Genomic DNA, 57671 nt, shown 5'->3' with positions numbered 1-57671 from the left:
CGTTGGGATGCCAGCCAGATGTTACTGGCAAAATACATTCGTCAAAATGTTGAGCGAGTTCAGGCGGGTGAAGAAGTAGAACTGCCTGAGGCGGTTGTTGATGCCTTCCGTGGTGTGCTTCTTAATGCAGAATTAGATTCTGCGTTCATTGCTGAAGTCATGTCATTGCCAAACCACAATGAAGTGTCTGGTTGGTATAAGCAAGTCGACGTTGATGCGATCGCTCAGGTTCTTAAACAGTTGAAAATCATTCTTGCAACGCAGCTAAGTGATGAGTTGAGCGCACTTTATCATAGCCTCAAGCAAGCTGAGTATACGATTGATCACGCAGCGATTGGTCAGCGTGCGTTACGCAATATCTGTCTAGCGTATCTGGCATATACTCAAGAGGGTAATGATTTGGTATTGAAGCAATACCAAGAGTCGAACAACATGACCGATACAGTTGCAGCGATGGCATCCGCCAACCAAGCGCAATTGCCTTGCCGTGAAGCACTGATGCAAGATTACAGTGATAAGTGGAAGCATGATGGTCTCGTTATGGATAAGTGGTTTATCCTACAAGGCAGCAACCCTGCTGCCAATGCACTAGACGTTGTTAAAGAGACGATGAAGCATGAAGCATTTAGTCTTAAAAACCCCAATCGTACACGTAGCTTGATTGGTTCTTTCCTTGGTATGAACCCAGTGAACTTCCATGATAAATCTGGCGCGGGTTATCGTTTTGCTGGCGAAATCCTACGTGAGTTGAACAGTACCAATCCTCAAGTGGCATCGCGCTTAGTGGATCCTTTACTCAAGTTAGGTAAGTACGATAGTGATCGTCAGGCGTTAATTCGCCAAGAGCTCAAAGCCCTTCAAGGTTTAGAGGATTTGGCAAAAGATCTATTTGAAAAAGTGTCAAAAGCACTAGAAAACGAATAACAGTGATCGTGAGATAGCTGGCACAATGCCAGCTATCTTGTTCAAACTATGAATTACTATTACTTCACACTCAATATTAGCTATCAGGCATTTTTAGCTCACTATTCTGGTGCGGCGAGTGCTGTTCAAGTGGTGACAGAGCAAGGACTGAGGATTCAATTACCAGCGGTTAAATTTCGGCCGTTTCTCAGCCAGTTAGGCTTAAAAGGGCGCTTTAGACTAACAACTGACCAGAATCATCGATTTATTAAGTTAGAATCACTATAAGAACCTAGTTTAACAGTGAGTTAAACACGAATCTTAATCACATTATCAAACATTTCACCTCTATTCTTCGTTAATTTTATTAACTAAATTTCAATATTGCTTTTACAATAAGCGCATGCATTACCTATGCTTAGTTATTGAGTCTCCTAGCTAGATTTATTGCTAAGTGTCCCCTACAAAAAAACTATTCTAATGTGGAGTGTGAATATGACCGCGCGTGAAAATGTAGTGCCGGTTCTGCTTGAAAAAGTTTACCAACTGATTCAGGAAAAACTCGAGCTATCCCACCAGCCTTTCGTTACTAAATTAGCTCAACACCTGTTTAGTAACATGTCTATGGACGACCTAATCCAACGTAACGAGTCTGACCTTTACGGTGCGATTATTAGTCTTTGGCATCATATTCAAGAGAAGAAACCAGACGACGTCTCGGTTCGAGTATTTAACCCGACAGTCAGCCGCCACGGTTGGCAATCAACCCATACCATCGTAGAAGTGGTGGTACCTGATAGCCCGTTCTTGGTTGATTCCATCAAAATGGCGTTAAGCCGACTGGAGCTTAACTGTCACCTAATGCTCAACAACCCGACACAAATCACTCGCAATGAAAAAGGTGAAGTGATTGATGTCAATGGACAGGGTGGGATCTTACAGTCATTGTTCCACATCGAAGTTGACCGACTAAGCAAAAAGGATGAAATGCACAAGTTGAAGCAAGAGCTGCTTGATGTGCTCAACGATACTCGCTTGGTGGTGAACGATTGGTTGCTCATGGTAGAGCGACTAGAGCAAGTGACAGCACAACTGGAAGCGCAAAAATCAGCGGTTTCCATGGATGGTGAACGTTTCGATGAAAGCATTGCATTTCTACGTTGGTTAGGGGACCACAACTTTACGTTCATGGGATACAAAGAGTACGACTTGGTGAGTGTGGATGGCGAAACTGAGCTCGTACCAACAAAAGAAAAAGGCTTGGGTCTTTTTTCGGAACAATCTCGTGTTCGCAGTGTGAAGTTATCACAACTTTCAGACTCAGCTCGCCTCGAAGCGAAAAAGCCAAGTGCTTTGATCATTACTAAAGGTAATAAAGCGTCTCGTATTCATCGTCCTGCTTACAACGACTACGTTGGCATTAAGAAGTTTGACGCGAAAGGAAAAGTGGTTGGTGAGCATCGTTTCACGGGCCTGTATACCTCGTCGGTGTATAACCAAACCGTTTCTTCCATTCCACTTATCCGCGAAAAAGTGGATCGTATTCTCGATGCCAGCGGATACCGTGATGGCTCATATGCTTTTAAAGCGCTACACAATATCCTTGAAAATTACCCACGCGATGAACTGATTCAAGCAAAAGAAGAAGAGTTACTCGAAGTCGGCATGGGCGTAGTGCAAATGCATGATCGCGATCTACTGCGTCTGTTTGTTCGCAAAGACCCGTTTGGCCGATTCTTTAGTGCGATGGTGTATGTGACAAGAGATCGTTACAACACAGAATTGCGTCGCCAAACTCAACGCATTTTGAAACAGTACTTTGGTAGTGAGCAAGAAGTTGAGTTTACAACGTACTTCTCCGAAGGGCCGTTAGCACGTACCCATTATATTGTGCGTGTAGACAACAATAACATCGACGTAGACGTGAAAAACATCGAGCAAAATCTAATGGAAGTCTCTTCAACTTGGGATGATCGCCTTAAAGATTCTATCATTGCCAACTTTGGTGAAAGTAAAGGATTGCCACTTTCAAAAGAATACATGAAGGCATTTCCACGTTCTTACAAAGAAGCAATGATGCCGGGCAGTGCGGTTGATGATATTGATCGTTTGGAGGCACTTAGTGATGACAACAAACTGGGTATGCTTTTTTATCGCCCTCAAGAGTTGTCCGCAGACTCTAAAGCCGTACGCTTGAAACTGTTCCATCGTGACGAACCCATTCACCTTTCTGACGTCATGCCGATGCTCGAAAACTTGGGCCTGCGCGTGATTGGGGAGTCGCCATACGAGATCCACAAGACCAATGGTCAAACATTCTGGATCCTCGATTTCTCGATGTTGCACAAGAGCGACAAAGTAGTGGACTTAAGTGAAGCGAGAGATCGTTTCCAACAAGCGTTTGCTGCGATTTGGGAAGGGGAACTAGAAAGTGACGGTTTCAACCGTCTGCTATTGGGTGCTTCGCTGACTGGCCGAGAAATTTCAATTTTACGTGCCTATGCTCGTTATATGCGCCAAGTGGGTTTCCCATTCAGTCAACAATACATCGAAGACACCCTGAGTCACTATCCAGAGCTAGCCAAAGGGTTGGTTGATCTCTTTATCAAACGTTTTGATCCTAAACATAAAGGAAGCGAAAAAGGTCAACATGAGCTGATCAACAAGATCACCGAACAGCTAGAGTCGGTGGATAGCTTGGATGACGATCGTATTATTCGTCGTTACATGGAAATGATCATGGCGACGCTACGCACCAACTATTTCCAACTTGATGATCAAAAACAACCTAAGCCTTGGTTGTCATTAAAGCTAAAACCGCGGGAAATCCCTGAAATTCCACAGCCTGTACCAGCCTTTGAGATCTTCGTCTATGCCCCTGACATTGAAGGCGTTCACTTGCGTGGCGGAAAAGTGGCTCGTGGTGGTTTACGTTGGTCAGATCGCCAAGAAGACTTCCGTACAGAAGTGCTTGGGTTGGTGAAAGCGCAACAGGTTAAAAATACCGTTATCGTGCCTGTTGGAGCAAAAGGTGGTTTTGTTTGTAAACGTCAACATACCTTGACCAACCGTGATGAGATTTTTGCGGAAGGCCAGCGTTGTTACAAACGTTTCATTCGTGCGCTATTAGATGTCTCTGACAACATCATTGAAGGGGAAGTGATTCCACCGAAGAGCGTTGTAAGACATGATGAGGATGATCCTTATTTGGTCGTTGCAGCGGATAAAGGCACCGCAACTTTCTCCGATTTAGCGAACTCTGTGTCTGCTGAATATAACTTTTGGTTAGGTGATGCATTTGCGTCTGGTGGCTCTAACGGCTATGACCACAAAGCAATGGGTATCACTGCAAAAGGTGGTTGGGAGTCTGTGAAGCGTCATTTCCGTGAAATGGGTATTGACTGTCAAACAACAGACTTCACGGCGATTGGTGTTGGTGATATGGCGGGTGACGTATTTGGTAACGGTATGCTGCTGTCAAAGCACATTCGTCTACAAGCGGCATTTAACCATCTTCATATCTTTATCGATCCAAACCCGGATTCGGCTTCTAGTTGGGAAGAGCGTGATCGTTTGTTCCAACTCCCTCGCTCGAGTTGGGAAGATTATAATCCTAAGCTGATTTCAAAAGGCGGTGGTGTTTTCTCACGTAAGGCGAAGTCGATTACCTTGACACCAGAGATCCAAAAAATGTTGGGTACCAAGAAAACCTCTTTGGCGCCAAATGAATTGATCAAAATGATCCTGAAAATGGACGTGGATCTGCTTTGGAATGGTGGCATCGGCACGTATGTGAAAGCCTCGAGTGAAACACATACCGATGTGGGTGATCGTGCGAACGATGTGTTACGTATCGACGGCCGTGATCTCAATGCCAAAGTGGTTGGTGAGGGCGGTAACTTAGGTATGACGCAAAAAGGTCGTATCGAGTACGCTCTGAAAGGCGGACGTGTTAATACCGACTTTGTTGATAACGTGGGCGGTGTGGATTGCTCAGATAACGAAGTCAACATTAAGATCTTCTTGAATGGTTTGGTCTCCAATGGCGACATGACCGTGAAACAGCGCAATAAGATCTTGGAATCGATGCAAGATGAAGTCGGAGATATCGTTTTAGATGATGCTTACCGCCAATCTGAGTCCATCTCTGTGACCGAACAGCAAGGTGTTAGCGTTGTTAAAGAGCAAATTCGCTTTATTCACACTATGGAAAAAGCAGGCTATCTGGATCGCGTTCTAGAAAACATCCCTGATGATGAAACGTTACTAGAGCGTGAGAAGCTGGGCCAAGGCCTAACTCGTCCTGAACTGGCAGTATTGGTGGCTTATGGCAAGATGGTACTGAAAGAGCAACTCGCCAATGACGAGATTGCCAATGATGAGTTCCATGGGCAGCAATTGATCCAATACTTCCCAAGTGAATTGAGAAACAAATTCGCGAATCAGATGTCTTCACATCCACTGCGTGCGGAGATCATTGCTACATCACTTGCAAACCAAATGGTTAATGAGATGGGATGTAACTTCGTCACTCGTCTCCAAGAAGAGACTGGCGCATCGGTTGTGGATATCGCCAATGCGTACAGTGCTTCACGCGAGATTTACGGCTTGGGTGAAATTTTGGCTCAAACACGTGAGCTGGACAATGTCGCGAGCGCAGATGCTCAATACGAAATCATGTTCCACGTGCGTCGAATGCTTCGTCGTGTTGCACGCTGGCTACTGCGAAATCGCAGTGGTAAGAATACGGTGAGTGAGCTGATTGCTAAGTACCAAGCTGACGTTGATGTGATCACGCATTCTCTTGACAACATGCTGGTTGTCTCTGAAGTGGAAGAGCATGATGAGCTGGCAGAAAGTTGGATCTGTCGTGGGGTAGAAGCGAAGCTAGCTAGCCGCGTTTCTCGTCTAACCAGTCTCCAATCAGCGTTAGACATTTCTTCGGTTGCTCGTGAAACCAATAAAACGGTTGAGGAAGCAGCGAAGTTGTACTTCAACTTAGGCGATCGTTTATCACTACATTGGTTCTTGAAGCAAATTAATGGTCAGGCAGTCGATAACAACTGGCAAGCCTTGGCTCGTGCTGCTTTCCGCGAAGATCTCGATTGGCAACAACGTTTGCTGACTGCTCAAGTGCTCAACTGCATGCAGTCAGAGAACAAGGGAGATGTCATGGAAGCGCTGGAAACGTGGATGGAGCGCAATGAAACCTCACTACATCGTTGGGAAAGCATTCTCAACGAGTTCAAAGTGGGTAGTGTGCATGAGTTTGCCAAGTTCTCGGTCGCATTGAGAGAACTGGTTCTTCTCAACTTAAATTGCAGCTCAAATAGTTAATGTTTTGAGTCTCTGATATGAAAAAGCCCCTTAGATGGGGCTTTTTTTATATTGAAGAGTAAAAAACGACCAATAATAAGTTGCGTTGTCACTTTTTGATGCTTAGCAATCGTTACCATTCCTCATGCCTTTCACTAACTTTCAATAAATAAAAACATTAACCATCTGTTTTAAATCAATTTAATTCGAATAATGCATTTGGAATACAATATCTTTGACGTTTTTGTTTGAAATGTTGTTCTTTTAAGTAAATAATACCAACCCGTTTACACGGGGCTTTTTTCTTTCGGAGGCACAATGCTTTACCGTCTTGCCAGAGCTGGCTTTTTTCAATTGGATGCAGAAAAGGCACACGATCTCGCTATCCAAAACTTCAAACGCTTTACCGGCACACCAATTGATCTTTTCTATCGTCAACAACTCCCAAATCGACCAGTAGAATGCATGGGACTCACTTTCCGAAACCCAGTTGGCCTTGCGGCTGGTCTGGATAAAAATGGTGAGTGTATCGAAGCATTTGACGCAATGGGATTCGGCTTTGTTGAAGTTGGTACCGTTACACCTAGAGCACAATCAGGAAATGATAAACCACGTTTGTTCCGCTTAGTAGGTGCGGAAGGAATCATTAACCGTATGGGTTTCAATAACCTAGGTGTTGATAATCTCATTGAAAACGTCAAGAAGGCCAAATACAGCTGTGTATTAGGCATCAACATTGGTAAAAATAAAGACACACCAATCGAGAAGGGCGCGGAAGATTATCTCATCTGTATGGAAAAGGTATATGAGTACGCGGGTTATATTGCCGTGAATATTTCTTCTCCAAACACGCCTGGGCTAAGAACACTTCAATATGGTGAAGCGCTCGATGAGCTACTGGTTGAGTTAAAACGTAAGCAAGCCGAGCTTGAAGAGAAGCATGGAAAATATGTACCTCTGGCATTAAAGATCGCACCGGATCTTACCGACGATGAAATTAGCCAGATTTGCCAATCATTGATCAACAACAAGATCGATGGTGTGATCGCAACCAATACCACACTTGATCGCACGATGGTTGAAGGCATGAAACATGCACAAGAGGCTGGGGGCCTTAGTGGTCGCCCACTTCAGTCCCGTTCTACTGAGGTTGTGCGATTACTTCGCAAGGAGTTACAAGGTAACATCCCAATTATTGGCGTTGGTGGTGTTGATTCTTATGTTGCTGCAAAAGAAAAAATGTTGGCAGGGGCGGATCTTGTACAAGTTTACTCTGGCTTCATCTATCACGGGCCAGGCTTAGTACGCGATATTGTTAAAAATCTATAGAATGATTCGCTAACATACTGACATAACAGCTTTTCTAACAGAAAAAAGAGGACTTGGTTTCCTCTTTTTTTTTATTCATTCGTTTGTAGAATCAAAGCAGTTGGAGGGTAATTAAGCGTTTACCTCTGTGAATCAGTCAGTGTGAGAATAGAACGATGCTTAAACCAAGTGATAAATGGAGCTGGTATTTTGATAAGCCGTCAGGCCGTCTAATGCTTGACTTAGGCGATAGATATCTATTTCAAACCAATCTCAGTGATAAATTGCTGGTGGACTGCGCTTTCTCCTACAACGACTTCACAGTTGATGACGCAAGTGCCTTTCAAACTTTTAAAGAATGCCTGTCATCGCTTGATTTGAGTGAATATCGCAGAGATGAGCTAACGCTCTACTGCGTTGCTGCTAAGCGCTTTCATAAGCCAGTCCAACCCAAGAGTTGGTTTTTCCATTCTACAGGTTCGGATTACCAACCCAGTGAAGGTGAGCTTGTACAGCTGCAAAATGGCTTGAATCAAGGGTTGTTTATTGTTTTGGAAGCAGGGGACAATGCAAGCTTAGTCAGCTGTGTAGAGCTTGAAGGCTTTATGCTAAGCAGCTCAAAGAGCTTAAGTTATGGTGAAGCCATCAAAGTTATGCACGATCGCATGTCTACTGCTGCAAGAATGAATACGCTAATGCCTATGGCATTAGTCGGATAACCTTTCCTAATTTTCGTTCCTATACATTTTTCATCGGCCTTCTGGCCGATTTTTTTTGCCTTCTCCTACCTCTGTTCATTGTGTTCGTTCGTCTAAATATTGCGACTATGAGAGCTTGTGGTGCAATCGGGTAGACATTTTTTACACATTTTTAGAACGTAAAATGTCCACTTTTGCCGGCAATATATCATCGATAGAGTAAAAAATTCCCTCTTTTAAGTGATTTTGTAATTAAATTACCAACATAAATTTAGTCTGGTATAGTCCAATTTTTATGTGAATAAGCATTCACTATCGTAATTTGAACCGAATTTTCGTTTAGGATTGCATACGTTTCGTTCATCACTTCTGAATTGGTGTTATTAATTCACGACGATAAAACGACCAGTTGATACGCTGGCTTATAAGGAGATGAGAAAAGTCCTTGAAATGCGAGGCATGGAGTGGATTTGTCAGGTATAATCAACGCCATTTTTAATAGCTAAAGAACACTATGAACCAATATCTTGCGGTTACCTCAAATGGTCTTGAGAACCTTCTTGCTGAAGAACTAACAAAACTTGGAATTGCAGACGCTAAGCCAGTACAGGCTGGGGTAAGATTTAAAGCCTCTAATGAACAGGTTTATCGCTGCTGTCTATGGAGTAGATTGGCATCGCGTTTTGTTCGCGTGTTGTCCGAGTTTACCTGTCAAAGTGATATGGACTTGTATTTAGCAACGTCCTCTATCAATTGGGTAAATCAATTCCACAGCACTAAGAAGTTTGTGGTTGATTTCAACGGCACGAACCGTGAGATTCGTAACAGCCAGTACGGTGCGATGAAAGTGAAAGATGGCATCGTAGATTGTTTCGAAAAGAAAAACCTACCACGCCCAAATATCAGCAAAGAGCGTCCGGATGTACGTATCCATGTTCGTCTCCACAAAGATAAAGCGATTCTTGGTGTTGATATGGTCGGGAATGGCTTGCACCAACGTGGCTATCGTCCTGCATCTGGCAAAGCGCCACTCCGTGAAACCTTGGCTGCTGCTATCATCCTTCGATCAGGCTGGACAGAGGAACAACCGCTTTTGGATCCAATGTGTGGTTCAGGTACTTTGTTGATAGAGGCGGCCATGATGGCAGCAAACATGGCGCCTGGAGTAAAACGCGAAAAGTGGGTCTTTGAATCACTTGAAGATTTCGAGCCAGAAGTGTGGGCAGAAATAAAATCAGAAGCAAATGTCATTGCTCGAAGAGGTGTCAAAAAAGTTGGCGCAAGATTCTATGGCTTTGATAATGATGAAAAAGTGCTGAAAATTGCCCAAGATAACGCGCGCAGAGCAGGGGTTGCTGATCTTATCGAATTTAAGTTGGGTGACGCCGCTACAGTGTCACGTCCTCAAGAGTTTGAGAATGGTGTGATTGTTTGTAACCCGCCTTATGGTGAACGACTTGGTACAGAACCAGGATTGATTGCACTATACACAGCATTTGGTGGTCAGTTAAAAGCGCAGTTTGGTGGTTGTACGGCATCTATTTTTTCGAGTTCTGATGAGCTGCTGAGCTGTCTTCGCATGCGTGCAGAAAAACAGTTTAAACTGAATAACGGTGCGTTACATTGTCACCAAAAGAATTACACGATCGCTCAGAGAAGTGCAGAGCAGATTGAAGGTGCGGATGGCCCGCTTTCTATCGCACCAGACTTTGCTAACCGCCTAAAGAAAAACATCGGTAAGATTGGCAAGTGGGCTCAAAGAGAACAGCTCGATTGTTACCGCATCTATGATGCCGACCTACCAGAATACAACGTGGCGATAGACGTCTATCAAGATCACTTGGTGATTCAAGAATACGCCGCACCAAAAGATATTCCGGAAGAGAAGGCAAAGCGTCGTCTGACGGACATCATTCGTGCTTCGATTCAGGTAACTGGCGTAGAAGCCAACAAAGTTGTGCTGAAGGTTCGCGAGAAACAAAAAGGCCGTAACCAATATCAAAAATTAGGTCAAGTTTCTGAGCGAATGGAAGTTAACGAGTATGGTGCAAAGCTGATCGTCAATTTGTACGATTATCTGGATACGGGGTTGTTCCTAGATCATAAGATCACGCGCCATCGTTTGGGTGAAATGGCAAAAGGAGCCGATTTCCTTAACCTGTTTGCTTATACAGGGAGTGCCACGGTACACGCCGCTCTTGGCGGTGCCAGCTCGACAACAACGGTCGACATGTCGAACACCTACCTTGAGTGGGCAAAAGACAACATGTCTGCAAATGGTTGTGTCGGACGTCAACATAAGTTTGAGCAGGCAGATTGTTTACAGTGGTTAGAGAAAGCGCAGGGGCAGTACGATTTAATCTTTATCGATCCGCCTACGTTTTCAAACTCAAAGCGCATGGAAGACTCGTTTGACGTTCAGCGCGACCATATCAAACTGATGAAAAACTTAAAACGTTTGCTAAGAGAAAACGGCACGATTGTTTTCTCTAATAACAAGCGTCATTTCAAAATGGATATCGAAGCGATGGAAGAGTTGGGTTTAGACGCGAAGAACATTTCTTCTCAGACGCTGCCACTCGATTTCTCAAGAAACAAACATATTCATAACTGTTGGGTCGTCACCCACAAAAAATAGGAACAAGGAACGTGATCACCCTATACAGTACCGAAGGATGCCATCTGTGTGAGATGGCCTACGAGTTGGTGGAACAAGCAGGCATTGCTGAACAAGTTCAAGTGATTGATATCGCGTTTGATGATGCGCTATTTTCTCGTTACGGGGTCACGATTCCTGTCTTAAATTCTCAAGGGTCAGAGCTTGGCTGGCCCTTTGATCTAGAAAAATTAAAACAATGGTTGGACGATAATGGCATTACTTACCATTCATAATGGTCAACTCGCCTTTGGCGATAATCCTCTACTTGATAAAGCTGATTTTGTACTTCAAGAGCATGAGCGAGTTTGTTTGGTAGGACGCAATGGGGCGGGTAAATCGACCTTAATGAAAGTTCTAGCGGGCGAGGTGATTCTTGATGATGGTAAGCTACAGATCACTCAAGATGTCGTTGTATCACGCTTAGAACAAGACCCCCCACGAAACGAACCAGGAACGGTTTACGATTATGTGGCAAGTGGGCTAGCTGAAATTGGCGAACAATTAAAGATCTATCATGATCTTCTCGATCTTGTCGCTCAAGAGCCAACGGAAAAGAACATTAACCGCTTAGCGAGAGTGCAAGAACAGCTTGATCACGCCAACGCGTGGCGATTTGAAGACCGAGTTAAGCATGTGTTGGCGGCATTAAAGCTGGATGCTGAAACGAAGCTCACCGATCTGTCGGGCGGTTGGCAACGCAAAGCTGCGCTGGCGAAAGCGCTAGTATGTGATCCAGACGTTTTGCTACTAGATGAGCCAACTAACCACCTCGATGTTACGACCATTGAATGGCTAGAAACGTTCCTCAAAGATTTCCGTGGCTCCATCATTTTTATTTCCCACGACCGAGCCTTCATCAAAACAATGGCAACGCGTATCGTTGACCTTGACCGTGGTAAACTTGCCTCTTTTCCTGGCGATTACGACAACTACCTTATTGAAAAAGAAGAAATGCTTCGTGTTGAGGAGATGCAAAACGCAGAGTTTGATAAGAAGCTCGCTCAGGAAGAAGTGTGGATTCGTCAAGGCATCAAAGCACGCCGCACACGTAATGAAGGTCGTGTTCGGGCACTTAAAAAGCTGCGAGAGGAACGCCAGAGTCGAGTTGACGTACAAGGTAAAGCCAAAATCCAAATTGATGACGCCGCACGCTCTGGCAAGATCGTCTTCGAAGCAGAAAAACTGCAGTTTTCATTCGATGGAAAGAAAATTGTTGATGATTTCAGTTTTAATATCATGCGTGGTGATCGAATTGCGCTTATTGGCCCTAATGGCTGTGGCAAGAGCACGGTCCTTAAGTTACTGCTGGATCAGCTAAAACCGGAATCTGGCCGTTTACATTGTGGTACTAAGCTGGAAGTCGCGTATTTTGACCAATATCGAGAGATTTTGGATCCTGAAAAGACGGTCATTGATAACCTAGCGGATGGTAAACAAGAAGTCACCGTGGGTGGGCGAGAACGCCATGCTTTGAGCTATCTTCAGGATTTCCTGTTCTCACCGAAGCGTGCTCGTACACCTGTCAAAGCACTTTCAGGTGGTGAAAAAAACCGTCTGCTTCTTGCTCGTATCTTCCTAAAACCGAACAATTTATTGATTCTCGACGAACCAACTAACGATTTAGATATCGAAACATTGGAACTTTTAGAAGAATTGCTTGCCAATTATCAAGGTACTCTACTGCTGGTTAGCCACGACCGACAGTTTGTGGATAATACCGTCATGACAAGCTGGATCTTTGAAGGTGAAGGAAAAATCGAAGAGTTTGTCGGTGGTTATCATGATGCTCAACAGCAGCGCAAACAAGCGATCGAAGCACGTGAAGTGATGGAAAAATCAGCGCCTAAAGCAAAAGTCGTTGAGGAAACTCCCAAAACTGCGCCAGCTAAGAATACCTCTAAGAAGTTATCATATAAGCTCCAACGAGAACTTGAAGCACTACCTGCCAAGTTAGAACAGTTGGAAGCGGATATTGAAGCGCTTCAAGAGCAAGTAAACTCCGCAGAGTTTTTTGCTCAACCCGTAGAGACAACGCAACCAGTGCTAGAGCAACTTGCCGCACTGGAGCAGGAATTAGAAATTGCTTTCGAGAGATGGGAAGAGCTCGAAGCTATGCAACAGGACAGTTAATAAATAGATGAATTGCAGTACTAGATTCAAATTAACCACAGTCGCGCTACTCGTTGGTAGCGCAATGAATGCCAACGCCGCTTTGTATAAGGTCGTTGAAGTTGATCCTGCACTCAATGGAAGTTCATCAACCTATAACGATGCTTATGGTGTTGCAATTCAACAAGGTGATGTCGCTTTCGAAACCGGTTGTTTCGCTAATGGTGCTAATTGTACAGATGATCAGTTCAAACTCGCGCTTGAGACTCGTGTCAGTGTCGATGGTGTGAGCTATCGAGAAGAGCTTCCGTTTGCGATGGATGCGACATTTGGGTATATCCAAGAGTTTGATGACTTTGAGCGTTATTGCTACAACGAGCTGCGTTATTCGACGTGTGAAACGTGGGCATCGATTCACTGGGCTCCTTGGTATAAAGAGCTAAGCAAAGACTATACTTCAAACGCACTGGCTTTTGTGGAAGGTAATCAAAGCGCTTACACCAATAAATTCAACAATGTCATTAACAGTTTAACGGAAAGCGGTTCACCCGTTGGAAATCAAAGCATTGTCAATGATGATGGGACGTTACAGACCCGCAATAAAGTCGTGGCGCCAGTGATGCCTGTGTATGAAAAGGTCAGCGACACAGACACGGAAACTGATTTCTATCAATCACGAGCTTGGAAAACCGATGGTACTTACACTGTAGGCAGCGTTTCCTCTAAAACCGGTAATGAAAACGGCACACACTATACGAGCAAAGCGGCCATTTGGGACGCTGCTGGCGTAGTGAAACAGTTGGATTGGCCCCAAGTCGCAGATAGAGATGGTGAACGTTTAGCGCAGGGAAGTATGCGTGATGTGGTTGTCGATTCGACAAATAACAAAGTCTACGGTGTTGGTTACAACACTTACGCAGATGACAACTATATTAATGCCAGCGTGTTTGTTGGTACGTTTGACGCTAGCGGTACATTTGAAAATTCAAGTTGGGATACAAAGCAAGTTAGTGGCGCGCAGATGAAGATTAGTGGCGACATTATCCATAGCAATTCTGTTGTTACTAACGTAAACAGTAATTTTATTGCCATCGGCGAAGCAAAGCGCGCTGGCGGTAAACCTTCCGAAGGTTCAGCAGCCAATCGACTATTCTTGGTCAAAGATGTTAGAGCCGAAAGTGTTTCGGCGACATTTCTACCTGAGTTAGGGGGGATCTTCTTCTCTGGTGCAGGCGGTAAAATGGGTGGCATCAACAAATACAATGAAATTGTCGGTCAGTTGGACGCTGAAGATACTCGTGAGATCGACGGCAAGCCGCGTCGTAAACGTGCATTTATTCTGCCTTATGAGGCAAATGGTTCTGTTGAAAGTAGAATATCGATATTCGATAACAAAGCGTGGTATTTGGATGACCTTACCAATGGTTCTAACGCGCCTGTTGAAAACAACCAATATCGTATTATCGACGCAACGGATATCAATGATGCTGGTGTGATTTCCGCGACAGCAATCAAATGTGAAGGTGGCTACGATACAATCGCACACAACTCATATTGTGGTGAAGGTTCCAAAGAGGAAACAGTGGTTGCTGTTAAGCTAATTCCTATCGCAGATGCGGATGCAAGTAACATTAATACGCGTCCAGTTGAAAAAGCCGCAGCAGAGCGTAGCGGAGCAGGAGTTGGTTGGTTGTCTTTGACATTACTGGTTTTATTTGGTTTCCGCAGAAAATAGGCTATTTTTTAAACTAGGCACAGCTTCACAATTTTGAAGTTGTGCCTTTTTTATCGCTTGAGAAATCCCTTCATTTGATCGATTCTTAATTGTGGAGTCACAAAAGCTCCATCAAAGTTTCACAGTAGTACGTTAGTTCTAATGGACCTGTATGAGGTAGAAATTATGAAGAGACAAAAGCGTGATCGCCTAGAACGAGCACAATCCCAAGGCTACAAGGCAGGCTTAAACGGTAGATCTCAGGAAGAATGTCCTTATCAACAGATGGACGCTCGTTCGTATTGGTTAGGTGGTTGGCGTGATGCCAGAAGTGACAAACTCTCTGGTCTCTATAAATGATGTCCACATACAACACAGAAGGATTTTAAAGAAGGGCCCACGATGTGGGTCTTTTCTATTACTGGGCGGAATAAAAAATGAAAGACGCAAGAAAAAACGGCCCAAAGAGCCGTTTCATCAAAATAACTGGAAAGCGGTGTTGTTTAGAATGCAGAGGTATCTTGGAAAAGACCCACTTTTAGATCCTTAGCGACGTAAATCTCTTTACCATCGACAAGAACTCGGCCATCCGCTAGACCCATAACAAGCTTACGATTGACAACTCGTTTCATGTGGATCTCGTAGGTCACCTTTTTCGCTGTAGGGAGGATTTGACCAGTAAATTTAACCTCACCAACACCCAAAGCGCGGCCTTTGCCCTTGCCGCCAACCCAACCAAGGAAGAAACCAACTAACTGCCACATCGCATCCAAGCCAAGACAACCAGGCATCACTGGGTCGCCAGGGAAATGGCAGTCAAAGAACCATAGATCCGGTTTGATATCTAGCTCTGCCAAGATGAGGCCTTTACCAAAGTCGCCTTCAGTTTCTGACATTTTGGTTACTCGGTCCATCATCAACATGTTTGGTGCTGGTAACTGAGGGTAACCAGGGCCAAACAGTTCACCTTGACTAGAGGCTAAAAGATCTTCGCGGGTATATGATTCACGTTTATTCTGCATTGTTTGTAAACTCCAATTTTAGACACAGGCATGTTAGTGAACAGGTGTACGCTAAACAACTCCGATCAGTACTAGACAAACCAGTTTTTAATCCATTGAACAAAGCCTTGTGGATGATCATGCTTCGTAAAGTTATCGATTCTTTCAGCAATTTTGTTGAGCACGCTATCTTCGTCTTCACCACAAAATGGCTTATTCATAATGATTGGGATCACATCTTCAACATCGGATACCGCCCAAATATGAAACTCACCGAGTTTAATGCTTTCGACCACTTCTTTATGAAGTGCCAGATGTTTTAAGTTCGTTTCCGGTAGAATAACCCCTTGCTCGCCGGTGAAGCCTTGGTGTTTACAAACCTGATAGAAGCCTTCAATTTTTTCATTTAGGCCTCCTACAGCCTGTACACGGCCAAATTGGTCCACTGCACCCGTCACCGCGATTTGCTGATTGATGGGGTACTCAGATAGGGCGCTGACAAGGCAGCAAAATTCAGCAAGTGACGCACTATCTCCATCGACTTCACTGTAAGATTGCTCGAATACAATAGAAGCAGAGTAAGGCAGTGGTGCATCGAGTTGCAGCGCACTGCTGACAAGTGCTTGCATGATCATCATACCCTTGGCGTGAAGATTTCCACCGAGCTCGGCTTTACGTTCAACGTCAGAAATATCACCATCACCAAAATGGATAACACAAGAAATTCGAGCTGGCTCACCATAAGAAACTGGGTGACCTGCAACATCAATAACGGTGAGGCCGTTAATCTGGCCGATTTGCTCGCCCGTTGTTTCAATGATCACTTGGCCATCAAGGATATCGTCGATAGCGCGCTGGGGGAGATAAGACTCACGGAAATATTTTTCCTCAATGGCTGTATTCATGTGCTCACCGTTGATCTGGTAGCCTTGCGATTCAATAGCTGCCAGAGAGAGCCATTGGTGAAGCCAAATTGGGGAGAGGGGCAGATAATGTTGGTCTTCTGTTTCACGAACGCCGGCAATCAACAAACGGTGTAGTGCATCTTTATCAAAACTGGGTAGATGGTAGCGGTCACATATCCATTTAATGTAGCCGACATAGGCATCCAGATTCTCTTCACCTAGGTGAAAATCTTCTTCGAGTTCGCTGAACAAAGTCATTGGTGAGAAGAGATCAGGATCAAGATACTCAAGATCCGCCAACTGCCCACGATCACCAGTAATAACCAATTTTATGTCGTAGCAAGTCGGTTCCAGGTGTGACGATTGCCACTCGGGTTTTAATGGAGAAATGGGTAGGGATTCGCCAAGTACTGCCGCCTTAATCGCTGGCCAAGAGCCTGGATTTGCAAGCAGCAAATTCGCAGAGACAGTGACAATGCCACCACGAGCTTTAGAGAACAACCCTGTAATGATTTCGACGTCACCATTAGCATTAAGCTTATAGCAGTCAAAGAGATGAGAAGGAGAGAGCGTCTCTGTTTTTAGTACCACTAGTTCAGGATCAATAGAGTTCAATCCTTCTTCAACCAAACCACGATAGATAGGGTTATCACAACAATTAATCACCAAGAAACGAGCCATTCCAGAAAGAAGGGTAAAGTGGCGGAATGTTGCTAATGCACGCTCTTGTAGCTCAAAATAATGGGTTAACTCAATAGAGTGAAGATTAGCAAAAGACGATTCAAATTGATCGAATTGTGGCGTAACGGCTTGCCAGTTAATTTGGTTCATTGACTTTCTTCATAAACTTTAATTGCAGCGGAGTATATCAGAACCAACAAAATCTGCAGTTAAATCCGGCTAAATAGATGGTGAGGGAGGAAAAAGTTGATCTCTCTCTATCCTTCGACCACGTTTTGTTGAGAATTAAACCCACATGGGTTACGCTGTCACCCTAAGTAGCGCTAGGACATGGAAAAATGAAATATCAACAACTCGAAAACTTGGAATGTGGGTGGAAATGGCAGTATTTGATCAATAAGTGGAAAGATGGAGAAACCATCACTAAATATATTGATTCGAGTGAAGCTGACCATGCAGTTTCTGAACTAAGAAAGTTAGAACATGAACCGACCAAAGTCCTCGAGTGGATTGATTTGCACATGGCGGACGAGCTTGACAAGAAACTCAAACAAGCCATTCGTGCCAAACGCAAGCGCCATTTCAACGCTGAGCAGATCCATACAAAGAAAAAATCCATCGATTTAGATTATCGTGTATGGGAAAAGCTATCGACACGTGCGAATGAGCTGGGTTGTACATTGTCCGACGCCATTGAATATTTACTGAGTGAAGCTTCTCGTAGCGAAAAGGCGAGTGCAGCCGTATCCACTCTGAAAGAAGACTTAAGCAAGTTATTATCCGATTAGTGCAGGAGAACACACATGTTGTATGTCATTATTGTGGCCGCAATCGTTATCTTTTGGCTAGTGGCCATTGATCGCCCCGTATTGAAAGTTTCCTTTAAAGAAGGGCATATTCATTCAGTCAAAGGGAACTTGCCACCATCTTTTCGCCATAATTTAGTGGAGATTGGCGAGAAGACGCCTTTTGATGGTGAAATGAAAGTTTACAGCTTACGTACTGGTGCAAAGTTGGTGTTCAATAAACAAGTGCCAAAGAAAGTCCAACAAAGAATTCGTAACGTATTTCCACATCAAGGATTTAAGTCTAGCAAAGGTAAGAAACACGCCTAATAAACATATCAATTGCAACAATCACTAATCCACCACGCAATTGAATAGAATCGACGTATATCATCCAGTCTGCGCACTGTATTGTATTTTCATTTGGAAAAATTATGCGATACAGTGTCACCTTTCTTCTTTCATCTCTTTTACTCTTCTATCCAAGTGCGATTCATGCCGATGATTCCACTCGTAACCCAATAGCATTAAAGCTAAAAAAGTCAGTTCAAAAGAAGATCGACAAAGAGTTTGTCCACTATTCGGGCTATTGCGACGTTGTCGTCTATTTTAATCACACGGATAAGCATGCGGTGGTTGAGAAGGTCAATGGGACGGGTGATGCCAAAATATGTCGCTTTGCGAAGCAAACAATCAAAGTCGGCAGTAAATTTCGCTATAAGGTGCCGGAACGTATGATCTTCATTCACATCTCGAGCTAATCAATAGTTGATAGAAAGAACGATGTGTTGTGTACGTTTACTACTCAAGAATTAATGTTGTCAGTGACTTATAGTGACAAAGTAGGCAATTTCAAGATTAAATAATGGAAGCGATGTCACTTTGATTTCTCATTTTTGTTCTCTATGGAATAAACTAAAACTAGTGATAAATCTTTAAAGGGATACAGATTTGCTACTCGCCAACAGACGGTATACACAAGAAGCGATTGAAACAGCGGAACAAGTGGCAAATGAGGTTAATGTTAGACATGCCAAGTGGTTAGTGAGTATGAAATACATTCTCGATCAGTCTAACGTTGATAACCTACTTAGTTTACAAGGTCGCTATTGCGAAGACGTTATTTTCTCAGAAGATGAGCGCATTACTCGCAATCAACGCATTTTATTAGAGTGTGAGCAGGCTAAAGTGGTTGAGCGGCGTGAACAGGTAAAAGCAAGACAAAACACCCATAAACGTGTTGTTGTGGATGTTACACGCCATGCTGAGCACATGATGATTGAGAAACTACTCAATACGCCCATCGACAAATTGTTTAATGGCGTACCTAACTTTGATCATCTTGCTTCGTTCGCGTACTCACCGTCCTTGAGTTTCTCCAAGTTGAGTACCTTGACAACCCTGAGTCATCAACTTAGTTCAAGTATTTTAGATCTCGTTACAAACCCTAAATTCTGCGAACGTATAGGGAAATCATCGAAAAGTGTGACCGATGCAAAGATAGCAATAGGGCAGATAGGCATAGAAAATTGCCGTTTACTTTTCCCTGTTCTGATGGCTAGACCGATGCTCAAATGGTCCGATGCGAATACCAAGTTGATTGCCCCTAAAATGTGGCAACATATGATAGTCACGGCGAATGTCACTAGAATGCGCTTACAAGATGCAAATTTCAAAGAGCCCGATGCAGGCATCTTGATTGGTGTGTTGAGAACAGTTGGCCAGTTTCTCGCATCAAACCATTTTACGCATACATTTGAAGACGCTTTAGTTGAGATGATGCTCAAATACCGAGAGCAAGATATGCGTGAAGAATATTACGCTTGTGCTGAGGTCGTCGCCAATATGTCTTTTTTGCCCAAAATCATTTTCGAACTTGAGGGACAACTTGCTAAACGAGTTTTGGAGTCCATGGATTGGCCAGCAAATGCAATGTTTATCAAAAATGCCGTGATTGAGGATATAGACAATGTGCCTGTTGAAGAAAGAAGTATTGCAGGAGCTGCATTAGCACAAGGTCGGGCATTCTCAATCTACGATGGATTACAGCATAGCAATGCATTCGTAGAAAAACACAAACCGTATTGGTTTGCTCAAGTACAAATGCCAGGAGCATCGCTCAAAGATATTCAAGCGAGAATGCCAGGACGCTTAACACTGTCGATGTGATTTGTATTTAATTTCAATAATTTGCGACTGCTTGGCTATGTGGATTGGCAGCCCTACGGAATCGTTAGCTAAGTACGCATTATGTATATTATGTTAAATCACATGTAGCGCTACGTGAAATGTTTCTGTCTCGGCTCCCCTTTACTGGTATTAATGCTCTGATTCATGATTAAACATAATTTTTATTTACCATAAAATACCTAATATAGAACCTTATTAATCAAAGATTTAAGGTTCTATATTGGTTATACGATTAAGGCTTCAATCGCGTTGGCGAGTTCTTGTTTTCGTACGGGCTTAGCAACAAAGCTGTCCATACCAACGTCTAAGCAATTTTGTTTATCGCTGGCTAATGCATGGGCTGTTAAAGCGATAATTGGCACTTCAAATCCCTTTGCTCGTAGAATTTTTGTTGCTGTGAGTCCATCCATGACTGGCATTGACACATCCATAAACACCACATCCAGAGACTCCGTGTTGGACTCGATGAACTCAATCGCTTCACTTCCGTTATTGGCAATAAATACGTTGTGGCCAAGTTTGTTTAAAAGCAGTTGGATAACCATTTGATTGGAATGTGTATCTTCTACGACTAACACATTCAATGCTCTGTCGCGTTTGCTAGTCGTGCCATCTTGGCTCAAACGAATTAGCTTGCGACTTTTAACTGGAATTTGCACAACAAATGTCGAGCCCTTACCAAACTGGCTAGAAACACGAACTGTTCCTGACATGAGCTCAACCAAGTGTTTTGTAATGGCAAGCCCTAGGCCCGTGCCTCCAAATTTTCTGGTAATTGAGCTATCTGCTTGCTTAAACGCGGTGAACAAAGAGCTAATTTTGTCTCTCTCAATGCCAATCCCTGTGTCTATGACAGAGATGGATAACTCATCATTTTCTAGGCTCACACGAATATCAATCTGACCTTGCTGAGTGAACTTCACCGCGTTACCAATGAGATTAAACAACACTTGAGATAATCGGCTGGGATCAAGCCAATAGTGACGCTTGTCGTCAAGTTCGATGCTGAGCTCAATATTGAGCCCTTTTGACGCAGCAACTAATTGCTGCTGTGACACTACAAAAGTGACAGTGTCATTTATATTAATCCATTGAGGTGAAAGGGAAAATTCGCCAGATTCAATTTTGGATAGATCAAGTATGTCGCTGATGATTGCCAGCAACAGCCCTGCTGAACTTTCCATATGGGAGAGCAAGTTGATGTGACCTGCTGACATGTCGGACTGTTTGAGAACATCCAACATGCCCAAAACGGAGTTTAATGGTGTTCTTAACTCATGACTCATCATGGCTAGAAACTCAGATTTTGCTCGGTTGGCACGCTCAGACTCTTCTCTGGCCAATGCCAATTCTCGAGTCCTTAGCTCGACGATACGTTGTAACTTCTCTTTGTTTTCGATATCAATAACAGCTCGTTCTATCAAAGGCAAAAAGCGCTTGAGAGTTTCTTTTGCTTCAATACTGAACTGCCCTTTTGTATTACCGATCAGGAGAATAACGGATTGAGTTACCTGAGCATCAATGCCCGTTAATAATACAGAGTTAATGTGGCTTTTGATAAAGCTGTTGAGCTCTTTAAACTCTGACAATTCGGTGGGTTCGAATAGAATGATGCATTCGCCATTGATCACTCGGCTAAATTTTTTTCCATCACACCAAGTTGTATTATTGAACACTTGGTTTGTTGTGAGCAACGTCGCGAAATTCTCTTTATCACAATGCCGAGTAAGGACCACAAAATCATCAAAGTTGATGTATTTCTTCAATACGTTATTGAGGCCTAAGAAGATTTCGTGACGATTTTTTGCTTCACTCATCGCAGAGATTGCGCTGAGGATGGCCTTATTTTCTTCAGCTAGTCGCTTTTCGAGTTCCCTACTCTTTTTAAGCTCAACTAATGCGTCGTGAAGGGCTTCTTTTTCAAACGTTGTCATGTTATTTACTTTCATCCGGTGAATGGAAAATAGCTGAAGAAATCATTAAGTTACCATGCCCATTTTCACCGCCAACAAAGCGCCCCTGTTCGCCGAAAGTAAACGGACAAATAAAAGGTTTATCATCTAATTCATCTAGAAGTTGTTTCAAAACACTGTCGATATCGTGTTTTAAGTGAATCATAGGGCCTGCACAAAAAATGTTAATAACACCTATTTTTCGAGAGTCTTCTAGTTTTTGCCAAAATGCCGCATTGATAACTCGTGCTGCTCGGCTGATAAGCTGATCTTTACATCCCTGCATGAGGTAGATGCGCTCTCCCAGATCGACGGTAGAAAAGAGTTCAATACCATTTTCAGTCGTTTCTCTGACTGGGTGTGACAGCTTAAAGTAAGGATAATCATAGAGCTGCCCTGCAACTCGCCCTAACGGATAAGCCGTCGCAATATCAAAGATCAATTGCTCTTGGTTGTACTCATCAAGATGAATTTTGGTCCAATCTTTGTACACGGAACTTGCGGGTTTACCATCAATTTCCAGTAGTACTCTATCGCTGACTTTCGTAACGAGCCCCGATAATTCTGTTGGCGTGTGGCCTGCACTAAACGCAGTGAAGATAGATTGTGAAGAGAAAAATACCGTGAGGCTAATGCCTTTTATGCTTGTTCCCTGCGTTGTGAAAATAGACCAGTTTCCTTTGACTTGATTGTCAGCTGCGCTTCCGCCGATAATAGGTACTAAAGTGCCAAACTTTTGGTCAATAGCTTCGATGATTGACTCCTCATTCCCTGGAGTCGCATGAAGTAAGATCAGACTGGGTACTTCCCCTGCTCGGTCTGCATTGTGAAGTGCCATATCCAACGTTCTAAATACAATTTCTGTGACACTGTCACTGGTTTCGTTGAGGTCTGATATTCCAGTGCCATAAGCGTTGCTACCACTGTCATAGATAGCAAAAACACCAACGACAGGCCCTTGGTGAAATCCCTTATCGGTCATGATCGCACGACATGAACTTGCGCCATGTACAGGAATCGATGGAAAATGTTGTCGGAAAGAATGTTGAAGTTTCTGGCTAGAATACTCTTCGGTATAGTAGCAAATGAGCATCGCTAAATGATCATGAGCGATCTGCTCTTTGATTGCAGCGACAGCGTGTTCTTCGTTGGTCAAATGACTAATAACAGATTGGCAAAGCATCACGTAGTAACGATTTCTAAAACTCCCCTTACTTTATACCAATCTAGTACTCCACTTCTATTAATTTGCATGAGAAGTACGGAACCTGTCTATAACAACGCGTGCCAAGTCTGATTTATAGAACAATAACCGCAATGGTCGTATTGTCTTTATTACGTATTTTTATTGATGTAGCAGTGCTTGCATCTAATAAAATGATATTATCGCTGAACGGTATATTTGATGTTTTATTTTGATCTAAATCAATTTTTAAATTGTCGTTTTTATCTGTTTGGATCTTAATTTGCTGGCTAGCGCGATAAATAATCATTTTACTGTTATCAAGTGTTAACTCACATCGTTCTTTTTGTGAACAATCAATCTCTTCCAGCGGTTGATAACTCAACGACCTCCATATAAACGCCACCACTAATATCGTGAGCATGATTAATATTTGTGCAAGCCTTGCCTTTGTTAACTTTTGTGCCGGCATTTTTTCAGTTTTCCTTGTTACAAACTTCAAAGTTTTTAAATAAAAGATGATTTCCAGAGCGTCAGTAAGGTTACTACTCTGTCATTGAATTGTTAATTCAAGTATAGTGTGCCACTGAAAATGCCACTTTTTCTTAAAGTCGGCAAGAGGAATAAAGTGATGATAACGCAGTATTTCTTGAGTTGATTTGGGTGGTGTTACGACGCAAGTCGTGTTGGAAGTAAAGTGTAGTTAATTAGAAATTGGAAGCATGCAAATGAGCCAAGAAAAGCAGCTTGAACAAAACTACAACTATACAGTCGTTCGTCAATTTACCCTTGTGACCATTTTATGGGGTATTGTTGGCATGGCTGTTGGTGTTTTGATTGCCGCTCAATTAGTATGGCCACAGCTCAACTTTGATACGCCGTGGTTGACGTACAGTCGTTTACGTCCCCTGCATACTAACGCGGTCATTTTCGCGTTTGGTACAAGTGCCTTGTTCGCAACGTCATACTATGTTGTACAGCGCACCTGTCAAACTCGTCTATTTGGTGGTCCTCTCGTCGCCTTCACCTTCTGGGGTTGGCAGGCTATTATTCTTGCCGCTGCAATCACTTTGCCACTGGGTTTAACCTCAGGCAAAGAATATGCAGAACTCGAATGGCCAATTGATATTGCAATCGCGATCGTATGGGTTTCATACGCGGTTGTTTTCTTTGGAACCTTAGTGAAACGTAATACTTCTCACATTTACGTAGCGAACTGGTTCTTTGGCGCTTTTATCATTACTGTAGCAGTGCTTCACATTGTGAACAGCATGGCAATCCCTGTTTCACTTGGTAAATCTTACTCGATTTACTCAGGTGCAGTAGATGCGATGGTTCAGTGGTGGTACGGTCACAATGCGGTAGGTTTCCTTCTTACAGCGGGTTTTCTTGGTATGATGTACTACTTTGTACCAAAGCAAGCTGAACGTCCTGTTTACTCATACCGTCTGTCAATTGTCCACTTCTGGGCTCTTGTTTCTTTGTATATCTGGGCAGGTCCTCACCACTTACATTACACAGCACTACCTGACTGGACTCAGTCTCTAGGTATGGTTATGTCTTTGGTTCTATTCGCTCCATCTTGGGGTGGTATGATCAACGGTATTATGACCCTGTCTGGTGCGTGGCATAAGCTACGTTACGACCCTATTTTGCGTTTCTTGATCGTTTCACTTTCTTTCTATGGCATGTCGACTTTCGAAGGTCCTATGATGTCAATTAAGACAGTGAACGCATTGTCACACTACACCGACTGGACGGTTGGTCACGTTCACTCTGGTGCGTTAGGTTGGGTCGCGATGGTGTCAATCGGTTCGGTTTACCACTTGATCCCTCGCCTATTTAACCAAGAGCGCATGTACTCAGTAAGCCTAATCAACGTTCACTTCTGGTTGGCGACTATCGGTACAGTACTGTACATCGTTGCAATGTGGATCTCTGGTGTTATGCAGGGTCTGATGTGGCGTGCAGTCAACTCTGACGGTACGTTGACTTACAGCTTCGTGGAATCTGTTGAGGCTTCTTACCCATTCTACTTCGTACGTTTCTTAGGTGGTTTTATCTTCCTATCGGGTATGTTCCTAATGGCATACAACACGTACAAAACAGTGACTGCACCTAAGCAAAGCTTAAAAGCAGTTGCACAGCCGGCATAAGGAGATTGAAGAATGAGTTCTAATTCTAATAATCGCCACGAGATCATTGAACGTAATGTCGGTTTGTTGGCTATCTTTATCGTTTTTGCAATCAGTTGGGGTGCTCTTGTTGAGATCACACCATTGATTTTCCAGAAACAAACAACTGAGCCGGTAGAAAATCTACGTGCTTATTCTGCTCTAGAGATGGAAGGTCGCGATATTTACATCCGTGAAGGTTGTAACGTTTGTCATAGTCAAATGATTCGTCCTTTCCGTTCAGAAACAGAACGATACGGTCATTACTCAGTCGCTGGTGAAAGCGTTTGGGAACACCCTTTCCTTTGGGGTTCTAAGCGTACTGGTCCTGATTTGGCACGTGTTGGTGGTCGTTACTCAGATGAGTGGCATCGTGTTCACTTGTTAGACCCTCGTGAGCTAGTACCTGAATCAAACATGCCTGGTTTCCCATGGCTAGCTGAGAACGTACTAGATGGCAAATTGACCCAGAAGAAATTGGAAGTGTTCCGTAATCAGTTTGGTGTTCCATACACTGATGAGCAGATTGCAAACGCATCCAAAGATGTTGAAGGAAAAACGGAGATGGATGCCATCATCGCTTACCTTCAGTCTCTTGGTCATGCAATGAAATAAGGGGGCATATTATGGATTTCGGTACAATTCACAGTATTTATACCGTTGTACTTTTCGTTAGTTTTATTGGCATTGTTGCTTGGGCATACAGCAAAAAGCGTAAAGCGAGTTTTGATGAGGCCGCCAACCTTGTTTTTGCTGATGAAGAGAAATCTAGCCCAACTAAACAAGGAGTGACGAAGTAATGACTACATTCTGGAGTCTCTGGATTATCGTGATTACTGTCGGTACGCTTGTTGGCTGTGCTGTACTTCTTTACTGGTGCGCTAAAGATAAAATGGGCGTAGAAGAAGGTGCAGATATGGGCCACGAGTACGACGGTATTCGCGAGCTAAATAACCCACTGCCAAAATGGTGGACTTACTTGTTCGTAGGTACATTTATTTTTGCAGCGGTTTACCTAACCCTGTTCCCAGGTTTGGGTAACTTTAAAGGTGTTTTGGGTTGGCAAAGTTCTGCTCAGACAGTTCGAACGGTTGAAGAGTCTAAGCAAGCCATCGCCAACGCTCAATCAAATAAACAACTGAACCAATACGCAAAAGAGTTGGATGATGCTGATGCATACTTTGGTGAAGCATTCCGTCGCTTAGCGTTTGATGACAACGGCTTACGCCCTATTCCGGCTATTGCAGGTGATGATGAGGCGTTAAAGGTAGGTCAACGCCTATTCTTACAAAACTGTTCTCAGTGTCATGGTTCCGATGCACGCGGTCAGAAAGGTTTTCCTAACCTTACAGACACTGCTTGGTTGTACGGTGGTGAACCTCAAGCTATCGTAACGACAATCATGCATGGTCGTATTGGCCAAATGCCAGCATGGAAAGATGCACTTGGTGAGCAAGGCGTAGAAGAAGTTGTGAGCTACGTTTTGAGTTTGTCTGGTCGTAAAGTGAATGCACGAGAAGCCGAAGCGGGTAAAGCTCGTTTCGTCGTCTGTGCAGCGTGTCATGGTACTGATGGTAAAGGTAACCCAGCAGTGGGTGCTCCTGATCTAACAGACAAAGATTGGTTGTTTGGTGATTCTCGTGCAGACATTACTGAAACCGTTATGAACGGACGTTCTGGTGTCATGCCAGCCTGGAAAGACATTCTAGGCGAGGACAAAGTTCAGCTTGTTTCAGCTTATGTTTGGAGCCTAAGCAACGGCGAAAATAATAAGTAACATTTCAATAACAGCCCCTTTTTAAGGGGCTGTCTTTCCTTTAAATTAAAGCCCTTATCTTTCATTTAGTTGTTGAGAACTTTTTTATGGTAAAGCCTTGGTATAAACAGTTTTGGCCGTGGTTTCTGATCATTTTGCCACTGACAGTGGTAGTGTGGACGATCGTGACAGTGGTGATTTTTTCACAAAACTCAGTCTCTCTTGTCGCTGAGGATTACTATAAAAAAGGTAAAGGGATCAATATCGACATTAGTAAACTGAATATCGCGAAAGAACTGGGTTTGAATGCCACCGTTTCTTCAGATGACAATGTCATTATTATCGAGTTCAGCAAAGGTGATCTTCCTCATTTTCCTGCGTTAACCGCGACATTTACACATCGCACTCTACCCGACCGAGATTTCACGCAATTGTTTACGGCGGATGCCAAAGGTGTCTATCGCTTATCGCTGGATCATAAAATGGAAGGGCCTTGGTTTATTGAGCTTCAACCACATGACCAAAAGTGGTTAGTTCAAGGCCGCGTTACTTTCCCTTCTTCGGCAACTGTTTTGATGAACTAAGACTATGACACAATCCTGTTATCACTGTGGTGAAGATGTACCGGTCAACACGGATTTTAAAGTTGAAATCTTAGGTGAAAGTCGCGAAATGTGTTGCCCAGGTTGTGAGACCGTGGCACAAACAATCGTGGATAACGGCCTCGTTTCTTATTACCAATATCGAACCGCACCAGCAGAAAAAGTGGAGTTGGTGCCTGAGCAACTCAAGGCCCTCATTCATTACGACAACGAGGAAGTTCAAGCCGAGTTTGTGCGCAGCAACGACAATTATTGTGAAGTGATGCTTTCTTTAGAAGGCGTTTCTTGTGCAGCATGCGCGTGGCTAATTGAGAGACAAGTGAATGGTCAAACGGGTGTGGTGTCAATAAAGGTAAATACCACCACGAATCGAGCTCTTCTCTCTTGGGATAAATCCAAAACAAAACTGAGCGAGCTTCTTTCTGGCATTCATTCTCTAGGTTACAAAGCCGCCCCTTTTGAAGCGGACAAACAAGAGGCCTCATATCATGCGACGATGAAGCAGTATCTTTATCGACTCGGCATAGCGGGACTGGCGACAATGCAAGTGATGATGCTGGCCGTTGCATTGTATTTGGAAGTCTTTGGCGATCTTGAACCAGAGTTTAAAAATTACTTTCGTTGGGTGAGTTTGATTTTTGCAACACCAGTGTTGCTTTACTCTGCCCTACCATTTTATCTAAATGCTTGGCGCAGTATTAAAGGAAGAACCTTGGGGATGGATGTGCCTGTCTCCATTGCCTTGATTTTTGCATATTGTGCGAGCTTAGTGGCAACCGTCACAGAACAAGGGGAAGTGTTTTTTGAGTCCATCTCAATGTTCACTTTTTTCTTGTTAGTTGGGCGCTTTTTAGAAATGCGAGCTCGTCGAAAAGCGGCGGCCGCAAGTGGCAATTTGCTTAAACTGATCCCTGCCATCGCCACAACGTTGGATGGCAAGCAAGTTCCGGTTAAGAGCTTGAAAATTGGTGACCAAGTCCGAGTTTTACCAGGTGAGCATATACCCGCCGATGGTTTTGTTGTTGAAGGACGAATCCACATTGACGAATCAATGCTAACCGGAGAATCGGTGCATGTCGTCAAGCGCGCTGGTGACGCTGTTTTTGCTGGGACCCTCAATGGCGATGAGTCGTTTGTTTTGCAGGTTACGAGTTCGAAAGCGGATTCGGTAATTTCCAATATCGTTCGGCTTCAAGATGAAGCGCAGCACTCTAAGCCCAAAATTGCCGAAGTGGCAGACGTAGTGGCGCGTTATTTTGTCGGTGCTATTTTGCTTATTTCCGCAGCCACTTGGTTCTATTGGCACCAAACAAAACCTGAAGATGCATTCTGGATTATGCTCTCTGTTCTTGTGGCGACATGCCCATGCGCGCTTTCTCTTGCAACACCAACGGCACTAACGTGTGCCACATCTCGAATGGGCAATTTTGGTATCCTGTTGCGAAAAGGACATGTATTTGAAACCTTGTGTAAAGTTAACCACTTAGTGATCGATAAAACAGGCACGCTGACCAAAGGCGACATTGAAGTCGAAGATACAAAAACCTTCGATGAGTTCAATAAAGGAACGTGTCTTGCGTTAGCAGCTAGCTTAGAAAGCCATGCCAATCACCCTATTGCCCGTGCTTTCAAACCTTATTTTGATACAGATTTCCAGGTTAGCGATGTGGTCAACATCATTGGCTCAGGCATTTCTGGAACTTGGGATAATAAGGCGATAAACATTGGCAGCGCGGCGTTCGTTCTAGGTAGAGTCGCATTAGAAAAAAATGCGGTCTATATGTCCATTGATGGTAAGCATGTGGCAACATTCTATTACCATGATCCAATTCGGAAAGAGAGCCATGAGCTCATTGAAAAGTTTGCCCAAGCAGGTATCAAAACCACTTTGTTAACGGGTGATTCGGCCGCCAATGCTGAGGGCGTCGCAAAGGCCGTTGGAATTGAGCACGTTATCGCGTCAGCGAAACCGGAGGATAAACTGGCGTATCTCAAAGGATTGGAAGAGAACGATATCACAATGATGGTTGGGGATGGCATCAATGATGCTCCAACACTAGCTGGCGCGCATTTATCTGTAGCAATGGGCAGTGGTACAGATGTCGCTAAGGCATCTGCTGATATGACGCTGCTTGGGGATCGTTTAGATAAGCTCCTAGAGGCTCGTGAGTTGGCGTTAAGAACTCGACGAATCATAAAGGAAAATCTCGCTTGGTCATTGGGTTATAACCTATTGATTCTACCTTTGGCAGTCGCTGGTTTGGTTGCACCTTATATTGCGGTTGTAGGAATGTCTGCTAGCTCTATAATAGTGGTCTCCAATTCCTTAAGACTGCTCAAAGAGCGTGGAAAGTAAACAATGGAAAGTTTGTATCTTCTTATCCCAATTGCAATCGTGTTGGTCTGTGTTGCTGTAGCGATATTTCTTTGGGCGGTAAAAAGCGAGCAGTTTGAAGATCTCGAAAGGCAAGGCAGTAACATTTTGTTCGACGAAGAGCATGTCAAGCCGACGGAAAAAGAGAAATCTTGATGGCACCAGATATTATTGGAGCCTTTATGATCGGCCTTGCCGGGGCCGGTCATTGCATTGGAATGTGCGGCGGTATCGCTTCTCTACTTAATCTAGGACAGCAACAAGCTTCTCCTATTCGCAACACCCTTCTTTATAATCTTGGACGCCTCACTAGCTATGCATTGTTTGGTGCATTGATTGGTGGAGCTGTCTCATCATTAGCTGAGCTCAGTGGCTTAAATCAGTCGTTGGCTTGGCTAAGGTTGATGGCTGCATTTTTCATGATTCTTGTTGCTCTGTATATCTCCAAGATATGGAATGCACTCTTGTTCGTCGAAAAGGCTGGGCAATCTATCTGGCGATGGATCAAACCAATCACCGCTCGCCTCCTTCCTATTCAGCATCCCTTACAAGCATTCCCTTATGGCTTTGTTTGGGGATGGTTACCATGTGGTTTAGTCTATTCTGCACTGACGTGGTCAGCGGTATCTGGTAGTTATTACAATGGTGCGCTTATCATGCTGGCTTTTGGGTTTGGCACTCTGCCCGCTATGTTACTTGTTGGCGTCGGTGCGCGATTTATTGCACAGCTTCAGACATCGTTAACATTTCGACATATCACTGCGTTAATGCTCATTATCTATGGTCTTTACACCGCTTACGACGCAGTAAAATTGTTACACTTGATCAACTAACCTGAAGATGACGCACTTTTTTTTACTATCCTTTAGTATTAACCAGTGCTAAAATATTGACGTATATCAAATAGTGAAAGGTTGTTATGATTTCTGAAAAACCTGCGACAAAGCGCATCCAATCAGGTGGTTGTGCGATTCATTGTCAAGATTGTAGTATCAGCCAACTGTGTATTCCGTTTACATTAAACGAAGCTGAATTGGATCAACTCGATCAAATTATCGAACGTAAAAAGCCGATCCAAAAAGGCCAAGAGTTATTCAAAGCCGGTGATGATCTAAAATCTCTTTACGCAATTCGTTCTGGTACGATTAAAAGCTACACAATTACCGAGCAGGGTGATGAGCAGATTACGGCTTTCCACTTAGCCGGAGATTTAGTTGGTTTTGATGCAATTACAGGTGATAGCCACCCTAGTTTTGCTCAGGCACTAGAAACTTCAATGGTTTGTGAGATTCCTTACGAAATTCTTGACGACCTTTCAGGAAAAATGCCTAAGCTTCGTCAACAAATCATGCGCCTGATGAGTAATGAAATCAAAGGTGACCAAGAAATGATTTTGTTACTTTCGAAGAAGAATGCAGAAGAGCGTTTAGCCGCATTTTTGTACAATCTATCTACCCGTTTCTCGCAACGTGGCTTTAGTCCGCGTGAGTTTCGTTTGACCATGACTCGTGGTGATATTGGTAATTACCTAGGTCTTACTGTCGAAACGATCAGCCGCCTTCTAGGCCGTTTCCAGAAGTCAGAGATTCTTAGTGTAAAAGGTAAGTACATTACGATTCTTGATCATGATGCGCTAATGGAACTTGCTGGCGTATCAAAAGAGTAAATCTCTACTGCGACGTAGCTCAACCCTGAGCTACGTCATATTTTTCTTCATTATCTTCCTAATGTCCTAATATTTCTCTCTTTTCTACGCTAAAGTATTCATATGGTTCTACAACATAAGTGGGCTGAGATATGAGTATTTACAGTAAAATCCTCGTTGTTGCAGACATCAATAAAGATGAGCAACCTGCGTTAGCAAGAGCAGTTCAACTTGCTAGGAAGAGCGTTTCAAAAAGTCACATAACCTTCTTTCTATCGATTTATGATTTCTCGTACGACATGACATCAATGTTATCCATTGATGAGCGTGACGCGATGAGACGGGGTGTGATTTACCAACGTGAGCAGTGGTTGAAGAAAATTGCAGAACCCTATCTCGATGACTCCGTAGAATTCGAAATCAAAGTGATTTGGCATAATCGTCCGTATGAAGCAATCATTGCAGAGGTCTTTGCCAGTGGCCACGACATTTTGATTAAAGGAACTCGTAAACACGACGTTCTTGAGTCGGTTATCTTTACACCTACGGATTGGCATCTATTACGCAAGTGCCCTATCCCTGTGTTGCTGATCAAAAATGCGGATTGGCCAGAGCATGCCAATATCCTTGCTTCAGTCCACGTCGGTTCTGAAAACGAAACTCACCTTGAGTTGAACAATAGTATGGTTGAACGGCTAAAAGAGATCACGAATCGTTTAGATGCAGAAGCGTATCTTGTCAATGCGTACCCAGTGACGCCAGCCAATATCACGATAGAGCTGCCCGAGTTTGATCCGACGACCTATACAGATGCCGTTCGTGGGCATCATCTTACAGCCATGAAAGCGCTGAGACAGCAGCATGGTATTGATGAAGAACACACTATTGTAGAACAAGGCTTACCAGATTGAAGAGATCAAAGAATCCGAAGAGAAAGGTATTGTCGGTCACGTTACCGAGCGTACTTACAAAGGGATGACTCTTGATTCTGTTATTGAAACGGAATCTGGCATGCGTGTAATGGTGAGCGAGTTCTTTAACGAAGATGATCCTGATGTGGACCACTCTTTGGGCCAAAAAGTCGCCATTACTTGGGTTGAAAGCTGGGAAGTGGTGCTAAGCGATGAGCAAGAAATTTAGTCTTCAAAACGCCATTATCACGCTGATTGTCGGTTGGTTGGTTCTTTTTGTTCTTATTCCAAACCTGATGATCATTGGCACCAGTTTTCTAACGCGTGATGAAGCCAACCTCATTGAAATGACGTTTACATTGGATAACTACGCGCGTTTGCTCGATCCTTTGTACGTGAAAGTGTTGCTGCACTCCTTCTACATGGCGATTGTTGCAACCCTTATCTGTTTGGTTGTGGGCTACCCATTTGCTTACATTGTGGCGAAGATGCCACACAAATGGCGTCCATTTATGCTGTTTTTGGTGATTGTGCCTTTCTGGACCAACTCACTGATCCGTACCTATGGCCTAAAAATCGTGTTGGGTACACAAGGTATTCTCAATAAAGCGCTATTGAGCATTGGTCTTATTGATACCCCGATGCGCATTATGTTTACCGAAACCGCGGTGATGATTGGTTTGGTGTACATTTTGCTGCCGTTCATGATTTTGCCGTTGTACTCAGCCATTGAAAAGCTGGACGACACGTATATCGAAGCGGCAAAAGATTTAGGTGCAAACAAGTTCCAGACGCTAACAAAGGTCATTCTGCCATTAACAATGCCTGGCATTATCGGCGGTTGTTTGTTGGTTCTCCTCCCTGCTCTAGGCATGTTCTACATTTCTGACTTGCTTGGCGGTGCGAAAAACTTGCTGATTGGTAACGTCATTAAGAGCCAGGTGCTCAATGCACGCGATTGGCCGTTTGGGGCTGCGACCAGTATCGCGCTGACCATCGCAATGGCGATTATGCTTTATGCCTACTATCGTGCAGGTAAATTGTTGAATAAGAAAGTGGAGCTGGACTAATGGGACGTACAGTTAGATTTAGCTTTATGACGTTGGTTTATGCGTTTTTGTATTTACCAATCATCGTATTGATCGCCAACTCGTTTAACGAAAACAAGTTCGGTATGAAATGGGGCGGATTCACTACCAAGTGGTATCACGCGCTAGTGAATAACGACAGCTTGATGCAAGCTGCATGGCACTCGTTTAACGTTGCGATTTTTTCAGCAACTGCGGCCACGATTATTGGCAGTTTGACGGCGGTTGCCCTATTCCGCTACCAGTTCAAAGGCAAAAGCGCAGTAAACGGTATGTTATTTGTCGTCATGATGTCTCCGGATATTGTAATGGCTATTTCGCTATTGGCGCTGTTTCTTGTGCTGGGCGCTCAATTGGGTTTCTTTACTCTTTTGGTTGCGCACATCACCTTCTGTTTGCCATTTGTTGTGGTCACAGTTTATAGCCGCTTAAACGGTTTTGATGTGAAAATGCTCGAAGCAGCAAAAGACCTTGGTGCAAGCGAATGGGTGATTCTAAAGCAAATTATTCTGCCACTGGCGAAACCGGCTGTTGCAGCTGGTTGGTTGCTGAGTTTTACCCTATCTTTAGATGACGTTATCATCAGTTCGTTTGTGACGGGCCCAACTTACGAGATTCTACCGCTGAAAATCTACTCAATGGTTAAAGTGGGTATCTCTCCAGAAGTCAACGCATTGGCTACTGTGATGCTGGTTGTTTCACTCGTATTGGTGATTACCTCGCAAATCCTTGCGAGAGAGAAAGTTAAATAAACCGCCTTCTGGTTGTGTTTAAACGCGAAGCAGAATGGTGATTCACCATTCTGTTTTTTTATCGAAATGCCTTCGGGCAACGTTTGGTTTGGAGCTAACGTAAATGAAAAAATGGGCTACTTTATTAGCTGGTAGTGCATGTGCGCTTTCACTGTTTTCTGGTTCGGTTGCAGCGGAAGATAAAGAATTGGTATTTATGAACTGGGGTCCTTACATCAACAGTAATATCCTAGAGCAATTTACTAAAGAAACAGGTATCAAGGTGATTTACTCGACTTACGAGTCAAACGAAACCTTGTACGCCAAGTTGAAAACGCACAACCAAGGCTATGATCTGGTAGTACCTTCTACCTACTTCGTATCTAAGATGCGTGATGAAGGTATGTTGCAGAAGATTGATAAATCGAAGCTAACAAACTTCAAAAACTTAGATAAGAACTATCTAGATAAACCTTACGATCCAAACAACGACTACTCTATCCCACACGTTGTTGCGATCACTGGTCTTGCTGTGAATACCGATATGTACGACCCAAATGACTTCCAAAGCTGGGCAGACCTATGGAAACCTGAGCTTAAAGGCCAAGTCATGTTGATGGACGACACTCGTGAAGTGTTCCATATCGCACTACGCAAACTGGGTTACTCGGGTAACACCACTGACGAAAAACAAATCGATGAAGCCTACGCAGAACTGCAAAAGCTAATGCCAAACGTGTTGGTATTCAACTCTGACAACCCAGGCGCACCATACATGTCTGGCGAAGTTGGCGTTGGCATGCTTTGGAACGGCAGTGCGGCGGCAGCGCAAAAAGAAGGCTTACCTCTAACGCTTGTTTTCCCTAAAGAAGGCGGCATTGGTTGGGTAGATAACTTTGCAATTAGTTCGGGTGCGAAAAACGTGGATGCGGCGCACAAGATGATCGATTTCCTACTTCGTCCAGAAATTGCAGAGCAAATCTCTAACGACACGGGTTACTTGACCGCTGTTGCTGAGTCAAACGCGAAATTCAAAGATGTGGCGCCACTGTTCCCGTCGCAAGAAGATCTTGATCGCGTAGAGTGGCAAGACGCCGTTGGCGACAAAACTGTGAAGTACGAAGACTACTTTATGAAGCTTAAAGCTGGTCAATAATCAGCACAATTGCTTCATTACTCATCATATAGGCAGCGGAAAGCTGCCTATTTTTTTACTTAGCTGATATAATCCGAGGCTGTTTTTTCTGGCGATACCTCATCGTCAGTTTTTATATAACCACCTGCCCTTTAGGGCACGCTGATATGAGCGGAACAGTAATGAAAAAAGCACTGTATACCGGCGCATTGTGTGCTGCTACTTTATTTTCAACTTCTTCATTTGCAGCAGATCAAGAACTGTATTTCTACAACTGGTCTGAGTATATCCCAAGTGAAGTGTTAGAAGATTTCACTAAAGAAACGGGTATCAAAGTCATCTATTCAACCTACGAGTCTAACGAGAGCATGTACGCAAAGTTAAAGACTCAAGGCAGTGGCTATGATCTGGTCGTTCCTTCTACTTATTTTGTCTCTAAGATGCGTAAAGAAGGAATGCTACAAAAAGTGGATAAAACCAAGCTGTCTCACTTTGCTGAACTGGACGCGAACTATCTAGACAAGCCATTTGACCCAGGTAATGACTACTCTATTCCATACATTTGGGGTGCGACAGGCATTGGTATCAACGTTGACATGCTGGACAAGAGCTCAGTAAAAAACTGGGGAGATCTTTGGGATACTCAGTGGGCTGGTCAATTGATGTTGATGGATGATGCACGTGAAGTGTTCCACATCGCGCTTGCAAAGCTTGGTTACTCGCCAAACACAACCAATCCTGACGAGATCAAAGCGGCGTATGAAGAGCTGAAAAAACTGATCCCGAATGTGTTGGTGTTCAACTCAGATTTCCCTGCTAATCCCTATCTAGCGGGTGAGGTTTCACTGGGTATGCTTTGGAATGGCTCCGCGTACATGGCCCGTCAAGAAGGTGCAAAAATTGACATCATCTGGCCTGAGAAAGGCGCAATTTTCTGGATGGATAGCTTAGCCATTCCAGCGGGTGCGAAAAATACTGAAGCCGCACACAAGATGATCGACTTCCTTCTACGCCCAGAAAATGCGGCGAAAATTGCGATGGAAATTGGTTATCCAACCCCTGTGAAAACCGCTTACAAACTGCTTCCTAAAGAGTTTGCGGAAGACAAAAACATCTTTCCTCCACAATCTGTGATGGATAACGGCGTGTGGCAAGACGAAGTCGGTGAAGCCAGTGTGCTTTACGATGAGTACTTCCAAAAACTCAAAGTAAATAACTAATTTTATTGGTTAAAAAGAAAAAGCGGCTGTGGCCGCTTTTTTGATCCTTCTTTCAACGATCATTATGCGTTTTCAACGTTACTCTCTAAATGCGCAAGCAGCTCCTCGACCAACTTAGGCACTTCAACACTCGCCTTACCGTAGCGCTTTTCCACAAACTCACTTTCGATCGCACTGGGTTCAAGGTTAATTTCAATCGTGTGTGCGCCGTGCATTTTAGCGTCATGGACAAACCCGGCGGCCGGATAAACCACCCCGGAAGTGCCAATTGAGATAAACAAGTCTGCGGTTTCTAACGCTGAGTATATCTCCCCCATTCTCAGAGGCATTTCACCAAACCAAACAACATGAGGACGCATCTGCGATGGCATCTGGCAACAATGACAAAGATCCCCTGTCAGAATATCCCCCGTTTCCTCAATCACTTGGTTTGAGACACTGCAGCGAGATTTGAGCAACTCACCATGCATATGAATAATATTCTTGTTACCACCACGTTCGTGCAAATTATCGATGTTCTGGGTCACGATCGTTACCTGACCGTCGAGCTCCGCTTCGAGTCGGCCAAGTGCAAGGTGTGCGGCATTGGGTTCTATATTGGGGTCTTGCAGTTTTTTACGACGTTGATTGTAGAAATCTTGGACTAAATCGGGATCTCTGGCGAAACCTTCCGGTGTTGCGACATCTTCAATACGATGGTTTTCCCACAGTCCATCTTGTGCTCGAAAGGTTTGAATACCTGACTCTGCGGAAATTCCAGCTCCGGTCAATACGACGATATTTCGATATGGGAAGTTCATAACCTATCCTTGTAGTTCTTTTTCCACAGCTTACCACTGAACGAAAAACAACAGTAGTTATGAGGATTAGACCATAGTCTTAAATATTCGGAGTAAGATACGGTTTTGAGAGATAAGGCAAAAATGAAGAGAAAAGAGCGACGCAATGCCGCCGCCCTTATAAGAAGTTTGATTCTACTCAGCGTTAACGGAAGAGATCTTATGAATCGCTAAGTCTGCGCCATTAAACTCATCTTCTTGAGAGAGTCGCAAACCGCTGAGGCGGTTAATCGCACCATAGACAATGCCAGCGCCAATCAGAGCAACCAAAATGCCCAAAAGCGTCCCCAAGAGCTGAACGGTGAAACTGACGCCCCCTAGCCCACCGAGTGAGGATTGACCAAAGATGCCCGCAGCAATCCCGCCCCAAGCGCCACAGACACCATGAAGTGGCCAAACACCCAACACATCATCAATTTTGGTTTTGTTTTGCAAGTAGGTAAACAAGTAAACAAACACAACACCGGCGACCGAACCCGTCACCAGAGCACCAAGAGGATGCATGAGATCCGAACCAGCACAGACTGCGACCAAACCTGCGAGAGGTCCGTTGTGAATAAAGCCTGGGTCATTTTTGCCAGCAATGAGCGCGGCGACAATCCCGCCAGCCATCGCCATCAGCGAGTTCATTGCAACCAAACCACTGATGCCATTCAGTGTTTGTGCAGACATCACGTTAAATCCAAACCAACCGACACAAAGGATCCACGCTCCTAAGGCGAGAAAAGGAATATTTGAAGGGGCGAAGTTGGTGTGTTTGCCAGCTCGAACGCGTCCTCGGCGCATGCCTAAGAAAATCACCGCAACCAGTGCAATCCATCCACCGACACCATGTACAACCACGGATCCAGCGAAATCATGGAACCCAACACCAAAAGTGGTTTCAAACCAAGCTTGAACACCGAAGTTTCCGTTCCAAATAATGCCTTCAAACAGAGGATAGATAAGCCCTACTGTGAAGAATGTCGCGATCAAAACGGGATAAAAACGCGCGCGCTCGGCAATGCCGCCGGAAACAATGGCAGGAATGGCTGCGGCAAAGGTCAGCAAGAAAAAGAACTTCACCAACTCATAGCCGTTACCTTGCGCTAATGTTTCTGCATCGGCAAAAAAATGAGCCCCATAGGCGACCCAATAGCCGATAAAGAAGTACGCTAAAGTTGAAATGCCAAAATCCGCTAAGATTTTAACCAGGGCATTGACTTGGTTTTTATGTCTCACCGTTCCGACTTCTAAGAAAGCGAATCCGGCGTGCATAAGGAACACCATGATAGCGCCAAGCAATAAAAATAAGGTGTCTGAACTTTGTGTCAGGGTTTGAACAGCTCCGTGAACCTGACTGGCAGTATCGCTCATTATTCGATCTCTCCGTTATTTTTGTAGTGCACTTATCCTGTGCATCAGTAAAGTTTTATATCACCACGTTGGTGAGAAAATACGTCGAATGTGAGATAGAGCAAGGAGCATTCCAACAATTATCAATTTAATAAATAATTTCTATCCAATTGAATATACTTAATTTATTTCACTAATTAAGCGATTTAGGACTCGGAATGGAGTTTGAATTGAGGTCAATATGCACTTTATTAGTTCAGTTGCACCAAAAGAAAGCGCACCTTGCGCGTGCAACAACAATCGGTTCACGTTAAATGCCATCATTTGGCTTTGATACAAACACGATAACACCTACTAATAACGGTATAGAAAATCATAATTATCATTATTAAAATCATCCACTTACACTGCATGCTTCTTAGTTTACTTAAGGCATAACAATGACACGCACTCTAATGACAATGCTAGTTGTAGCCAGCATTGCTGGTTGCAACTCATCCGGCGATAGCCGTTCTACATACCCTTCCCCAGCTTCGGCAACGCCATCCATTCAAATTGAAAAAACAGATGAGCTGATTGCAACACTAAAGAGCCAGAAAACCATTAACGACCAGCTAATGGTGATTTATGAGCGCTATGAGCCTTTGTTAGATCGCTCTGATTCGTTGACAGGACCAGATACTAACCAAGATGGCATTCGAGATGACATCGAAGCGTTTATTGATGTGTTAGAAGTAACAGAGCCTGTTCGTAATGTACTTAAGCAAAAAGCTCGGTATAGCCAAGAAGCTATCAGCCACGACTTTGAAAGTGCCACTGATGAAAATGAAAGGCTTTCTTATAAGATATCCGAGAAGTATAACAAGGTTCTTGCTTGCTATGACTATTTAAAAGTTTCCGTTGAGGACAGCACGCAAATTTCTCGAACAGTTAGAGCGTTAACTTATAACACAAAGGCAAGAACTTTAGCTTACTTAGCATATAACAGATTGTTGAACGGCACTGGCTCTACGTTGCTTTCTCCAGAGGAAAAATATTGTGAGTAAGTCCACCTTAGCTTTCGTATTACTAATGACGATGACTTCAGTCAACGCTAGTGCAAATAACTGTGAAATTAATGGTTACACTATCGGCTTTTTTAATGGCGTTGCCACTTCTAACGATGATGCAAAAGATGCATTGAGAAGAGTTCGTTCGACCATAGCCACCCAACAATATCGAGGTCAAACGGTTGAGTACGCTCTGTTCTACAACGACTCCAATTACAAAGAAAGGGGGATTGATGTACTAGCCGACTTTGCTGAGACCTTCGATCAACGAACTAACGAGCTGGAGCAAAAGCAGTTTGAGCGATGGGAAGCTTTTTGGGATGTCGTAAGCGGTAGAAATAACAGCCCAATCATTAAAAAAATTGACTCACTAGTAAAAGGTTTCCTTGCCTTCGTGAATGATACCTTAAGCCGAGGTATCAACGAGATTATTCATGAGTTTTTGGAAGGTTTGGCGTCTTTGGCGGGGAGTGATATCAACACTGACGAGGTTCGAATGAAACATCGTCTTCGTAATGATTCACAGACTTGGCAAGGTAAAAAACTGATTTATTTGGCCCATTCACAGGGCAACCTTTGGGTAAATGAGTCATTCCATTATGTCAATCAGCGTTTGGGCTATGATGAAACGAATATTAAAGTTATCCATATTGCCCCCGCTTCTCCGACGCTTAACGGCGACTACATTCTATCGGACAAAGATCATGTCATAAACGGATTGAACTTTACTGGAATTGGTTCAGTACCGTTTCCAAACATAAGTATCCCGACAAGTGATAAAGATAGTTTGGGACATGGATTGGTGGAAATATATCTTACCAATCAACAAACCAAACAGATGATCAAAGCCGCGGTAGACAAAGCGCTGGATAGCGTCAAATCTCCAGCAATGGAAGATTACTTATTTGATATTCGCTTCGAATACTCAGAAAACTACTTGAAAGCGCATCGTCCACCGAAAATTGCCTTTGTCGACAGTTTAGAAAGCAGGGACTATTGTGGCTTATCGAACGTAGATTATTTTTTCGATTTCTATGGTGCATGTGGTAACTACTATCGAGCGGTTGAAGATGCTGGTAGTCCTTATATCACTAGTGAGAGAGAACTTGTTGTCTCCAAGAAGAATCCTGTACTTATTCCGCTCACCATACCTGATGGCCAACAGCCGTATCACCTTCAAGTGCAAGAATGCCTTGCTATTCCGCCAGCGGGATCTTTTCTGTTGGGTGAAATTGCAGGCATTTACGATCTTGAAGCGCCCTTCGATCTTACCGCTAAACTCGTGGTTACCGATCGATTTGGACGAGAGTATGATATTGATGACAGAGATGTCAGCCCGTACAGAGAAGGTGGGTACCTTAAGTGTGCTGGTACCGGGTCTTTCAGTGAACTGGTAGCGATACAATCTGGGTATAGCGATGATGAAAAACGGTACCTTAAGACCGAGCAGCTTACTGGTACGTATGAGTTGAGTGCACAAAAAATCTGGCATCATTGCGGAGGACATTGAAAAAATCCCCTCAGTTGAGGGGATTTCAGACTGCTGACAAAGGTCTAGCTTTCGAGCTAGACCTTTGATCTAATAGGGGTATCGAAATATGGATACTCCGATATGCTTCAAGAACCGACTCCGCAACAATACGAACTGGAAATGGTGACGATGGAACAGTTAGTTCCTAAAAACCATTTAGTGCGCAAAATCGATAATGCTATCGACTTTGAATTCATTCGTGATGAAGTCGCTCATCTTTATTGTAAAGATAATGGGCGTCCACCTGTTGACCCTGTTCGTCTCTTCAAAATCATCTTGCTTGGTTATATCTTTGGTATAAAAAGTGAGCGTCAGCTCGTTAAAGAAATTGAAGTGAATGTCGCTTACCGTTGGTTCTTACGGATGTCATTAACAGAGAAAGTCATCCACGCTTCGACTCTAAGCCAAAACCGCATTCGTCGCTTTAATGGCACGGATGTATTCGAACGTATTTTTATCAATATCGTAGAGCAAGCCATGACGAAAGGCTTGGTCGCGGGTCAAGAGCTCTTTACGGACAGTACTCATCTCAAAGCGAACGCCAACAAGAATAAACACACCAATAAAGTCACGGCGGTTCGCGCGAGTGCCTATCTTGATATGCTGGATGACGACGTCGCGTTAGACCGAGAAAAAGCGGGTAAGAAGCCTCTTAAGGCTCGTGAATCAGAGTCAAAAACAAAGAATACCAAAACCAGCACCACTGACCCAGAGAGTGGCTTCATGACTCGTGATAATAAGCCACAAGGCTTCTTCTACCTCGACCATCGAACCGTTGATGGTCAACATGGAATTATCCTCGATACCTATACCACCGCGGGCAACATCAATGACTCACAGCCTTACGTTCAACGCTTAGATTACACGCTTGCTACATTCCAATTGAACCCGATAGCCGTTGGACTGGATGCGGGCTACTTTACCGCTCCAGTGGCGGAGTCACTTGAACGTCGAGGTATTCTTGGCGTGTTCGGTTATCGACGTCCATCGAGAACGAAAAATGCGTTCAAAAAGAAACACTTTACTTACGATGCGCAAAGAGACTGCTACCAGTGTCCGAATGGTCAGGCGTTGCTTTATAAAACCACGTCACGCGATGCCTACCGAGAATACCACTCAGACCCGAAAGAGTGTGCGTTCTGTCCAATGAGGGATGACTGTACTCAAAGCAAAAACATGAAGAAAGTGATTACTCGGCATATCTATAGCGATGCCGTAGAGAGAGCAAATCAAATGCGGCTTTCTTCCTATGGTAAGAAGACCTATCGACGTCGAAGTGAAACAGTAGAACGGAGCTTTGCAGATGCCAAGCAACATCATGGTCATCGTTATGCTCGCTTCCGAGGTCTAGCCAACGTGCAAATGCAATGTTGGTTGGCAGCGGCAGCCCAAAACATCAAGAAGATAGCGTTGGTGGTGAACTATCTACGAAAAATGGGCTTAAATATGGCAGAAATAAGGCAGATACTTGCTTCTGTATACCCATGTAATGAATGGGAACTTCTGCGCACGATATAACAAAAAAAAATCACGATCGCGACCTACGGTCGCTTCCAAAAAAGAACCCCACTTAAAAAGCGGGGTTCGTCATCAATCTGAAATCCCCTCAGTTGAGGGGATTTTGCTATTTCTCGGTTTGCTCTTTTCTATAAGTTTGGGCCCGTCGATGGTCTATGTGGTTGATTGTTACTTAGCTGAACCATGCCTTGGTACATGCGCAAGAACCAAACCAATATCGCGAGTGCCGCAAACAGCATACCCACGTAGGGAATCGCGTAGGCAACGCTGTTGAGTACGTTGTCCAAAACCGTACTGCTGACCCAGTATTCACTGACGCCGACCAGTACACCGTTCGAGGTTGCTACGGTGACGATCAAGACAACGAAAAACGTGAGATAAAGGAAGAAGGTTCGAATTAATCCATAGTAGTGTGAATTAACAACGTCACCATCTTGGTTTTTATCCAACCGATACCCTGCATAAACAATCGCGATAACGCCAGAGAGTAAGAAAGTAAATGGTGTTAAACAGCTGAGGATGTAAGCAATCCAAATACCCTTATGAGGTTTGTTCACGATGACCTCCTACCTTCGCTTGCTCGTTGGTGCTAGAGGGTTGAGAGCCGCTCTGCTGCTCTTTCTCCATCATTTCTGCATACCACAAATCATGATGTTCTTTAGCCCATGTTTCATCCACTTCACCAGTCACCATGCCTTCGAGTGCCCCTTCCATGCCAAACAAGCCAATGTAGATATGGAAGATAAATCCGCAGATAAGGATCAACGCCGAAATCATGTGCACAAGGTTAGAAAGCTCCATATCACGGCGTGTTTGACCAAAGATGGGGAAATCTAGGATCAGGCCACTGGCCGCGACAAACACACCAAAGAAAATCAATAACCAGTAGATCGCTTTCTCACCACCGTTAGAAAAGCCTGCCGATGGATGGGTGCCTTTGTGTTTGCCTACCATGCCACCGAGCTTCATAAACCAACGTACATCCGTCATTGTTGGAATGGATTTACGCCACCATTTCAGCAAGATAAAGGTCAGCAAAATGAAGAACAATGGCCCCATGTAGTTGTGATATTGCTTGGCAAGCAGAATAACAAAACCCCAAATTTCAGAAGGAACGTAAGGTTTTAAGAAGTGCTTGCCATACACCAACATCAAGCCACTAAACGCAAGGGTGAGAAAGGTAAACGCCATGCTCCAGTGAAGCGCGCGATCCCATCGTGACCAGCGTTTGATCTTTTTCCCAGTGCGAGGTTTGCTGAGCATCAAAGGGCCAACAAACACATACGCCATGATCACCATCGCAATGCTGCCAAAAATGGCGATTGCCCCAGCAGGCGACATCCATTTTTCTTTTAACAGATACCAAGTTTGACCTGGAGTACTGATAAGCACGCCATGCTCAGGAAAGGTCGACGTGGTGTAACCCGCCTCACCTGCCCTGACTTGACGCCAAAAATCGGCCCCGGCTAATTGCGTCATTTCCGTTTGATCGACAGAGTTCTCTTTTTCTTGTGCTACCGTGGTAAAGCTTAAGGTCAACAGCAGTACTGTCCAAAAAGACAGTACTGCAAGAGAACCACGTTTAAGCGCTTGTAACATGACTCTCTCCACACTTAGCTGCGAGTTGCATCGTAGGATAGATCTTCACCGTTGGTCCAACCGGCCTCTTTTGCACCACGTTCTACGACACGTTGACGGAAGATGTCGGAGATTTTCTCAGCATCACCCGCCAAGAGGGCTTTGGTTGAACAAAGCGAAGCGCACATCGGCAGTTTGCCTTCAGCAATACGGTTGGCACCATACTTCTGACGCTCTTCTTCTGAGCCCGGTTCAGTGTTTGGACCACCGGCGCAGAAGGTGCATTTGTCCATTTTGCCACGCTCGCCAAATGAGGCTTGTTTCGGGAACTGAGGCGCGCCAAATGGGCAAGCAAACAGGCAGTAACCACAACCGATACACAGATCTTTGTTGTGGAGCACAATGCCATCTTCGGTGTGTTCAAAGCAGTCTGCAGGACAAACCGCCATACAAGGGGCATCGGTACAGTGCATACAGGCCACTGAGATGGAGTTTTCGCCCGGTTCACCGTCGTTTAAGGTGACAACACGGCGGCGCTGAATGCCCCACTCTAATGCGTCGTCATTTTCATTTTTACAAGCGGTCACACAGCCGTTGCATTCAATGCAGCGTTTGGTGTCGCAGAGGAATTTCATTCTAGCCATTTCAAGACTCCTTACGCTTTACGAATGTTACAGAGGGTGACTTTGGTTTCCTGCATCTGAGTGACAGGATCGTAACCGTAGGTGGTGGCGATGTTTGCTGATTCGCCAATCACGTACGGATCAGTACCTTCTGGGTACTTATTGCGTAAGTCTTCACCTTGGAACTTGCCGCCAAAGTGGAATGGAATGAATGCCATTCCTGGTCTTACACGGCGTGTCACCATGGCTTTAACATGAATACGGCCTTTCTCTGCCCCTTCAACCCAAACCATGTCGCCATCTTTAAAGCCCAAATCGTTGGCGTCTTTCGGGTTTACTTCCACAAACATCTCTTGCTGCAATTCTGCCAACCAAGGGTTCGAACGGGTTTCTTCACCGCCGCCTTCGTATTCCACCAAACGGCCAGAAGTGAGGATGATCGGATACTCTTGCGACTTATCTTGGTCTTGAATCGACTTATACAGCGTTGGCAAACGATAGATTGAAGCGGCGTCATCCCATGTTGGGTAATCGGCAATCAAATCACGACGTGGCGTGTAAAGCGGCTCGCGATGCAGTGGCACACGATCTGGGAACTCCCACACGATAGTACGTGCTTTGCCGTTACCAAAAGGTATACAACCATGCTTGATGGCAACACGCTGGATACCCCCCGAAAGGTCGGTTTTCCAGTTTTTGCCTTCCGCGAGCGCTTTCTCTTCTGCAGTCAGATCGTCCCACCAACCCAGTTGTTTTAGCAGTTTGTCACTGAACTCTGGGTAGCCATCTTGGATTTCACTGTCTTTCGAGTAGCTGCCATCGGCCAGCAGGCTCTTACCTTCAAACTCAACGCCGAAACGTGTACGGAAGGTGCCTCCACCCAGTGCAACAGGTTTCGATGTATCGTAAAGAATGTGGGTTCCCGGGTGCTTCATTTCTGGAGTGCCCCAGCATGGCCAAGGTAAACCGTAGGTTTCACCATTCGCCGGTCCGCCTTCTGCTTCCAACGTGGTTTTGTGGAAGGTGTGCCAGTTTTGTTGGTGTGCTTTTAAGCGCTCAGGGCTTTGGCCAGTGTAACCAATGGTCCACATCCCTTTGTTGAACTCACGAGTGATGTCTTCAATCACTGGTTGATTATTGACAACGCGAACGTTTTTAAACAGTTGATCGGCAAAACCCAGCTTTTTGGTCAACAGATACATGATTTCATGATCAGGTTTGGACTCAAACAACGGTTCGATCACTTGATCGCGCCATTGAATGGAACGGTTTGACGCCGTCACACTGCCATGGGTTTCAAACTGAGTTGTGGCAGGAAGCAAATAGACACCATCGGTGCGATCGTTCATGACGGCAGCGACGGTTGGATATGGGTCGACAATTACCATCATGTCGAGTTTTTCCATCGCCTTTTTCATTTCTACGCCGCGGGTTTGCGAGTTAACCGCGTGGCCCCAATAGAACATGGCGCGAATGTTATCGTTTTGCTCGATACTGTCTTTGTTTTCCAGTACACCATCGATCCAACGAGACACAGGAATGCCCATGTTGAACATTGGTTGTTTGCCGTTGTATTTGCTCTGGTCAAAGCGGTTTTTCAACCATTCGAAATCGATGCCCCACACGTTCGCCCAATGTTTCCATGAGCCTTCTGCCAAGCCGTAGTAACCCGGAAGTGTGTGCGATAAAACGCCAAGGTCTGTTGCGCCTTGCACGTTGTCGTGACCACGGAAAATATTCGCACCACCACCAGATTTACCTAAGTTGCCGAGCGCCAGTTCAAGCACGCAATAAGCACGCGTGTTGTTGTTGCCTGTGGTGTGCTGAGTGCCGCCCATACACCAAACGATACAGCCTGGACGATGATCAGAAAGCAGTTTCGCTGTTTGGTAAACGTCTTCTTCACTTACGCCGGTAACACGCTCAACTTCTTTCGGGTTCCACTTCGCCACTTCAGTGCGAATCTCGTCCATGCCAAATACACGTTGGCGAATGAACTCTTTGTCTTCCCATTTGTTGTTGAATACGTGCCACAGCACACCCCAAATAAACGCGACATCGGTACCTGGGCGCAGAGAAACGTAGTGATCCGCTTTAGCTGCTGTGCGCGTGCGGCGAGGATCCGCGACGACGATCTTACAGCTGTTTTTCTCTTTGGCGATGAGGATGTGCTGCATGGCAACTGGGTGGGCTTCGGCAGGGTTTGAACCAATGAACAACATCGACTTACAATTGTGCATGTCGTTGAACGAGTTGGTCATAGCGCCATATCCCCAAGTGTTTGCAACCCCTGCAACAGTGGTGGAGTGACAGATACGCGCTTGGTGATCGACGTTGTTGGTGCCCCACATCGATGCCATTTTACGGAAGGTGTACGCTTGCTCGTTGTTGTGCTTAGCACTGCCAAGCCAGTAGACAGAATCCGGGCCAGATTGCTCACGAATTTCCAACACTTTGTTGCCGATCTCTTCGATCGCTTGATCCCACGAAAGTTTTTTCCACTTACCGTTTTCCAACTTCATTGGGTATTTTAAGCGACGCTCACCATGGCCGTGCTCGCGTAATGCCGCGCCTTTGGCACAGTGACCACCAGCGTTAAATGGGTGATCAAACGCGGGCTCTTGACCCGTCCAAACACCGTTTTGCACTTCTGCGTAAATACCACAGCCTACAGAGCAGTGAGAACAGATGGTGCGTTTCACTTCGATAGGTGCGCTTGCATCGACACTTTTCGCTTCCGCTTTACGGATCATTCCTGGCGCAAACAAGCTTGCGCCGGCAATTGCGCCACCAGCAGCAAGTGAACTATTGCGCATAAATACACGACGGCTAATACCGAGCTGTTTTTGCTCTTTCGTGACGCTGTCTGAGCGTTTAATTAGTTTCATTGACGATGGCTCCTACAGAGTTTCGTAATAGTCGCGGATATGCTGAGTTTCGTGATATCCCTTTTTCTTCGCCTGTTTTTCTACAGGAGTAACTTCTGAGGCTGAGGCCACTTGTGTGGTGCCAGCAACGACGGCGCCTGCTACTGCTGCCGTGGCGATACCTTTTAAAAGGTCACGACGGCTTTCGTTAATTTCATTTTTTTCTTTCATCATTGCTTCCTTACCTGTCAGGTAGTTTTTTGGAGGCTTAAGCCTCTCTAAAAGAGATCGCTTGGCTAATCCGCCAAGTTTTTAATCTCAATTTTTAATTTGGTTTTGTTGTCCGGCGTGATTTGCGCCAAACGTACTTTTTCCAGATTGAAAAACGCGCCGAGCAATTGGCTAACCGCCAAGTAAAATCCGGCGTGTTCGGCTTGATCGATTTGTTTGGTGAGGGAAACATACCAAGTTGCAAGGTGGCGGTTGAAAAACGCCTGTTGCAGCGCGTCGGTTTTTTCCATCAGCGCCGCCATCACCTCGCATAAGGCTGAAATATGATCTTCCGGCTCTTTGACATGCTCTTGGCGTTCAAAACCAAGGCGAGCAAGATCTGTACGGATCTCTGCCAGTGGTTTTTCCATCAAAGAACCCGTGAGGTGCCATGAGGCAAATGGCACCACTTCCCCACGGCCAATCCCAATGAAAAGGTGTTGGTACTCTTCTTCAAGCTCTGTGTCGGAGTAACGGCCTGCGGCCGCTTTCAATTGCAACCACGCATTTTGCATTTCACTGTCATCCGCTACGGTGTCTAACAATGTCAATAACTCAAGCAATGCTGGAGAGGGAGCTTGGCGAAATAGAGTCGATAGCAGCAAATAAATATCGGCTCTTAATGACGATTCTGGTTGGATATCCATTCGTTTGCCCTAGTAATTCAGTTGGTTTTCTGGGTTTACCGCCATCGATTCAAAAACGTCGATGACACGGCAGTCTTCACACATTGCAATGCGATTAAGCGCTGCATCATTTGCAAAGTGAGAGTGACCACGTAACTTGTCTTGTAACATAGTGATCATGGACTGAGGTGCGAAAGGCTTATGGCAACGCAAACATTCCGCCGCTTTTTCTTGATGGATGACCACCGCTGCTTGACGGCTCTCTTTATCCCAGTTCATACGAGGAGTTAGTGTCAGCACTTGCTCAGGACACGCTTTGGTACACAACCCGCATTGCACGCAGTCTTGCTCGACAAATTGGAGCGATGGGCTTTCTCCATCGGTGTGCAAAGCGCGAGTTGGACAAACCGCCACACAACTCATGCACAAGGTACAGCCCGTTGTTGAACACGACACGGCGCCATAGGGAGCATGACTGGACAGTGCGACCGTGTTTTCTACTGGAACACGCGAGGTTGCAAGCGCATCGAGTGCAGTAAATAAGCGTTGACGTTTGTTACCTTGCAAATCGCCAAGAGCAAGATCGAAATGTTCAGTACAGAGGACTGGTGCGCCTTCCATTAATGATTCGAGATAGAGAATATCGATACACTCTTTGGCAATGCCTAATTGACCAAGCAGCTCTTGCGCGATGGCCACTTCGCTGTTCAATACGCGCTGAATCGTTGCGGGCATGCGGCGACTTGCAGCAAACAAGACTTGCGTTGCACCATTAACGAGTGCAGCAAACCAACTATCGATGCCGACAGAGGGCAGATCTTCCACCACAATCGGAATCACATTGTCGGGTAGCGCCTTGAGTGCCATGACGTTGTACATTTCATGACGCTCGCTGCAAATCAGGATAATGGGGTTCACACCCCCAACGCTTTCATAGTTTGCCAGCGTTCTTTCAATGAACTTTTGTGTCTCTTGTGGTTTAGGTAATGCGTAATGAATCGCTTCTGTCGGACAACTGGTGGCACACGTCCCCACCCCTTGGCAGAGATACGGATTGATCTCAATTCGATGCCCTGTTTTTTCGGAGCCTTGGCTGCTTAACGCGCCAGCCGGACAAGCATCAACACAACGCTCACAACCTTTAACGCCACGGGAACTGTGCGCACACAGATCGGTATCTAAGCGGAAATATTTGGGCTTATCGAACGTGCCCATTAAGGTTGGAATTTCTTGCAGTGCATCCGTTAGCTTCGGATAGCCACGCCCAACAGGATAATAGCCAGGGACGGGCACCTCCTCCGACATGAGGCCGTTAAGTGACAAATCCAGTACGACATCAAAAACATCGTGATTGATGGCCACCTTCGCCAGATTCAAACGTTGGCCTTGGTTTTCAACCAGCACCGTAAAGGTGCCCAAAAAGCCACTCAACTGAACGGAATCAGCGTAATAGATTTGTGCATCGCCTTTCTCGCCATCGGTTGAAAGCAAAGTTAGCGAAGTCATTTGGCTCAATTGTGCGGCTGCACTTTGAATAATGGCACTAGGGCCGACGATGAGTGTATTACCACCGCTTTCATAGCTCACGGTAGGCGGTATCAGATTCCCCAATTCAACGGTGTTTTCAAACGCATAGAGTCGCGCTTTGCCATTGGTTGAAGTCGATTGCTGTAATAGTTGTTTTATCATTGCTCTGTTCCACACTGGCCAACACTGCGAAGGATTGGCAGGTCATACTGATAATTCAGTTATTGTTGTGGAGCATTAGCAAGTGCTATACCAACTTTTATACGCTTATTATTCAGTCGGTTAGCGTGGGTTTTGTTGAGTATTACGACACTATTGATGACAAGAAATTCAATTGGGACATTTTGTCCCAATGTCATTTTCCCTGCACGCGTCAAAATGTACCTATTTTTTATGTGGGATCTTTTGTCTCATCTCGTGTTTCATTTGGAGGAAGATCGGATGGAGATGAAGTCAGGGCTTGAGTCTCAGATTGCGTTAGAGTGTCACTGTTCGCCTCAATACTTTCATTGTTATCAACGGCTACTGAACCATCCGATGTGCAAGTTGCACTACCAGGCTCTACCTCAGTCAATGCTTCCTCTACTGGCTTCATCCATTCTCTTAACGTCTGCGCCACATTGGGCGCGAGAGCACCAATAGAAGACTTGTAGTCGTGATCGTAATCATTGAGCCTATCAACCACGTTAAACTCTTCACTGTGGAAAAGCTTACGTAGAGCGGCCTTCTTGACTGCTTCGTCAGCATTGCTTGCGAGTAAGGCTGAAATGGGTGTGTTTTCGCTTTTGTTCTCTAGCTCTTTCTCGCCATCTGCTGCAGTTGAGCTTGATTCTAGCCGCGTTGATTCTGCGTGCTTTGGCTCTATTCGTTCTGATTCTGCGTTCATCGCATCGGGGGCGATGCAGTGAGCCCCCCTAGAGCACTGCTCTGGCGTCTCTTGAGTGGGTAACGACTCTTGCTCTTCTATTGCAGCGCGCTTTCGCTCTGACCAACGCGAAAAAAAATTAGTTGCCACTGGCTCTTCCCGCTCCTTTGCGCTTCTTACGACGCTCTTCTAACAACTCTCCGTGGCGTCCAATAAACGCTTCCATCCATGCCTGAATTGGCAATGGCATTTCGCAAGAAAGCACTAAGTAGTCGCCATCCATATACTGGCCAGCCACTGATTGTGATGCCGTGACGGTTGTTATCTTTGGTGTGCCCGTTTCATCAATGTTCTCAAGCACAACGAAGAGTTTCGGATTTTGCGAGCTGAGGTTAAAACGGTAATCGGTTCGCTCGTCACGGAACAGCTGAAGCGTGACGACATGGCGATGTTGGTTTTCTGGCTTTAACTCAAAACCCGTTAACTGCCACTGTGTGGTCACCCAAATACCAGTGGCAATTTCATGGGCAACGAGGTTGCAGCCTATAGGCCAAAGGTATTCATTTTTTTCGATATTACTTTGTGCGTCTATTGAATTTGACATGGTCCACCCATCATGTTGCTATGCGATTGTCTTTTAAACATACATTAGTCCTATTCGAGGCTTTGGTGCATACTTGTTTCGTCGCTTTGTGCCGTTTAATAGCAAATTCTAAGCCAAGGTTATAAAGCGAATGTTTCCATGTGTAACATGTGTTAGATGTGAGACGCCGTACGGTCGATGACTTTGGAACGGTAATTGCTTTTGAATTGTTTTCGTTCCCCGCCTTTGGCAAACGTGTGTCTTCGGTGATTTTGCTATCACCTATTCAAGCAGGAAAAAGAAGTGGTCAAACCCAACATTATTAAAACCAGTGAAAACCCTTTGCAAACCATTGAAGTGGAAGTATTCGATGAATATGGAGAGAAGTTAATTAAGCAAATTGCTTGTGAGCGCCCTTTAACCGTTCTTCTGAACTGGAAAGAAGTGGTAACGCTAATGACACTGGGATCGAGACCCGAAGCACTTGTTTTGGGCTACCTCAAGAACCAAAGCTTCTTGTCGGAAGTTGATTCTCTTGAATCGGTGATCATCGATTGGGAAACCAACAGCGCAGCGGTAGTGACAAAAGAGAATGTAGAACACATTGAACTGGCTTTGAAAAAGAAAACCGTTACCTCAGGGTGTGGCCAAGGCACCATGTACGGCAACGTGATGAAACAACTAGAGCACTATCAAGTGCCCCAAGTGACACTTAAACAGTCGGATATATACAAAACCTTAGAAGCGCTCACCCACTACAACGATACCTACAAAAAAGCAGGCGCAGTACACGGATGTGCGGTGTGCAAAGGCGATGAAGTGCGTTCATTTGTCGAAGATGTTGGCCGTCACAACGCAGTGGATACGCTTGCCGGTGAAATGTGGCTAAACCAAGAATCGGGCGCGGATAAGATTTTCTACACCACAGGCCGTCTCACTTCAGAAATGGTGATCAAAGTGGCTCAAATGGGTATCCCCGTTTTGCTCTCTCGCTCTGGTGTCACGCAGATGGGTTTAGATTTAGCACGTCAATTTGGTATTACCACCATCGCTCGAACAAAAGGCTTACGCTTTCAAGTCTTTACCGGCGGTGAAAACATCATTTTTGATGTCAAAGGCCAAGAGAGTTAAATCGCCTTACTTGCAAAACGCCTCCCATGCGCTAATAGTTGAATATTCCCTGCAATAAATTTGAAACATAAATGAAACAAAAGCAGAGATAGGTTAACTACGTCACTGGCTAAATGGGAGGTATCCATGTCCGGATCACCTGTTCAAAAACGTTTTTTCTTTTCATTCTCTATTCGAGCCAAGCTTTTACTCATCAACCTGACATTGCTTTTAGGCGTTGCTGCCTACGCGATTTATGAGAACAACAGCGCAAAGCATTTATCCTCTTTGGAGCACGCCTCAACAGAAAACTTAAGCAGTTCCCTTGATTTGTTGATGCTTCGCCGACACGAAAAAGACTATTTGGCACGTCGCAACGAAAAATACCTGACGAGTTTCGACAATACCTATTCTCAACTGCAACAGCGCATTGAGCACTTATCAGACGTTCTTGCCAGTGAGTCGATTGCCATTGATAGCCAACGTCAGCAAATTGTCTCCACCCTATCTCAGTATCAAACTCAGTTTCATCAATTGGCGAATCATTTAGCAAGTATTGACGCGCTGCAAAGTGAGCTATTTGCAGCCCGCAGCGTGCTCAAAACCAATGTACTTAGCGCCAATGATGGAGAGCTTACCGCGCAGTTCTTGCGGTTGCTTGACCATGACTTCACTTTTGTCACCGAACCGACACAAGAATACAGATCAGCACTTCTCGAAGAGCTTAGCCAGTTTTCCAAGTTTGATACGCGCCTGTCTCCCGCTTTTACTCATTATTCTGACACCTTATCTCGATACGTTAGCGCGATAGAAACGCTTGGTTTAACCGCAAATGAGGGCCTAAGAGGTGTGCTCCGTAGCAATGTGCACAAAACCGAACAGGCGATTGCCGATCTACAAACCACCATCAAACAGAGTGTTGAGCAAAGTGCAACCGAGATTCGCCGTCGCTTACAGTGGATGGGCGTGGCGATCGTCGTGCTGTTGTCGTCCCTGCTCTATGTCATTGGCCGTAGCATTCTGTCGAGAATCAAAGCCATTAACCTCTTGATGGACGACATCGCAAATGGTAGCGGAGATTTGACGGTACGAATGAATGCCAAAGGCAGTGATGAGCTTGCGCAGTTATCCCGTTCATTCGACCTCTTTATCTGCCACCTACATGACAACATCAAAGAACTGGCCTCCGTGATGAGCGTTCTCGGTGAGAGCTCCTGCAGCTCAGAGCAAGCAGCGCAAAAGAGCATGGCGAACGCGCAACAACAAAAATTGGAATCCGAATCGGTTGCGACCGCTGTGAATGAACTGATGATGACCACTAATGAGATTACAGCCAATATTGAATCGGCTGCGCAAAATGCACAACGCGTGAATACCGAAGCCGATAAGGCACTGCAACTCACTCATGCGACAGGTAAGCGAATCGATACGTTGGCGATCAGTATCGAAGAATCACAGGCACAGATCCAAGCACTTGAATCACAAAGCCGCGAAATCAATGCCGTTGTCTCTGCCATTCAAAGTATTGCTGAGCAAACCAACCTATTGGCATTAAATGCCGCCATCGAAGCGGCGCGCGCCGGAGAAAGTGGCCGAGGGTTTGCTGTGGTCGCTGATGAAGTTCGTCAGCTCTCTCGCCTAACCAATGATTCCACCTTGCAAATTGAATCCACCGTATAAGCCCTGACGAAAGGCATCACTCAAACGGTCAACAAAATGGCAGAGAGTGTCGATCAAGCTCGGACGACGAATGTGGATACGCGCCACGTGGTCGAAGCAATTGAAGGTATCAGCACACAAATCACCGAGATGTTTGATATGAACACGCAGATTGCGACGGCGTCAGAAGAGCAATCAATGGTATCAGCAGAAATTGACCGTAATATTACCCAAATTGCACAGCTTGCGGGGGATACCTACGAGATTGTCTCTGGCTCTGTACGATGCAGCGAACAAGTGTCCGATGTTAGCCACAAGCTGGAAAACATCGTTGCCCAATTTAAGTATTGAACGCCCTAACCTACTTGCCCTCATCGACTGAGTGACGATAAGTAGCGGCAAAAGCAAAAGAGCCTCACTGAGGCTCTTTGTTGATCTTTTTAGGCATACAGCGCGAAAGAGATTAGCTTTCTACACCGCGTGATTTTAGGTACTCAGAGTAAGTGCCTTTGAAGTCGTTGATTTTGCCATCACGGATTTCAATGATGCGAGTTGCCAGTGAGTCTACAAACACACGATCGTGCGAGACGAAGAACAATGTGCCTTTGTATTGCTCAAGCGCGTTGTTTAACGATTCGATCGATTCCATGTCCATGTGGTTGGTTGGTTCATCCATAAGCAGCATGTTTGGTTTGTGCATCATAAGCTTACCAAGCAGCATACGACCTTGCTCACCACCCGATAGCACTTTCACCGACTTCTTGATGTCGTCTTGACCAAACAGCATACGCCCTAGGAAACCACGAACCACTTGCTCGTCGTCGCCCTCTTGACGCCATTGGCCCATCCACTCCATTAGGTTTAGGTCTTCTGCAAACTCGTGTGCATGATCTTGCGCGTAGTAGCCGATGTTGGCGTTTTCAGACCATTTGAATTCACCAGTGCGTGGTTCTAGTACACCAGCCAGTGTGTTTAGTAGGGTTGTTTTACCCACACCGTTCTCACCGATGATCGCAACACGCTCACCCACTTCAAAAATGGCGTTGAAGTCTGAGAATAGGTCATCTTCAAAACCTTGGCTTAAGTTTTCAACAATCAAAGCGTTACGGAACAGCTCTTTTGACTGTTCGAAACGAATGAATGGGTTTTGACGGCTAGAGGCTTTTACTTCATCCAGTTTGATCTTGTCGATTTGCTTCGCACGCGATGTGGCTTGTTTTGCTTTCGATGCGTTTGCAGAGAAACGCGCTACGAAGGTTTGTAGCTCAGCAATCTGCGCTTTCTTCTTCGCGTTATCGCTTAGTAGACGTTCACGTGCTTGTGACGCCGCTGTCATGTATTCATCGTAGTTGCCAGGGTACACACGCAACTCACCGTAATCTAAATCCGCCATGTGAGTACACACAGAATTTAGGAAGTGACGGTCGTGCGAGATGATGATCATGGTGCAGTTACGCGCGTTTAGCGTCTCTTCCAACCAACGGATTGTATCCATATCCAAGTTGTTGGTTGGTTCGTCAAGCAGCATGATGTCTGGGTCGGCGAATAGAATCTGTGCTAGAAGCACACGCAGTTTCCAACCTGGTGCTACGCTGCTCATTAGGCCGTAATGTTGTTCCATTGGAATACCCACAGCAAGAAGAAGCTCACCCGCTTTCGCTTCTGCCATGTAGCCATCCATTTCCGCAAACTCGACTTCAAGATCCGCTACACGCATGCCATCTTCTTCGCTCATTTCTGGCAGCGAGTAAATGCGATCACGCTCTTGCTTTACTTTCCACAGTTCTTTGTGACCCATGATAACGGTGTCGATAACCGTGAACTCTTCGTAAGCAAACTGATCCTGGTTCAGTTTTGCAACGCGTTCATTTGGGTCGTAGCTGACGTTACCACTCGTCGGTTCAAGTTCACCACTGAGGATTTTCATAAAGGTTGATTTACCACAACCATTTGCCCCAATTAGACCATAGCGATTGCCTTCGCCAAATTTAACTGAGATGTTTTCAAACAGTGGCTTAGCGCCAAATTGTTGAGTGATATTCGCTGTAGAAATCAAAGCTTTTACCTTAGTGAGTCAGTAACAAATAGAAAAAACTGCGCAACGTTACTTGTTCACGCCCCAGAGTGCAAGCTTTGATTTTTATGACTGAAATCACAAAACATTGACATTTGAAACGTGAATATGGATAAAGTTTCACAGCAAATTTCTATTTGTCTGAATTATGAACAGTTTTTGAGACTACAATCTCTTTGTTACGTCTAAATAATACGACCCACTTATGCAAAAATTATTACGTCTATTCGTTTGTTTTACTCTGGTGTTTGCGCCAGCAACGTTTGCCCAATGGCAGTATGCAGCACAGACGCCAGCTCAGGTTAGTGCGCAGGCATTGAGTATCGAAAGTGACTTAAGTGCTCTGCCCGATCCTCTCTTTATGGGTCCCAAGGAACACATCAAGGTAAATCAGTTGCTCTCCGCCGTGCTCGAATTACAAAAAATGGAGGGCGATGCTTTTAAAGCGGCGTTAGCCCAGTATCGTAAAGCCCCCACTGCGCCACAATGGTTGTTGGTCGAGAATCAATATCTCACGCTAAACAGCCTTGGCAGTAGTAAAGCGCGCTTACTCCAGCTTACGGACACGGCTAGTAGA

At 44.8% G+C, this 57671-nt stretch carries 49 protein-coding genes and 3 pseudogenes (2 of these 52 running past the window's edge); 35 read left to right on the top strand and 17 right to left on the bottom strand.

Annotated elements, in window-relative coordinates; all coding sequences use genetic code 11:
* The 10 genes from pepN to rmf form a co-directional block, all read left to right on the top strand.
* Nucleotides 1-924, top strand: the end of a protein-coding gene (gene pepN, locus AOT11_RS15480) for an aminopeptidase N (protein WP_017422075.1). The gene continues 1686 nt to the left of window position 1, outside the view; the window shows 924 of its 2610 coding nt (coding positions 1687-2610); its start codon lies beyond the left edge, outside the window; it ends in the stop codon at nt 922-924.
* 48 nt (nt 925-972) lie between these two features.
* Complete coding sequence (locus tag AOT11_RS15475; RefSeq protein WP_011080483.1) at nt 973-1191, top strand: DUF2835 domain-containing protein; 219 nt, start codon at nt 973-975, stop codon at nt 1189-1191.
* Between the two features lie 207 nt (nt 1192-1398).
* Nucleotides 1399-6240 (top strand): NAD-glutamate dehydrogenase, encoded by a 4842-nt coding sequence (locus AOT11_RS15470; RefSeq protein ID WP_026050688.1) that lies wholly within the window; start codon nt 1399-1401, stop codon nt 6238-6240.
* A gap of 297 nt (nt 6241-6537) precedes the next feature.
* A complete protein-coding gene (pyrD, locus tag AOT11_RS15465) occupies nt 6538-7548 on the top strand; it encodes a quinone-dependent dihydroorotate dehydrogenase (protein ID WP_011080481.1) in 1011 nt (336 codons plus the stop codon).
* Nucleotides 7549-7703: 155 nt separating this feature from the next.
* Nucleotides 7704-8246 carry a cell division protein ZapC gene (locus AOT11_RS15460; RefSeq protein WP_017422072.1) on the top strand — a complete coding sequence of 181 codons (543 nt, stop codon included), beginning with the start codon at nt 7704-7706 and terminating at the stop codon, nt 8244-8246.
* 493 nt (nt 8247-8739) lie between these two features.
* Nucleotides 8740-10863, top strand: coding sequence for a bifunctional 23S rRNA (guanine(2069)-N(7))-methyltransferase RlmK/23S rRNA (guanine(2445)-N(2))-methyltransferase RlmL (rlmKL, locus tag AOT11_RS15455; protein ID WP_017422071.1), 2124 nt, complete (start codon nt 8740-8742; stop codon nt 10861-10863).
* A gap of 11 nt (nt 10864-10874) precedes the next feature.
* On the top strand, nt 10875-11117 hold the full coding sequence (locus tag AOT11_RS15450; RefSeq protein ID WP_026050687.1) for a glutaredoxin family protein: 243 nt from the start codon (nt 10875-10877) through the stop codon (nt 11115-11117).
* Nucleotides 11095-13014, top strand: a complete 1920-nt coding sequence (locus tag AOT11_RS15445) for an ABC transporter ATP-binding protein (RefSeq protein WP_017422070.1) — start codon at nt 11095-11097, stop codon at nt 13012-13014. The genes AOT11_RS15450 and AOT11_RS15445 overlap by 23 nt, the downstream gene beginning before the upstream one ends.
* 7 nt (nt 13015-13021) lie before the next feature.
* Nucleotides 13022-14728: a DUF3466 family protein gene (locus AOT11_RS15440; RefSeq protein WP_017422069.1), complete on the top strand. Its 1707-nt coding sequence runs from the start codon at nt 13022-13024 to the stop codon at nt 14726-14728.
* Between the two features lie 165 nt (nt 14729-14893).
* On the top strand, nt 14894-15067 hold the full coding sequence (gene rmf, locus AOT11_RS15435) for a ribosome modulation factor (protein WP_011080475.1): 174 nt from the start codon (nt 14894-14896) through the stop codon (nt 15065-15067).
* 143 nt (nt 15068-15210) lie between these two features.
* Here the strand turns inward: rmf and fabA are convergent, their stop codons facing one another.
* A complete protein-coding gene (gene fabA, locus AOT11_RS15430; protein WP_011080474.1) occupies nt 15211-15729 on the bottom strand; it encodes a bifunctional 3-hydroxydecanoyl-ACP dehydratase/trans-2-decenoyl-ACP isomerase in 519 nt (172 codons plus the stop codon).
* 71 nt (nt 15730-15800) lie between these two features.
* Nucleotides 15801-17444 (bottom strand): S16 family serine protease, encoded by a 1644-nt coding sequence (locus AOT11_RS15425; protein ID WP_017422068.1) that lies wholly within the window; start codon nt 17442-17444, stop codon nt 15801-15803.
* A gap of 188 nt (nt 17445-17632) precedes the next feature.
* Between AOT11_RS15425 and matP the strand changes: the two genes are divergently transcribed.
* From matP to AOT11_RS15405, 4 genes are all read left to right on the top strand, one after another.
* Nucleotides 17633-18082, top strand: a complete 450-nt coding sequence (matP, locus tag AOT11_RS15420) for a macrodomain Ter protein MatP (protein ID WP_017422067.1) — start codon at nt 17633-17635, stop codon at nt 18080-18082.
* A gap of 15 nt (nt 18083-18097) precedes the next feature.
* Entirely contained in the window at nt 18098-18409 is a 312-nt protein-coding gene (locus AOT11_RS15415; protein ID WP_017422066.1) for a DUF3634 family protein, read from the top strand.
* A gap of 104 nt (nt 18410-18513) precedes the next feature.
* Nucleotides 18514-18840, top strand: a complete 327-nt coding sequence (locus AOT11_RS15410) for a hypothetical protein (RefSeq protein WP_017422065.1) — start codon at nt 18514-18516, stop codon at nt 18838-18840.
* Between the two features lie 190 nt (nt 18841-19030).
* The gene (locus AOT11_RS15405; protein WP_017422064.1) at nt 19031-20248 is read left to right on the top strand and encodes an HDOD domain-containing protein; all 1218 of its coding nucleotides are present in this window, start codon (nt 19031-19033) and stop codon (nt 20246-20248) included.
* A gap of 245 nt (nt 20249-20493) precedes the next feature.
* Here the strand turns inward: AOT11_RS15405 and AOT11_RS15400 are convergent, their stop codons facing one another.
* The 3 genes from AOT11_RS15400 to AOT11_RS15390 form a co-directional block, all read right to left on the bottom strand.
* Entirely contained in the window at nt 20494-22218 is a 1725-nt protein-coding gene (locus tag AOT11_RS15400; protein ID WP_017422063.1) for an ATP-binding protein, read from the bottom strand.
* A complete protein-coding gene (locus tag AOT11_RS15395; protein WP_026050686.1) occupies nt 22205-23404 on the bottom strand; it encodes an FIST signal transduction protein in 1200 nt (399 codons plus the stop codon). Before AOT11_RS15395 ends, AOT11_RS15400 begins: the two co-directional genes overlap by 14 nt.
* A gap of 115 nt (nt 23405-23519) precedes the next feature.
* Nucleotides 23520-23876, bottom strand: coding sequence for a hypothetical protein (locus tag AOT11_RS15390; RefSeq protein WP_017422061.1), 357 nt, complete (start codon nt 23874-23876; stop codon nt 23520-23522).
* Nucleotides 23877-24126: 250 nt separating this feature from the next.
* Between AOT11_RS15390 and ccoN the strand changes: the two genes are divergently transcribed.
* The 15 genes and pseudogenes from ccoN to AOT11_RS15320 all read left to right on the top strand — a co-directional run bounded on the left by ccoN (nt 24127) and on the right by AOT11_RS15320 (nt 37040).
* Nucleotides 24127-25560 carry a cytochrome-c oxidase, cbb3-type subunit I gene (ccoN, locus tag AOT11_RS15385; protein WP_017422060.1) on the top strand — a complete coding sequence of 478 codons (1434 nt, stop codon included), beginning with the start codon at nt 24127-24129 and terminating at the stop codon, nt 25558-25560.
* Between the two features lie 12 nt (nt 25561-25572).
* The gene (ccoO, locus tag AOT11_RS15380; RefSeq protein ID WP_011080465.1) at nt 25573-26193 is read left to right on the top strand and encodes a cytochrome-c oxidase, cbb3-type subunit II; all 621 of its coding nucleotides are present in this window, start codon (nt 25573-25575) and stop codon (nt 26191-26193) included.
* Nucleotides 26194-26204: 11 nt separating this feature from the next.
* Entirely contained in the window at nt 26205-26378 is a 174-nt protein-coding gene (locus tag AOT11_RS15375) for a cbb3-type cytochrome oxidase subunit 3 (RefSeq protein ID WP_011080464.1), read from the top strand.
* The gene (gene ccoP, locus AOT11_RS15370) at nt 26378-27355 is read left to right on the top strand and encodes a cytochrome-c oxidase, cbb3-type subunit III (protein ID WP_017422059.1); all 978 of its coding nucleotides are present in this window, start codon (nt 26378-26380) and stop codon (nt 27353-27355) included. Before AOT11_RS15375 ends, ccoP begins: the two co-directional genes overlap by 1 nt.
* Nucleotides 27356-27441: 86 nt before the next feature.
* The gene (locus AOT11_RS15365) at nt 27442-27918 is read left to right on the top strand and encodes a FixH family protein (protein WP_017422058.1); all 477 of its coding nucleotides are present in this window, start codon (nt 27442-27444) and stop codon (nt 27916-27918) included.
* A gap of 4 nt (nt 27919-27922) precedes the next feature.
* On the top strand, nt 27923-30292 hold the full coding sequence (locus AOT11_RS15360; protein WP_017422057.1) for a heavy metal translocating P-type ATPase: 2370 nt from the start codon (nt 27923-27925) through the stop codon (nt 30290-30292).
* A gap of 3 nt (nt 30293-30295) precedes the next feature.
* On the top strand, nt 30296-30466 hold the full coding sequence (gene ccoS, locus AOT11_RS15355; protein WP_011080460.1) for a cbb3-type cytochrome oxidase assembly protein CcoS: 171 nt from the start codon (nt 30296-30298) through the stop codon (nt 30464-30466).
* Nucleotides 30466-31143: a sulfite exporter TauE/SafE family protein gene (locus AOT11_RS15350; protein WP_017422056.1), complete on the top strand. Its 678-nt coding sequence runs from the start codon at nt 30466-30468 to the stop codon at nt 31141-31143. Before ccoS ends, AOT11_RS15350 begins: the two co-directional genes overlap by 1 nt.
* 86 nt (nt 31144-31229) lie before the next feature.
* On the top strand, nt 31230-31976 hold the full coding sequence (locus AOT11_RS15345; RefSeq protein WP_011080458.1) for an FNR family transcription factor: 747 nt from the start codon (nt 31230-31232) through the stop codon (nt 31974-31976).
* A 131-nt stretch (nt 31977-32107) separates the two neighbouring features.
* Nucleotides 32108-32863: pseudogene (gene uspE, locus AOT11_RS15340) on the top strand (universal stress protein UspE); the annotation flags it as partial.
* Nucleotides 32859-33095, top strand: a pseudogene (locus AOT11_RS23675) (TOBE domain-containing protein); the annotation flags it as partial. The pseudogenes uspE and AOT11_RS23675, both read left to right, overlap by 5 nt.
* Nucleotides 33079-33936 (top strand): spermidine/putrescine ABC transporter permease PotB, encoded by an 858-nt coding sequence (gene potB / locus AOT11_RS15335; protein WP_011080451.1) that lies wholly within the window; start codon nt 33079-33081, stop codon nt 33934-33936. The pseudogene AOT11_RS23675 and the gene potB, both read left to right, overlap by 17 nt.
* Nucleotides 33936-34706 (top strand): spermidine/putrescine ABC transporter permease PotC, encoded by a 771-nt coding sequence (gene potC, locus AOT11_RS15330; RefSeq protein ID WP_011150281.1) that lies wholly within the window; start codon nt 33936-33938, stop codon nt 34704-34706. The genes potB and potC overlap by 1 nt, the downstream gene beginning before the upstream one ends.
* 103 nt (nt 34707-34809) lie before the next feature.
* Nucleotides 34810-35841, top strand: coding sequence for an extracellular solute-binding protein (locus tag AOT11_RS15325; protein WP_011080449.1), 1032 nt, complete (start codon nt 34810-34812; stop codon nt 35839-35841).
* A 161-nt stretch (nt 35842-36002) separates the two neighbouring features.
* Nucleotides 36003-37040 (top strand): extracellular solute-binding protein, encoded by a 1038-nt coding sequence (locus AOT11_RS15320; RefSeq protein WP_026050684.1) that lies wholly within the window; start codon nt 36003-36005, stop codon nt 37038-37040.
* Nucleotides 37041-37102: 62 nt separating this feature from the next.
* On the opposite strand, the gene cobB is transcribed toward AOT11_RS15320, so the two are convergent.
* Together cobB and AOT11_RS15310 are read right to left on the bottom strand one after the other, a co-directional pair.
* Nucleotides 37103-37840: a Sir2 family NAD+-dependent deacetylase gene (cobB, locus tag AOT11_RS15315; protein ID WP_011150284.1), complete on the bottom strand. Its 738-nt coding sequence runs from the start codon at nt 37838-37840 to the stop codon at nt 37103-37105.
* A gap of 174 nt (nt 37841-38014) precedes the next feature.
* A complete protein-coding gene (locus AOT11_RS15310; RefSeq protein ID WP_017422053.1) occupies nt 38015-39235 on the bottom strand; it encodes an ammonium transporter in 1221 nt (406 codons plus the stop codon).
* 419 nt (nt 39236-39654) lie between these two features.
* Between AOT11_RS15310 and AOT11_RS15305 the strand changes: the two genes are divergently transcribed.
* The 3 genes from AOT11_RS15305 (at nt 39655) to AOT11_RS15295 (ending at nt 43312) form a co-directional block, all read left to right on the top strand.
* Nucleotides 39655-40260 carry a hypothetical protein gene (locus tag AOT11_RS15305; protein WP_017422052.1) on the top strand — a complete coding sequence of 202 codons (606 nt, stop codon included), beginning with the start codon at nt 39655-39657 and terminating at the stop codon, nt 40258-40260.
* Nucleotides 40253-41773 (top strand): Clp protease/crotonase-like domain-containing protein, encoded by a 1521-nt coding sequence (locus AOT11_RS15300; protein WP_017422051.1) that lies wholly within the window; start codon nt 40253-40255, stop codon nt 41771-41773. Before AOT11_RS15305 ends, AOT11_RS15300 begins: the two co-directional genes overlap by 8 nt.
* A 102-nt stretch (nt 41774-41875) precedes the next feature.
* Entirely contained in the window at nt 41876-43312 is a 1437-nt protein-coding gene (locus AOT11_RS15295; protein ID WP_017428762.1) for an IS1182 family transposase, read from the top strand.
* Between the two features lie 128 nt (nt 43313-43440).
* On the opposite strand, the gene AOT11_RS15290 is transcribed toward AOT11_RS15295, so the two are convergent.
* The 9 genes from AOT11_RS15290 to AOT11_RS15250 all read right to left on the bottom strand — a co-directional run bounded on the left by AOT11_RS15290 (nt 43441) and on the right by AOT11_RS15250 (nt 52272).
* Nucleotides 43441-43869 (bottom strand): membrane protein, encoded by a 429-nt coding sequence (locus AOT11_RS15290; RefSeq protein WP_017420117.1) that lies wholly within the window; start codon nt 43867-43869, stop codon nt 43441-43443.
* Nucleotides 43853-44911: a formate dehydrogenase subunit gamma gene (locus tag AOT11_RS15285; RefSeq protein ID WP_011080441.1), complete on the bottom strand. Its 1059-nt coding sequence runs from the start codon at nt 44909-44911 to the stop codon at nt 43853-43855. The genes AOT11_RS15290 and AOT11_RS15285 overlap by 17 nt, the downstream gene beginning before the upstream one ends.
* 14 nt (nt 44912-44925) lie before the next feature.
* Nucleotides 44926-45534, bottom strand: coding sequence for a formate dehydrogenase FDH3 subunit beta (gene fdh3B / locus AOT11_RS15280; RefSeq protein ID WP_011150292.1), 609 nt, complete (start codon nt 45532-45534; stop codon nt 44926-44928).
* A gap of 11 nt (nt 45535-45545) precedes the next feature.
* On the bottom strand, nt 45546-48401 hold the full coding sequence (locus tag AOT11_RS15275; protein WP_017420118.1) for a formate dehydrogenase subunit alpha: 2856 nt from the start codon (nt 48399-48401) through the stop codon (nt 45546-45548).
* 12 nt (nt 48402-48413) lie between these two features.
* Nucleotides 48414-48614, bottom strand: coding sequence for a twin-arginine translocation signal domain-containing protein (locus AOT11_RS15270; protein WP_011080438.1), 201 nt, complete (start codon nt 48612-48614; stop codon nt 48414-48416).
* Between the two features lie 62 nt (nt 48615-48676).
* Entirely contained in the window at nt 48677-49297 is a 621-nt protein-coding gene (locus tag AOT11_RS15265) for a TorD/DmsD family molecular chaperone (protein WP_017420119.1), read from the bottom strand.
* Nucleotides 49298-49306: 9 nt separating this feature from the next.
* The gene (locus AOT11_RS15260; RefSeq protein ID WP_026050257.1) at nt 49307-50965 is read right to left on the bottom strand and encodes a 4Fe-4S dicluster domain-containing protein; all 1659 of its coding nucleotides are present in this window, start codon (nt 50963-50965) and stop codon (nt 49307-49309) included.
* 229 nt (nt 50966-51194) lie between these two features.
* Nucleotides 51195-51818, bottom strand: coding sequence for a DUF3306 domain-containing protein (locus AOT11_RS15255; protein WP_017420121.1), 624 nt, complete (start codon nt 51816-51818; stop codon nt 51195-51197).
* On the bottom strand, nt 51808-52272 hold the full coding sequence (locus AOT11_RS15250) for a DUF3305 domain-containing protein (RefSeq protein ID WP_017420122.1): 465 nt from the start codon (nt 52270-52272) through the stop codon (nt 51808-51810). Before AOT11_RS15250 ends, AOT11_RS15255 begins: the two co-directional genes overlap by 11 nt.
* Before the next feature lie 282 nt (nt 52273-52554).
* Between AOT11_RS15250 and AOT11_RS15245 the strand changes: the two genes are divergently transcribed.
* Nucleotides 52555-53382, top strand: coding sequence for a formate dehydrogenase accessory sulfurtransferase FdhD (locus AOT11_RS15245; protein ID WP_017420123.1), 828 nt, complete (start codon nt 52555-52557; stop codon nt 53380-53382).
* A gap of 126 nt (nt 53383-53508) precedes the next feature.
* Nucleotides 53509-55371 (top strand): annotated as a pseudogene (locus AOT11_RS15240) (methyl-accepting chemotaxis protein).
* Between the two features lie 112 nt (nt 55372-55483).
* Here AOT11_RS15240 and AOT11_RS15235 read toward each other — a convergent pair.
* Entirely contained in the window at nt 55484-57076 is a 1593-nt protein-coding gene (locus tag AOT11_RS15235; RefSeq protein ID WP_017420124.1) for an ABC-F family ATPase, read from the bottom strand.
* A gap of 223 nt (nt 57077-57299) precedes the next feature.
* Here AOT11_RS15235 and AOT11_RS15230 point away from each other — a divergent pair, with 223 nt between their 5' ends.
* Nucleotides 57300-57671, top strand: the 5' portion of a protein-coding gene (locus tag AOT11_RS15230; RefSeq protein WP_017420125.1) for an ATP-binding protein. 1974 nt of this gene lie beyond the right edge of the window; the window shows 372 of its 2346 coding nt (coding positions 1-372); it begins with the start codon at nt 57300-57302; its stop codon lies off the right edge, out of view.

Source organism: Vibrio vulnificus NBRC 15645 = ATCC 27562 (assembly GCF_002224265.1).
GTDB lineage: Bacteria > Pseudomonadota > Gammaproteobacteria > Enterobacterales > Vibrionaceae > Vibrio > Vibrio vulnificus.
The sequence above is the reverse complement of the archived record's forward strand: the minus strand, read 5'-3'. Positions and strand labels throughout refer to the sequence as shown.

Coding starts and splice junctions, on each gene's coding strand:
- AOT11_RS15475 (WP_011080483.1), top strand. CDS start 973: ATGAATTACTATTACTTCACACTCAATATTAGCTATCAGGCATTTTTA.
- AOT11_RS15470 (WP_026050688.1), top strand. CDS start 1,399: ATGACCGCGCGTGAAAATGTAGTGCCGGTTCTGCTTGAAAAAGTTTAC.
- pyrD (WP_011080481.1), top strand. CDS start 6,538: ATGCTTTACCGTCTTGCCAGAGCTGGCTTTTTTCAATTGGATGCAGAA.
- AOT11_RS15460 (WP_017422072.1), top strand. CDS start 7,704: ATGCTTAAACCAAGTGATAAATGGAGCTGGTATTTTGATAAGCCGTCA.
- rlmKL (WP_017422071.1), top strand. CDS start 8,740: ATGAACCAATATCTTGCGGTTACCTCAAATGGTCTTGAGAACCTTCTT.
- AOT11_RS15445 (WP_017422070.1), top strand. CDS start 11,095: ATGGCATTACTTACCATTCATAATGGTCAACTCGCCTTTGGCGATAAT.
- AOT11_RS15440 (WP_017422069.1), top strand. CDS start 13,022: ATGAATTGCAGTACTAGATTCAAATTAACCACAGTCGCGCTACTCGTT.
- rmf (WP_011080475.1), top strand. CDS start 14,894: ATGAAGAGACAAAAGCGTGATCGCCTAGAACGAGCACAATCCCAAGGC.
- fabA (WP_011080474.1), bottom strand. CDS start 15,729: ATGCAGAATAAACGTGAATCATATACCCGCGAAGATCTTTTAGCCTCT.
- AOT11_RS15425 (WP_017422068.1), bottom strand. CDS start 17,444: ATGAACCAAATTAACTGGCAAGCCGTTACGCCACAATTCGATCAATTT.
- matP (WP_017422067.1), top strand. CDS start 17,633: ATGAAATATCAACAACTCGAAAACTTGGAATGTGGGTGGAAATGGCAG.
- AOT11_RS15415 (WP_017422066.1), top strand. CDS start 18,098: ATGTTGTATGTCATTATTGTGGCCGCAATCGTTATCTTTTGGCTAGTG.
- AOT11_RS15410 (WP_017422065.1), top strand. CDS start 18,514: ATGCGATACAGTGTCACCTTTCTTCTTTCATCTCTTTTACTCTTCTAT.
- AOT11_RS15400 (WP_017422063.1), bottom strand. CDS start 22,218: ATGAAAGTAAATAACATGACAACGTTTGAAAAAGAAGCCCTTCACGAC.
- AOT11_RS15395 (WP_026050686.1), bottom strand. CDS start 23,404: ATGCTTTGCCAATCTGTTATTAGTCATTTGACCAACGAAGAACACGCT.
- AOT11_RS15390 (WP_017422061.1), bottom strand. CDS start 23,876: ATGCCGGCACAAAAGTTAACAAAGGCAAGGCTTGCACAAATATTAATC.
- ccoN (WP_017422060.1), top strand. CDS start 24,127: ATGCAAATGAGCCAAGAAAAGCAGCTTGAACAAAACTACAACTATACA.
- ccoO (WP_011080465.1), top strand. CDS start 25,573: ATGAGTTCTAATTCTAATAATCGCCACGAGATCATTGAACGTAATGTC.
- AOT11_RS15375 (WP_011080464.1), top strand. CDS start 26,205: ATGGATTTCGGTACAATTCACAGTATTTATACCGTTGTACTTTTCGTT.
- ccoP (WP_017422059.1), top strand. CDS start 26,378: ATGACTACATTCTGGAGTCTCTGGATTATCGTGATTACTGTCGGTACG.
- AOT11_RS15365 (WP_017422058.1), top strand. CDS start 27,442: ATGGTAAAGCCTTGGTATAAACAGTTTTGGCCGTGGTTTCTGATCATT.
- AOT11_RS15360 (WP_017422057.1), top strand. CDS start 27,923: ATGACACAATCCTGTTATCACTGTGGTGAAGATGTACCGGTCAACACG.
- ccoS (WP_011080460.1), top strand. CDS start 30,296: ATGGAAAGTTTGTATCTTCTTATCCCAATTGCAATCGTGTTGGTCTGT.
- AOT11_RS15350 (WP_017422056.1), top strand. CDS start 30,466: ATGGCACCAGATATTATTGGAGCCTTTATGATCGGCCTTGCCGGGGCC.
- AOT11_RS15345 (WP_011080458.1), top strand. CDS start 31,230: ATGATTTCTGAAAAACCTGCGACAAAGCGCATCCAATCAGGTGGTTGT.
- potB (WP_011080451.1), top strand. CDS start 33,079: ATGAGCAAGAAATTTAGTCTTCAAAACGCCATTATCACGCTGATTGTC.
- potC (WP_011150281.1), top strand. CDS start 33,936: ATGGGACGTACAGTTAGATTTAGCTTTATGACGTTGGTTTATGCGTTT.
- AOT11_RS15325 (WP_011080449.1), top strand. CDS start 34,810: ATGAAAAAATGGGCTACTTTATTAGCTGGTAGTGCATGTGCGCTTTCA.
- AOT11_RS15320 (WP_026050684.1), top strand. CDS start 36,003: ATGAAAAAAGCACTGTATACCGGCGCATTGTGTGCTGCTACTTTATTT.
- cobB (WP_011150284.1), bottom strand. CDS start 37,840: ATGAACTTCCCATATCGAAATATCGTCGTATTGACCGGAGCTGGAATT.
- AOT11_RS15310 (WP_017422053.1), bottom strand. CDS start 39,235: ATGAGCGATACTGCCAGTCAGGTTCACGGAGCTGTTCAAACCCTGACA.
- AOT11_RS15305 (WP_017422052.1), top strand. CDS start 39,655: ATGACACGCACTCTAATGACAATGCTAGTTGTAGCCAGCATTGCTGGT.
- AOT11_RS15295 (WP_017428762.1), top strand. CDS start 41,876: ATGCTTCAAGAACCGACTCCGCAACAATACGAACTGGAAATGGTGACG.
- AOT11_RS15285 (WP_011080441.1), bottom strand. CDS start 44,911: ATGTTACAAGCGCTTAAACGTGGTTCTCTTGCAGTACTGTCTTTTTGG.
- fdh3B (WP_011150292.1), bottom strand. CDS start 45,534: ATGGCTAGAATGAAATTCCTCTGCGACACCAAACGCTGCATTGAATGC.
- AOT11_RS15275 (WP_017420118.1), bottom strand. CDS start 48,401: ATGAAACTAATTAAACGCTCAGACAGCGTCACGAAAGAGCAAAAACAG.
- AOT11_RS15270 (WP_011080438.1), bottom strand. CDS start 48,614: ATGATGAAAGAAAAAAATGAAATTAACGAAAGCCGTCGTGACCTTTTA.
- AOT11_RS15265 (WP_017420119.1), bottom strand. CDS start 49,297: ATGGATATCCAACCAGAATCGTCATTAAGAGCCGATATTTATTTGCTG.
- AOT11_RS15260 (WP_026050257.1), bottom strand. CDS start 50,965: ATGATAAAACAACTATTACAGCAATCGACTTCAACCAATGGCAAAGCG.
- AOT11_RS15250 (WP_017420122.1), bottom strand. CDS start 52,272: ATGTCAAATTCAATAGACGCACAAAGTAATATCGAAAAAAATGAATAC.